General features: G+C 66.6%; 53 protein-coding genes (2 of these 53 only partly in view). 22 read left to right on the top strand and 31 right to left on the bottom strand.

Annotated elements, in window-relative coordinates:
- From NL241_RS04715 to NL241_RS04685, 7 genes are all read right to left on the bottom strand, one after another.
- On the bottom strand, positions 1 to 520 hold the 5' portion of the coding sequence (locus tag NL241_RS04715; protein WP_487697287.1) for a trimeric intracellular cation channel family protein. The gene continues 107 nt to the left of window position 1, outside the view; the window shows 520 of its 627 coding nt (coding positions 1-520); it begins with the start codon at positions 518 to 520; the stop codon falls past the left edge of the window.
- A gap of 15 nt (positions 521 to 535) precedes the next feature.
- A complete protein-coding gene (locus NL241_RS04710) occupies positions 536 to 2,113 on the bottom strand; it encodes an FMN-binding glutamate synthase family protein (RefSeq protein WP_487697288.1) in 1,578 nt (525 codons plus the stop codon).
- 40 nt (positions 2,114 to 2,153) lie between these two features.
- Positions 2,154 to 3,521, bottom strand: coding sequence for an MFS transporter (locus NL241_RS04705; RefSeq protein ID WP_487697290.1), 1,368 nt, complete (start codon positions 3,519 to 3,521; stop codon positions 2,154 to 2,156).
- Between the two features lie 57 nt (positions 3,522 to 3,578).
- Positions 3,579 to 4,052, bottom strand: coding sequence for a VOC family protein (locus NL241_RS04700; protein ID WP_494396907.1), 474 nt, complete (start codon positions 4,050 to 4,052; stop codon positions 3,579 to 3,581).
- A 36-nt stretch (positions 4,053 to 4,088) separates the two neighbouring features.
- The gene (locus NL241_RS04695) at positions 4,089 to 5,234 is read right to left on the bottom strand and encodes a thiolase family protein (RefSeq protein WP_494396906.1); all 1,146 of its coding nucleotides are present in this window, start codon (positions 5,232 to 5,234) and stop codon (positions 4,089 to 4,091) included.
- A gap of 3 nt (positions 5,235 to 5,237) precedes the next feature.
- Positions 5,238 to 5,651, bottom strand: a complete 414-nt coding sequence (locus tag NL241_RS04690; RefSeq protein ID WP_487697295.1) for a Zn-ribbon domain-containing OB-fold protein — start codon at positions 5,649 to 5,651, stop codon at positions 5,238 to 5,240.
- Between the two features lie 119 nt (positions 5,652 to 5,770).
- Positions 5,771 to 6,763: an LLM class F420-dependent oxidoreductase gene (locus NL241_RS04685; RefSeq protein WP_494396905.1), complete on the bottom strand. Its 993-nt coding sequence runs from the start codon at positions 6,761 to 6,763 to the stop codon at positions 5,771 to 5,773.
- Between the two features lie 149 nt (positions 6,764 to 6,912).
- Here NL241_RS04685 and biuH point away from each other — a divergent pair, with 149 nt between their 5' ends.
- Positions 6,913 to 7,626, top strand: a complete 714-nt coding sequence (gene biuH, locus NL241_RS04680; protein WP_487697298.1) for a biuret amidohydrolase — start codon at positions 6,913 to 6,915, stop codon at positions 7,624 to 7,626.
- Here the strand turns inward: biuH and NL241_RS04675 are convergent.
- The gene (locus NL241_RS04675) at positions 7,623 to 8,165 is read right to left on the bottom strand and encodes a TetR/AcrR family transcriptional regulator (protein WP_494396904.1); all 543 of its coding nucleotides are present in this window, start codon (positions 8,163 to 8,165) and stop codon (positions 7,623 to 7,625) included. The genes biuH and NL241_RS04675 overlap by 4 nt on opposite strands.
- Before the next feature lie 76 nt (positions 8,166 to 8,241).
- Here NL241_RS04675 and NL241_RS04670 point away from each other — a divergent pair, with 76 nt between their 5' ends.
- Genes NL241_RS04670 through NL241_RS04660 form a run of 3 tightly spaced genes read left to right on the top strand, consistent with a single transcriptional unit; the run spans position 8,242 to position 10,498 of the window.
- The gene (locus NL241_RS04670; RefSeq protein WP_494396903.1) at positions 8,242 to 9,459 is read left to right on the top strand and encodes an FAD-dependent monooxygenase; all 1,218 of its coding nucleotides are present in this window, start codon (positions 8,242 to 8,244) and stop codon (positions 9,457 to 9,459) included.
- A 9-nt stretch (positions 9,460 to 9,468) separates the two neighbouring features.
- Positions 9,469 to 9,894 (top strand): pyridoxamine 5'-phosphate oxidase family protein, encoded by a 426-nt coding sequence (locus tag NL241_RS04665; protein ID WP_487697302.1) that lies wholly within the window; start codon positions 9,469 to 9,471, stop codon positions 9,892 to 9,894.
- 4 nt (positions 9,895 to 9,898) lie between these two features.
- Positions 9,899 to 10,498, top strand: coding sequence for a class I SAM-dependent methyltransferase (locus NL241_RS04660; RefSeq protein ID WP_487697304.1), 600 nt, complete (start codon positions 9,899 to 9,901; stop codon positions 10,496 to 10,498).
- A gap of 54 nt (positions 10,499 to 10,552) precedes the next feature.
- Here the strand turns inward: NL241_RS04660 and NL241_RS04655 are convergent, their stop codons facing one another.
- From NL241_RS04655 to NL241_RS04645, 3 genes are all read right to left on the bottom strand, one after another.
- Entirely contained in the window at positions 10,553 to 12,700 is a 2,148-nt protein-coding gene (locus NL241_RS04655; RefSeq protein ID WP_487697306.1) for a 3-hydroxyacyl-CoA dehydrogenase NAD-binding domain-containing protein, read from the bottom strand.
- Positions 12,701 to 12,712: 12 nt separating this feature from the next.
- Complete coding sequence (locus tag NL241_RS04650; protein ID WP_494396902.1) at positions 12,713 to 13,924, bottom strand: acetyl-CoA C-acetyltransferase; 1,212 nt, start codon at positions 13,922 to 13,924, stop codon at positions 12,713 to 12,715.
- 127 nt (positions 13,925 to 14,051) lie between these two features.
- Positions 14,052 to 15,158 carry an alkene reductase gene (locus NL241_RS04645; protein ID WP_494396901.1) on the bottom strand — a complete coding sequence of 369 codons (1,107 nt, stop codon included), beginning with the start codon at positions 15,156 to 15,158 and terminating at the stop codon, positions 14,052 to 14,054.
- Between the two features lie 132 nt (positions 15,159 to 15,290).
- Between NL241_RS04645 and NL241_RS04640 the strand changes: the two genes are divergently transcribed.
- Positions 15,291 to 16,139, top strand: a complete 849-nt coding sequence (locus tag NL241_RS04640; protein ID WP_494396900.1) for an NmrA/HSCARG family protein — start codon at positions 15,291 to 15,293, stop codon at positions 16,137 to 16,139.
- Positions 16,140 to 16,389: 250 nt separating this feature from the next.
- On the opposite strand, the gene NL241_RS04635 is transcribed toward NL241_RS04640, so the two are convergent.
- Positions 16,390 to 16,815, bottom strand: coding sequence for a RidA family protein (locus NL241_RS04635; RefSeq protein WP_487697312.1), 426 nt, complete (start codon positions 16,813 to 16,815; stop codon positions 16,390 to 16,392).
- Between the two features lie 107 nt (positions 16,816 to 16,922).
- On the opposite strand from NL241_RS04635, the gene NL241_RS04630 reads away from it, so the two are divergent.
- On the top strand, positions 16,923 to 17,390 hold the full coding sequence (locus NL241_RS04630; RefSeq protein WP_494396899.1) for a MarR family winged helix-turn-helix transcriptional regulator: 468 nt from the start codon (positions 16,923 to 16,925) through the stop codon (positions 17,388 to 17,390).
- A gap of 18 nt (positions 17,391 to 17,408) precedes the next feature.
- Here NL241_RS04630 and NL241_RS04625 read toward each other — a convergent pair whose 3' ends face one another.
- Entirely contained in the window at positions 17,409 to 18,122 is a 714-nt protein-coding gene (locus NL241_RS04625; RefSeq protein ID WP_487697316.1) for an SDR family NAD(P)-dependent oxidoreductase, read from the bottom strand.
- A 106-nt stretch (positions 18,123 to 18,228) separates the two neighbouring features.
- Here NL241_RS04625 and NL241_RS04620 point away from each other — a divergent pair, with 106 nt between their 5' ends.
- Positions 18,229 to 18,828, top strand: a complete 600-nt coding sequence (locus NL241_RS04620) for a TetR/AcrR family transcriptional regulator (RefSeq protein WP_487697317.1) — start codon at positions 18,229 to 18,231, stop codon at positions 18,826 to 18,828.
- Positions 18,829 to 18,879: 51 nt separating this feature from the next.
- Here NL241_RS04620 and NL241_RS04615 read toward each other — a convergent pair whose 3' ends face one another.
- From NL241_RS04615 to NL241_RS04605, 3 genes are all read right to left on the bottom strand, one after another.
- On the bottom strand, positions 18,880 to 19,824 hold the full coding sequence (locus NL241_RS04615) for a manganese catalase family protein (RefSeq protein ID WP_487697319.1): 945 nt from the start codon (positions 19,822 to 19,824) through the stop codon (positions 18,880 to 18,882).
- Between the two features lie 223 nt (positions 19,825 to 20,047).
- Entirely contained in the window at positions 20,048 to 21,265 is a 1,218-nt protein-coding gene (locus tag NL241_RS04610; protein WP_494396898.1) for a dihydrolipoamide acetyltransferase family protein, read from the bottom strand.
- Positions 21,265 to 23,451: an alpha-ketoacid dehydrogenase subunit alpha/beta gene (locus NL241_RS04605; RefSeq protein WP_494396897.1), complete on the bottom strand. Its 2,187-nt coding sequence runs from the start codon at positions 23,449 to 23,451 to the stop codon at positions 21,265 to 21,267. The genes NL241_RS04610 and NL241_RS04605 overlap by 1 nt, the downstream gene beginning before the upstream one ends.
- A 154-nt stretch (positions 23,452 to 23,605) precedes the next feature.
- Here NL241_RS04605 and NL241_RS04600 point away from each other — a divergent pair, with 154 nt between their 5' ends.
- Genes NL241_RS04600 through NL241_RS04590 form a run of 3 tightly spaced genes read left to right on the top strand, consistent with a single transcriptional unit; the run spans position 23,606 to position 26,196 of the window.
- On the top strand, positions 23,606 to 24,130 hold the full coding sequence (locus NL241_RS04600) for a VOC family protein (protein WP_487697324.1): 525 nt from the start codon (positions 23,606 to 23,608) through the stop codon (positions 24,128 to 24,130).
- Position 24,131: 1 nt separating this feature from the next.
- Complete coding sequence (locus NL241_RS04595; protein ID WP_494396896.1) at positions 24,132 to 24,791, top strand: GntR family transcriptional regulator; 660 nt, start codon at positions 24,132 to 24,134, stop codon at positions 24,789 to 24,791.
- Positions 24,792 to 24,819: 28 nt separating this feature from the next.
- Positions 24,820 to 26,196, top strand: coding sequence for an NADP-dependent succinic semialdehyde dehydrogenase (locus NL241_RS04590; protein WP_487697327.1), 1,377 nt, complete (start codon positions 24,820 to 24,822; stop codon positions 26,194 to 26,196).
- A 203-nt stretch (positions 26,197 to 26,399) separates the two neighbouring features.
- Here the strand turns inward: NL241_RS04590 and NL241_RS04585 are convergent, their stop codons facing one another.
- Positions 26,400 to 27,041: a GntR family transcriptional regulator gene (locus tag NL241_RS04585; protein ID WP_494396895.1), complete on the bottom strand. Its 642-nt coding sequence runs from the start codon at positions 27,039 to 27,041 to the stop codon at positions 26,400 to 26,402.
- Positions 27,042 to 27,219: 178 nt separating this feature from the next.
- Complete coding sequence (locus tag NL241_RS04580) at positions 27,220 to 28,443, bottom strand: amidase family protein (protein ID WP_494396894.1); 1,224 nt, start codon at positions 28,441 to 28,443, stop codon at positions 27,220 to 27,222.
- 117 nt (positions 28,444 to 28,560) lie between these two features.
- Between NL241_RS04580 and NL241_RS04575 the strand changes: the two genes are divergently transcribed.
- From NL241_RS04575 to NL241_RS04565, 3 genes are read left to right on the top strand one after another with little or no spacing between them, the layout of a single operon-like run.
- Positions 28,561 to 29,181, top strand: coding sequence for a DUF1989 domain-containing protein (locus NL241_RS04575; protein ID WP_494396893.1), 621 nt, complete (start codon positions 28,561 to 28,563; stop codon positions 29,179 to 29,181).
- Between the two features lie 2 nt (positions 29,182 to 29,183).
- Entirely contained in the window at positions 29,184 to 30,284 is a 1,101-nt protein-coding gene (locus NL241_RS04570; protein WP_494396892.1) for an NADH:flavin oxidoreductase, read from the top strand.
- On the top strand, positions 30,281 to 31,141 hold the full coding sequence (locus NL241_RS04565; RefSeq protein WP_494396891.1) for a polysaccharide deacetylase family protein: 861 nt from the start codon (positions 30,281 to 30,283) through the stop codon (positions 31,139 to 31,141). The genes NL241_RS04570 and NL241_RS04565 overlap by 4 nt, the downstream gene beginning before the upstream one ends.
- Here the strand turns inward: NL241_RS04565 and NL241_RS04560 are convergent.
- Positions 31,138 to 32,691, bottom strand: coding sequence for a PucR family transcriptional regulator (locus tag NL241_RS04560; protein WP_494396890.1), 1,554 nt, complete (start codon positions 32,689 to 32,691; stop codon positions 31,138 to 31,140). The two genes, NL241_RS04565 and NL241_RS04560, sit on opposite strands and share 4 nt — an antisense overlap.
- A gap of 108 nt (positions 32,692 to 32,799) precedes the next feature.
- On the opposite strand from NL241_RS04560, the gene NL241_RS04555 reads away from it, so the two are divergent.
- Both NL241_RS04555 and NL241_RS04550 read left to right on the top strand, forming a co-directional pair.
- A complete protein-coding gene (locus tag NL241_RS04555; RefSeq protein WP_494396889.1) occupies positions 32,800 to 34,206 on the top strand; it encodes a cytosine permease in 1,407 nt (468 codons plus the stop codon).
- Positions 34,203 to 34,778 carry a VOC family protein gene (locus NL241_RS04550; protein ID WP_494396888.1) on the top strand — a complete coding sequence of 192 codons (576 nt, stop codon included), beginning with the start codon at positions 34,203 to 34,205 and terminating at the stop codon, positions 34,776 to 34,778. The genes NL241_RS04555 and NL241_RS04550 overlap by 4 nt, the downstream gene beginning before the upstream one ends.
- Before the next feature lie 5 nt (positions 34,779 to 34,783).
- On the opposite strand, the gene NL241_RS04545 is transcribed toward NL241_RS04550, so the two are convergent.
- A complete protein-coding gene (locus NL241_RS04545; protein ID WP_494396887.1) occupies positions 34,784 to 35,806 on the bottom strand; it encodes an NAD(P)-dependent alcohol dehydrogenase in 1,023 nt (340 codons plus the stop codon).
- A 50-nt stretch (positions 35,807 to 35,856) separates the two neighbouring features.
- Between NL241_RS04545 and NL241_RS04540 the strand changes: the two genes are divergently transcribed.
- Positions 35,857 to 36,441 (top strand): TetR/AcrR family transcriptional regulator, encoded by a 585-nt coding sequence (locus NL241_RS04540; RefSeq protein ID WP_494396886.1) that lies wholly within the window; start codon positions 35,857 to 35,859, stop codon positions 36,439 to 36,441.
- Between the two features lie 69 nt (positions 36,442 to 36,510).
- On the opposite strand, the gene NL241_RS04535 is transcribed toward NL241_RS04540, so the two are convergent.
- The 6 genes from NL241_RS04535 to NL241_RS04510 are packed head-to-tail and all read right to left on the bottom strand — an operon-like array spanning position 36,511 to position 43,409.
- Positions 36,511 to 37,755: a M24 family metallopeptidase gene (locus NL241_RS04535; protein ID WP_494396885.1), complete on the bottom strand. Its 1,245-nt coding sequence runs from the start codon at positions 37,753 to 37,755 to the stop codon at positions 36,511 to 36,513.
- On the bottom strand, positions 37,752 to 38,696 hold the full coding sequence (locus NL241_RS04530; protein ID WP_487696298.1) for an NAD(P)-dependent oxidoreductase: 945 nt from the start codon (positions 38,694 to 38,696) through the stop codon (positions 37,752 to 37,754). The genes NL241_RS04535 and NL241_RS04530 overlap by 4 nt, the downstream gene beginning before the upstream one ends.
- Positions 38,697 to 38,715: 19 nt before the next feature.
- Complete coding sequence (locus NL241_RS04525) at positions 38,716 to 39,465, bottom strand: ABC transporter ATP-binding protein (RefSeq protein ID WP_487696297.1); 750 nt, start codon at positions 39,463 to 39,465, stop codon at positions 38,716 to 38,718.
- Positions 39,462 to 41,315, bottom strand: coding sequence for a branched-chain amino acid ABC transporter ATP-binding protein/permease (locus NL241_RS04520; RefSeq protein WP_487696296.1), 1,854 nt, complete (start codon positions 41,313 to 41,315; stop codon positions 39,462 to 39,464). Before NL241_RS04520 ends, NL241_RS04525 begins: the two co-directional genes overlap by 4 nt.
- Positions 41,312 to 42,193, bottom strand: a complete 882-nt coding sequence (locus NL241_RS04515) for a branched-chain amino acid ABC transporter permease (RefSeq protein WP_487696295.1) — start codon at positions 42,191 to 42,193, stop codon at positions 41,312 to 41,314. Before NL241_RS04515 ends, NL241_RS04520 begins: the two co-directional genes overlap by 4 nt.
- A 4-nt stretch (positions 42,194 to 42,197) precedes the next feature.
- Positions 42,198 to 43,409: an amino acid ABC transporter substrate-binding protein gene (locus NL241_RS04510; protein ID WP_487696294.1), complete on the bottom strand. Its 1,212-nt coding sequence runs from the start codon at positions 43,407 to 43,409 to the stop codon at positions 42,198 to 42,200.
- 269 nt (positions 43,410 to 43,678) lie between these two features.
- Here NL241_RS04510 and NL241_RS04505 point away from each other — a divergent pair, with 269 nt between their 5' ends.
- Together NL241_RS04505 and NL241_RS04500 are read left to right on the top strand one after the other, a co-directional pair.
- Entirely contained in the window at positions 43,679 to 45,199 is a 1,521-nt protein-coding gene (locus NL241_RS04505) for an aldehyde dehydrogenase family protein (protein WP_487696293.1), read from the top strand.
- Positions 45,200 to 45,235: 36 nt separating this feature from the next.
- Entirely contained in the window at positions 45,236 to 46,363 is a 1,128-nt protein-coding gene (locus NL241_RS04500; protein ID WP_494396884.1) for an MFS transporter, read from the top strand.
- Here NL241_RS04500 and NL241_RS04495 read toward each other — a convergent pair.
- The 3 genes from NL241_RS04495 to NL241_RS04485 all read right to left on the bottom strand — a co-directional run bounded on the left by NL241_RS04495 (position 46,345) and on the right by NL241_RS04485 (position 50,188).
- Positions 46,345 to 47,241 carry an ABC transporter substrate-binding protein gene (locus tag NL241_RS04495; RefSeq protein ID WP_494396883.1) on the bottom strand — a complete coding sequence of 299 codons (897 nt, stop codon included), beginning with the start codon at positions 47,239 to 47,241 and terminating at the stop codon, positions 46,345 to 46,347. The genes NL241_RS04500 and NL241_RS04495 overlap by 19 nt on opposite strands.
- Before the next feature lie 104 nt (positions 47,242 to 47,345).
- Complete coding sequence (locus tag NL241_RS04490) at positions 47,346 to 48,548, bottom strand: IS30 family transposase (RefSeq protein WP_487697449.1); 1,203 nt, start codon at positions 48,546 to 48,548, stop codon at positions 47,346 to 47,348.
- Positions 48,515 to 50,188, bottom strand: coding sequence for a phytoene desaturase family protein (locus NL241_RS04485; RefSeq protein WP_494396882.1), 1,674 nt, complete (start codon positions 50,186 to 50,188; stop codon positions 48,515 to 48,517). The genes NL241_RS04490 and NL241_RS04485 overlap by 34 nt, the downstream gene beginning before the upstream one ends.
- A gap of 87 nt (positions 50,189 to 50,275) precedes the next feature.
- On the opposite strand from NL241_RS04485, the gene NL241_RS04480 reads away from it, so the two are divergent.
- Complete coding sequence (locus NL241_RS04480) at positions 50,276 to 51,157, top strand: LysR family transcriptional regulator (RefSeq protein ID WP_494396881.1); 882 nt, start codon at positions 50,276 to 50,278, stop codon at positions 51,155 to 51,157.
- Here NL241_RS04480 and NL241_RS04475 read toward each other — a convergent pair.
- Positions 51,154 to 52,173 (bottom strand): LacI family DNA-binding transcriptional regulator, encoded by a 1,020-nt coding sequence (locus NL241_RS04475; protein WP_487696288.1) that lies wholly within the window; start codon positions 52,171 to 52,173, stop codon positions 51,154 to 51,156. The genes NL241_RS04480 and NL241_RS04475 overlap by 4 nt on opposite strands.
- 119 nt (positions 52,174 to 52,292) lie before the next feature.
- Here NL241_RS04475 and NL241_RS04470 point away from each other — a divergent pair, with 119 nt between their 5' ends.
- The gene (locus NL241_RS04470) at positions 52,293 to 53,474 is read left to right on the top strand and encodes a pyridoxal phosphate-dependent aminotransferase (RefSeq protein ID WP_487696287.1); all 1,182 of its coding nucleotides are present in this window, start codon (positions 52,293 to 52,295) and stop codon (positions 53,472 to 53,474) included.
- Here the strand turns inward: NL241_RS04470 and NL241_RS04465 are convergent.
- Entirely contained in the window at positions 53,446 to 54,447 is a 1,002-nt protein-coding gene (locus NL241_RS04465; protein WP_494396880.1) for a helix-turn-helix transcriptional regulator, read from the bottom strand. The two genes, NL241_RS04470 and NL241_RS04465, sit on opposite strands and share 29 nt — an antisense overlap.
- Positions 54,448 to 54,573: 126 nt before the next feature.
- Between NL241_RS04465 and urtA the strand changes: the two genes are divergently transcribed.
- Together urtA and NL241_RS04455 are read left to right on the top strand one after the other, a co-directional pair.
- Positions 54,574 to 55,812 (top strand): urea ABC transporter substrate-binding protein, encoded by a 1,239-nt coding sequence (gene urtA, locus NL241_RS04460; protein WP_494396879.1) that lies wholly within the window; start codon positions 54,574 to 54,576, stop codon positions 55,810 to 55,812.
- Positions 55,812 to 56,485 carry the 5' portion of an urease subunit beta gene (locus NL241_RS04455; protein WP_487696284.1) on the top strand. 19 nt of this gene lie beyond the right edge of the window, so the window shows 674 of its 693 coding nt (coding positions 1-674); its start codon is at positions 55,812 to 55,814; the stop codon falls past the right edge of the window. Before urtA ends, NL241_RS04455 begins: the two co-directional genes overlap by 1 nt.

The raw sequence follows: 56,485 nt of genomic DNA, 5'->3' as shown, positions 1-56,485 counted from the left end.
GTCCGGCACTGTGGGCCGCCGCCGCGCATCCGGCGCCGATCAGCGCCGGGATGGCGTACAGCTCGCTTCGCAGGACGGTGGGGATCCGGCCGATCATCACGTCGCGGATAGTCCCACCGCCCACCGCGGTGATCGTGCCGACGATGACCGCCTGCAACACACCGAATCCCATGTCCAGCGCCTTGTAGGCACTCAACACCGCGAACACGCTCAGCCCCACGGCGTCGAGGACGACGATCGGCATATTCAGCCGCTCCAACCTGCGGCTGAGCACGAACGCGATGAGTCCGCCGACGGCGGCCAGGACCAGGTACCGCCAGTCAACGAACGTCGCCGGGGGCAACGCGTCGAGCAGCACGTCGCGGATCGTGCCACCACCGAGGCCGGTGAACATACCGAGGGTGATCACGCCGAAGATGTCCAGCCGCTCGGCCCGCACCGCGGTCAGCGCACCGTTGAGCGCGAACACGAAGGTCCCGATGAAATCGAGCGTCAGCAGCAGCGGCGATACCGTCGACATGCCCCGAGGTATACCTCAACCGACGGCCATCGGGGACGGCGGTGCCGAGCCCCCCTGTTCGGAACGCGCCGTCATCAACCGGATGATCTCGTCGCGGTCGGCCGGCGAGGGCAGCCCCATGCCGGGGTGATATCCGTACACCTCGTGCAGCGGGGACGAGCTGGCACGGCCGTCGAGGATGTCCACCGATTCGGTGCTGATCAGGCCGGGATGCTCCACCCCGCACGCTTCGGCCACTTTGACCAGGTCGCGGCGCAGGGTCTTGATGTAGTTGGCCGCCCGCTCGGCCTTGACCTCGGGCACCAAACCTCGTGCCAGCCAAGCGTTCTGGGTGGCGACACCGGTGGGGCAGGTGTCGGTGTGACATTTCTGCGCCTGGATGCACCCGATGGCCAGCATCGCTTCGCGCGCCACATTGATCATGTCGCAGCCGAGCGCGAAGCCGACGATCGCGTTGTCGGGCAGGCCCAGCTTGCCGCCGCCGATGAAGGTGACCTGCTCGTGCAGACCCCGTTCGGCGAAGATCCGGTACACCCGGGAGAACCCGAGTTGGAAGGGCAGCGACACGCTGTCGGTGAAGATCAGCGGCGCGGCGCCGGTGCCGCCCTCGCCACCGTCGATGGTGACGAAGTCGACCCCACGGCCGGTGTCGCGCATCAGGTCGGTGAGCTCGTACCAGAACTCGAGGTCACCCACGGCGGCCTTGATGCCCACCGGCAGACCGGTTTCCGCGGCCAGCATCTCGACCCAGTCGAGAAGACCGTCGGTGTCGGAGAACTCGGCATGCCGTGACGGACTGACACAGTCCACCCCCTGCGGGATACCGCGCGTGGCGGCGATCTCCGCGGACACCTTGGGCGCGGGCAGCAGGCCGCCGAGGCTCGGCTTGGCGCCCTGACTGAGCTTGATCTCCAGCGCACGTACCGGAGCTCCGGCCACCAGGTCCTTCAACCTGGCCAGGTCGAACCGGCCCTCGTCGTCGCGGCAGCCGAAATAGGCGGTACCGATCTGGAAGATGAGTTCACCGCCGTGCCGGTGATAGGGCGAGATACCGCCCTCGCCGGTGTTGTGCAGGCAGTCGGCCAGCGCCGCTCCCCGGTTGAGCGCCTCGATGGCGTTACCCGAGAGCGACCCGAAACTCATCGCCGAGATGTTGACGACAGACCTTGCACGGAAGGCCCCCGGCCGGTTCCGTGCGGCGCCGATGACTTTCGCGCAGGGCACCTCGACCTCATGGCCGGACATCGGCGCCGAGGCGGGGATCGCCCGGCCGAACGTGCGGTGTTTGATCACCGGGTAGCCGGCGGTGTGCTCGACGTCGTTGTCGGTACCGAAGCCGAAGTAGTTGTTCTCTTTCTTCGCCGAGGCGTACACCCATCGGCGTTGGTCGCGGGTGAAGGGGCGTTCTTCGTCATTGGCGGCGACGATGTACTGCCGCAGCTCCGGACCGACGGCTTCCAGTAGGTAGCGGGCGTGCCCGAGGACGGGGAAATTGCGCAGGAGCGCGTGGTTTTTCTGCACGAGATCACGCAGGCCCACCGCGGCCACCGCAGAGGCGGCGACCGCGGCGACCGCAGGAAGGATTCGGCTCATGTGGCCGGGTTGCCCCGTGAGCCGGTGGTGAAACGGCCCTCTAGCGCCGGCCGGCCATCTCGTCTGACACGTCGTCGAGGCTGGTGTCCTTGGTCTCGTGCATCACCAGAAGCGCGACGAACGTTAGGGCCGCAGCTGAGGCCAGGTACACCCCCACCCATCCGACGCTGTAGGTGGTGGCCAGATACGTCGCGATGAAGGGCGCAACGGCGGCACCGAGGATGCTGGAGAGGTTGTAGGAGATTCCCGAACCGGTGTAGCGCACGTTGGTCGGGAACAGTTCCGGCAGCACCGCGCTCATCGGTGCGAACGTCAGACCCATCAAGGTCATGCCGACCACCAGGAACAACAACGTCATGCCCTCGGTGCGAGTACCGAGCAGCAGGCCGAAGCAGGCGCCGAAGACGATGATTCCCGCGGTGATCACCAGCAGGGTGCGGCGGCGGCCGTACTTGTCGGCCAGTAGGCCCGAGATCGGCAGTGCGCCCGCGAAGAACAGCACCGAGATCAGCTGCAGGTAGAGGAAGTCGACGTAACCGAAGCCCAGCCCGGTGCCGTCCGGTGGCCGCTTCCCGGTGCCGTAGCTCAGTGCCCAGGTGGTGACGATGTAGAACAGCGTGTAGGTGGCCAGCATGACGAAGGTGCCGATGATGAGCTGGCGCCAGCTGCTGCGGAACACCTCGGCCAGTGGGGTCTTCACCCGTTCACCGCGCTCGACGGCGCGGGCGAACACCGGCGTCTCGGTGAGCTTGAGCCGGACATACAGTCCTATCGCCACCATGATCGCCGACAGCAGGAAGGGCACCCGCCAGCCCCAGGTGAGGAACGCGCCGTCCAGATCGGGTTCGGTGTTGCTGTGTCCCAGCGCGATGATGAGGATCAGGAACAGGCCGTTGGCCAGCAGGAAGCCGAACGGTGCGCCGAGCTGCGGCCACATGGCCGCCCACGCGCGTTTGCCGGGTTTCGCGGTCTCGGTGGCCAGTAGTGCCGCGCCACTCCATTCCCCGCCGAGCGCCAGGCCCTGGGCGAAACGCATCACCGCCAGTAGCGCCGGGGCCAGCACACCCACTTGGGCGTACGTGGGCAGCAGACCGATGGCGAACGTCGCGATACCCATGGTGAGCAAGGAGCCCACCAGGGTCGCCTTGCGTCCAACCCGGTCGCCGAAGTGACCGAACAGGATTGATCCGAGCGGGCGTGCGACGAACGCGAGACCGAAGGTCGCCAGCGACGCCAACAGGGCGGCGGTGCCGTCGCCCTTGGGGAAGAACAGGTGCGGGAACACCGACACCGCCGCGGTGGCATAGATGTAGAAGTCGAAGAACTCGATGGTGGTGCCCACCATCGAAGCCACCACGATGCGGCTGCGCGGAACCCCGGCAACCAGGTTCGCGTCGGTCGTGCTCATCTGCCCTCGTCCCTGATCGATGGTTGCAACCAAGGCATCTTGGCAGGGGCGCTCCGGTTACACCAATGCGACGGCCGCTTCCAGTTCGGAGATCACGATCTTGCGCATCCCCAGCATCGCGGTGGTGGCGGCGGCGGCGCGCGCTGCGTCAGAACTCTCGATCAGCTCGTAGAGGCGTTCCGGCACGATCTGCCAGCTCAGTCCGAAGCGGTCCTTGAGCCAGCCGCACTGCGATTCCTCGCCGCCGTCGGTCAGTTTGGACCAGTAGTAGTCGACCCCGTCCTGATCGGCGCAGCGCACCTCGAACGAGACCGCCTCGCTGAACCGGAACTCCGGGCCGCCGTTGATGCCCAGGAAGCGGTGGCCGTCGAGGACGAAGGTGCCGTAGCAGATGTCGCCGGGTTTACCGGGCCCGGCCTCGGTGTACCGGACGACCCCTTCGATCGAGGAGTTCGGGAACACCGACGTGTAGAACTGCGCGGCGTCTTCGAGATTGTTGTCGAACCACAGGCATGGGGTGATGGTTGTCATACCCGTACCGACTGCGGCGGCGCCGCAAACTCATCGTTACAGGCTGACGATGGTGGCCGACGCGGTGCCGGGCGCGCCGTACACCTGCGCCAGGCCGACGCGCGGGTTGCCGGGTACCTGCCGCTCCCCCGCCTCGCCACGCAGCTGGCGCACCAGTTCGTGCATCTGACGCAGACCCGATGCACCGATGGGTTCGCCGTTGGCGATCAGACCGCCGTCGGTGTTGATGGGGATCGAGCCGTGGATTTCGGTGGCCCCGTCGGCAAGCAGCTTCTCCTGCTCCCCGTCGGCGCACAGCCCGGTCTCGGCCATGTGGATCACTTCGGCGCCGGCGTCGGTGTCCTGCAACTGCGCGATGTCGACGTCCTCGGGGCCGATTCCGGCGGCCTCGTAGGCGGCCTTCGACGCGTACACCGTGGGCGAGACGTCCTCGTCGAGCGGCGCCGAGGTGGCGTGCACTTCGTAGGCGCCGAATGTCCGGGTGCGAATCTCGCTGGCGCGCACGTACACCGGCTTGTCGGTGAACTTGTGCGCGATGTCGCCGCGACACATGATCACCGCGGCCGCGCCCTCGTCGGGAGCGCAGAACATGTATTGCGTCAGCGGGTAGTTCAACGCCGGCGAGTTCAGGATGTCCTCTACCGTTATTTCCTTGCGGCGGAAAGCGTTCGGGTTGATGACGCCGTTGCGGAAGTTCTTGTTGGCCACCCGAGCCAGGGTTTCCTGGCTGATGTTGTGCTTGTGGATGTAGTGGTTGGCCTTCATCCCGAAGAACTTGGTGGTGACGAACTGACCGTTCTCGGCGTACCACTGCGGCAGTGCCAGCTTGGCGGGATCGTCGGTGAAGGCGCCGCGCGGGTGCTTGTCCAGTCCGATGGCGATGCCGATGTCGTACTTGCCGAGCCGGATGGTGTCGGCGGTCTGCTGGATGGCACTGGCCGAGGTGGCGCAGGCGTTGAAGACGTTGGTGAACGTGATGCCGGTCAGGCCCACCAGGCGGGTGACGGCATCCGGGTTGGACACCTCGTAGCTTCCGCCGAACCCGAACTGGATGTCTTTCCAGCTGACGCCCGCGTCCTTGAGCGCGAGCTGGATGGCTTCGGCGCCCATCTGCATGGCGGTCTTGTCGAAGCGGCCGAAGGGGTGCAGACCCACACCGATGATCGCTACTTCTTCACTCATGCCTCACACCGCCTTGAATGCGAACGTGACGACCTCGTTGCCGTCGGTGTCGGTGGTGAACGGGATCATCGTCAGCTCCACCTCCTGGCCGAACCGCAGTTTGGCCGGATCGTTTTCGGTCAGCCGCCCCTCGACCCGGATCAGATCTCCGAGTTGCACCAGCCCGACCCCGAATGGCACGAAGTCCTTGCCCGTGGGTCCGGCATAGGGCGCGCCGGGCGGAAAGCCCTGCGTCGTCCAGGCGATCACGGTGCCGCGGCGCGGCAGCAGCAGCTGCGACATCTGGTCACTGCTACACCTTGGGCAGTAGTCCTGAGCGGGAAAGGTTGTCGCTGAACAACTTCCGCACTGACTACCGATCAACTGGGGGTTCTCTTCGGGCCAGGTCGAGATCTCTGGCGCGAGGGCCTTCTGCATCGAACATCCTCCGCACACCAACCAATAATCCGCTTTCGGAATCGTACAATACAGTTACCGAAGACGGAAATGGCATTCTCATAAGTGCGGGCTGTACCGCACCGACGCGACGGGAGGTTTTACTGCAGGGCGGGGATGACCTCGTTGGCGAAGAGCTCGACACCGGACCGGTCGTAGGCGGCCTCGGGGAAGTAGCAGATGACGTACTCGCAGCCCAGGCCGCGCAGGCGCTGCAACGTCTCGACCACCTGCTCGACAGTTCCGGCGCCGGATCCCGGGCCGCTCATCGACGAGATCATCGCGTCGGTGGCCTGGTCGCCGGCCACACCGGAGATCCGGGAACGCACCCGCTCGAGCCGGTCCACGACGTCGGCCTCCGACGAACCGATCACCACGTTGACGTTGGAGGAGCGCACGATGGCATCGAAGTCGGTGCCGACGTCACGGCAGTGCCCGGCCAGGATCTGCGACTTGTTCTCGAAAACATCCGGGGCCGAGGCGAAGTTGGTGTACTGGGCGTACTTCGCCGCGATGCGGAGCGTCACCTTCTCACCCCCGCCGGCGATCCACAGTGGGATACCGTTGTCCTGCAACGGCCTCGGGGCGACGATCGCGCCGTCCACCTGATAGTGCTTGCCGTCGAAGCTCACCACGCCGTCGCGCCACGCGTCGCGCATGATCTGCACGCCCTCATCCAGGCGGGCCAGCCGCTCTCCGGCCGAAGGGAAGCCGTAACCGTATGCGCGCCACTCATGTTCGTACCAGCCGCCGCCGATGCCCATCTGCACCCGGCCACCGGAGATGATGTCGGCGGTGGCCGCCACCTTGGCGAGGTACACCGGGTTGCGGTAGCTCATGGCGGTACACATCTGGCCGAGTTTGATTCGCGACGTGGTGGCCGCGTACGCCGACATCAAAGACCACGCTTCGTGGGTGGCTTCATTGCTGGGCACCGGCACGGTGTGGAAGTGGTCATACACCCACAGTGAATCCCACGCCTCGGTGTTGTCGGCGTACGTGGCGAGCTCGCTCATCACCGCCCACTGCTCTCTCGCGTCGATACCGACCAGATCCAGACGCCAGCCTTGCGGGATGAACAATCCGAAGCGCATGGGGTCCCACTTTAGCCCGATGCGGCAAGTGGGGTACGCCCCCCGCATCCCTGGCTGGACATCCTCGGCGTGCTGGGCCCGCCGATCGGTGCCATCATCGTTGTCGACCTGTTGCGGTCGCGGCGTGCGGCACTGACGAAGGAGAGCGCATGACCGTCACCATCGACGCCAACCCGTATGTCTGGCCGTACGACGGCGACATCCCGGCCGGGCGCACGGCGCTGATCAACATCGACTGGCAGGTCGACTTCTGCGGCAAGGGCGGCTACGTCGACGCGATGGGCTATGACCTGACGTTGACCCGCACACCGCTGGGCCCGGCTCAGGATGTCCTGCGCGCCGCGCGCGCCGCCGGCCTGTTCATCATCCACACCAGGGAGGGGCATCGGCCCGACCTGTCGGATCTCCCGCCGAACAAGCGGTGGCGCTCGGCGCAGATCGGAGCCGAGATCGGGTCACTCGGTCCGTGCGGCCGCATCCTGACCCGCGGCGAGCCAGGGTGGGAGCTGGTACCCGAAATGGCGCCGCTGCCAGGCGAACCCGTGATCGACAAGCCGGGAAAGGGCAGCTTCTACGCCACGGACCTGGAGCTGGTACTCAAGAGCAATCAGATCACCCACATCATCTTCACCGGGATCACCACCGATGTGTGTGTGCACACCACCATGCGTGACGCCAACGACCGGGGCTACGAATGCCTGGTGGTCTCCGATGCCACCGGCGCCACCGACTACGCCAACCACGTTGCGGCACTGAACATGATCACCATGCAGGGCGGGGTGTTCGGCGCGCATGCCACCAGCGCGGCCGTCATCGAGGCGCTGAGCCGACTACGCGCCACGGAAGCCGCCGCCGTCGGCTAATCGATCAGCCCCAACGTCGCGAGCGCCCCGGTGACCGCCGCGGCGCGGAGTGCCCCGGCGGGGGCGTCCGGGAACTGCAGGCAACAATCCTGCAGTCCGCCCAGGGCGATCACCGCCCGGACAGCTTGGTCGAGCGTCTGGTCGGGGCCGAAGATCAACCGCGCCAGGCGTTCGCGCCCCGCCAGCATGCTGTCGATCATGCCGAGATCGGCCAGCGTACTGAGTTCGGAGACCACCAGGATCAAGTCGGCGCGGCAGTCGTAGAAGTAATCGAAGTACCCCTCGAGCAGTTCACGCGGCGTCAGGTCGGCCCGCTGTTCACACGCCTGGACATAGCGCTCACCACCTTCGATCAGCGGCTGCACGATGCTACGTATCAGGGCCTCACGTGAGCTGAAGTGGTAGTAGAGCGCGGGCTTGGTGATGCCGAGCCGGGCGGCAATGTCCTGCAGGCTGGTGCGCTGCACGCCCTTGACCGCGAACAGCTCGCGCGCCACTTCCTGGATGCGCTGACGGGTGTCCGATCGTGGCGACGTCACGTACCCACCCTAACTGACCGATCGTTAAGTAAGCTGCTCGACGTAGCTTACCGATCGTTAAGTAAGGGGACGAGACATGCACGTTCTGATTTCCGGCGCCAGCATTGCGGGACCGGTCCTGGCCTACTGGCTTCACCACCGCGGATTCGACGTCACTGTGGTCGAACGAGCGCCCGCGCTGCGTAAAACCGGTGGCCACGCCATCGATCTGATCGGGCCCGCGATGACCATTGCCACCCAGATGGGGGTTCGCGACCGCGTGCTCGATCACGCCACCGGCACCCAAAGGCTGCTGTTCCACCGCGCGGGCGCCACCCGTGCTGCGCACATCGATTACCGCAAGGTGACCGCCGCCCTGTCGAAGCAGCATGTCGAGATCATGCGCGACGACCTCAGCGAGATCTTCTACGACGCCGGCCGTCACGACGTCGAATACATCTTCGGCGATCACATCACCGGAATCGGCGACGACGGGCTGGTGACGTTCGCCCACACCTGCCCTCGGCAGTTCGACCTCGTGGTCGGCGCCGACGGCCTGCACTCCGGGGTTCGTCGTCTCGTCTTCGGCGAGGACGCCGGGCACACCGAATTCCTGGGCGCCTACCTGGCCGTGGTGTCAGTCCCCAAAGCGTTTGCCCGCGAGGGCGATTCGACCGGATTCATCGATATCGGCCGTACTGCGATGATCTACACCGCCGACCATCTCGACGACGCCCGCGCCGTGTTCCTCTTCCGCCCTACCGATCCGTTCCGGTACGACCACCGCGACACCGCGAGCCACAAGCGGGTGCTGCGGCAGCGGTTCGGCGGGTTGTCCGCAGACGTGGACCGGTGGCTCGCCGAACTGGACGACACCCCGGCGTTCTACTTCGACGCGATCACCCAGCTGCAACTGACCACGTGGTCACGTCACCGGGTGACCCTGGTGGGCGACGCCGGCTACTGCCCCGGTCCCGCCGTGGGCGGCAGCACCAGCCTCGCGGTCGTGGGCGCCTATGTCCTGGCCGGCGAGTTGGAACGTGCGGGCACGGACCACACCGCGGCCTTCGCTGCCTACGAGAAGGTGATGCGCCCGGCGGTGATCGGCAGCCGCGCACTGGCCAAGAGCATGGCGAAAGGAATCCTGCCGTCCTCACGATGGGGTGTGCGGGCTCTGATCGGCGCTGGTCAGTTGATCTCACTGCTGCCCACACCCGTGACCGCGGCCCTGGCGGGCCTCAATGACAAGGGAATTCGGCTCTACGACTCGATCGAGATTCCCGAGTATGCCGTACCTGTCGGCCGTCGTGGCTAGCCTGGCGCCATGGCCCTTTCGCAAGAAGAACGTGAACAGTTCCTGGCCGAGCCGCACATCGCCGCGTTGGGTGTGAGTTCCGGCGACACGCACGGGCCCCTCACCGTGCCCATCTGGTATCAGTACACCCCGGGTGGCGAGCCGTGGATTCTCACCGGCCCGGCATCCCGCAAGGCGCGGCTGATCGAGGCCACGGGGTTCTTCTCCCTGATGGTCGACCGGCTCGAACCCACCACCCGCTACGTCGCGGTCGACGGCGCGGTCAGCCGTATCGAGCCGGGTACCGATGCCCAGGTCGAAGAGATGACGTACCGCTACCTCAGCGGGGAGGCCGCGGAAAGGTACCTGAAATTCGCCCACGAAAACCTGGGTGAGCACGTGGCCATCTACATGCAACCGCAGCGCTGGTTCTCGTCGGATCTGGGCAGCTTCTGAACACGTGCCGTCCCGTCACCGGCTGTTTCGACTGTTCTACCGTCTCGGGTTCACGCCCTGGGACGGACACCCACTGGCCGGAAGTCTGCGCACACTCGTCGAAAGCGGCCTCGAGCCGGGGCGGGCACTCGACATCGGCTGCGGTACCGGTGACAACTGCATCTACCTCGCCCAGCACGGCTGGCAGGTCACCGGTGTCGACTACGTGGCCCGGGCGGTCGAGCGGGCCCGCGCCAAGACCGCGGTAGCGGGTGTGGACGTCACCGTCCGCCGAGCCGATGCCACCCGGTTGCGCGCCGACGGCGTTGTTTCCCGGGAAGGCAGCGGTTTCGACCTGATCGTCGACAACGGGTGCTTGCACGGTATGAGCGACGACGACCGCGACGCCTACGTCCGGGAAGTCACCGCCGTCGCCGGCCCGGCCGCGCATCTGCTGCTCGTGGAGTTCGTACCGGGCGCGTCATTCGGGGTGCCCGGTATCGCACCCCAGGACGTGGAGCGGCGGTTCTCGGCGCACTGGATGTTGGTCTCCAGCGGAGACGAACCCGCGATGGACCACACCGGGAAGAACCCGGCGCGGTTCTACCTGTTCACCCGCCGCTGACACACGACAAAGCCCCTGCGACGCCGTTGTCACAGGGGCTTTGAAGTTTTGCGGCTAGGACAGCAGCGATGCCGGCGGGTTGAAACGCTCGCCGTAACGCTCGGCCAACTGCTTGGCGCGAGCCACGAACGCGTCCTTGCCGACGCCGAGCTCACCCTCGTAGCCCACGATGAACTGCGCGCTGCCCCCGGTGTAGGGCGGGAAACCGATGCCCATGATCGAGCCGATGTTGGCATCGGCGGTGGAGGTCAGCACACCCTCGTCAAGGCACTTCTGGGTCTCCAGAGCCTCGGCGAACAGCATGCGGTCGATCATGTCCTGCAATGGGATATCGGCAGAGCCCGACTTGAACGTGTCCGCCAGGCCTTCCCACAGGCCGACGCGCTTGCCGTCGACGTACTCGTAGAAGCCCGCCCCCTTGAGCCGCGACGGGCGGCCGGCCTCGATCATCGTGTTCACGACGGCCTCGGCCGGATGCGGCTCGTAGGTGGCCCCGGTCTCTTCGACGGCCACGCGGGTGGCGGTGGCGATCTTCTGCATCAGTTCCAGGTTCAGCTCGTCGGACAGCTGCAGCGGCGGGGCCGGGTAACCGGCCTGGGAACCCGCCTGCTCGATGCTGGCCGCGGGCACACCTTCGCCGAGCATGGCCAGCGCCTCGTTGACGAAGGTGCCGATGACGCGGCTGGTGAAGAAGCCGCGGCTGTCGTTGACCACGATGGGCGTCTTGCCGATGGCCAGCGTGTAGTCGAACACCCGGGCCAGCGCCTCGTCAGAAGTCTTCTCGCCCTTGATGATCTCCACCAGCGGCATCTTGTCCACCGGTGAGAAGAAGTGGATGCCGATGAAGTCCTCCTGGCGCTTGACGCCGGTGGCCAGCCCGGTGATGGGCAGCGTGGAGGTGTTGGAGCCCAGCAGCGCGTTGGGTTCGACGATGTCCTCGATCTCCTGGAACACCTTGTGCTTGAGTTCCTGGTTCTCGAAGACGGCCTCGATCACGAAGTCGACGCCCTTGAGGTCCTGCGGGTCACCGGTCGGGGTGATGCGGCCGAGGAGTGCCTTGGACTTTTCCTCGGTGGTGCGGCCACGCTCGAGTGCCTTGGCCTCCAACTTCTCGGAGTAGCCCTTGCCCTTCTGGGCGGCTTCGAGCGAAACGTCCTTGAGCACAACGTCATAACCGGCCTTGGCCGAGACGTAGGCGATGCCGGCGCCCATCATGCCCGCGCCCAGCACGCCGATCTTGCGGATCTCCTGCTTGGCGATGCCGTCGGGCCGCGAACCACCGGAGTTGATGTACTGCAGGTCCAGGAAGAACGCCTGGATCATGTTCTTGGCCACCTGGCCGGTGACCAGCGAGGTGAAGTAGCGGCTCTCGATGCGGGTGGCGGTGTCGAAGTCCACCTGCGCACCCTCGACGGCCGCGTCCAGGATCGCGCGCGGGGCCGGCATGGGAGCACCCTTGAGCTGCTTCTTCAACAGCGCCGGGAACGACGGCAGGATCGCGGCCAGCGCCGGGTGCGACGGCGTGCCGCCCGGCATCTTGTAGCCCTTCTGGTCCCACGGCTGGGTGTGCGCATCCGGGTTGGCTTTGATCCACGCCTTGGCGGCGGGCACCAATTCCTCGACGCTGGACACCAATTCGTCGACCAGGCCGATTTCCTTGGCCTTGCCGGGCTTGAACCGGGTGCCCTGCGAGAGCACCTCCATGAAGGCCTTCTGAATGCCGAACATGCGCACGGTGCGGGCCACGCCGCCACCACCGGGCAGCAGGCCCAGGGTGACCTCGGGCAGGCCGATGACGACACCCTTGACGTCGGCGGCGATGCGGTGATGGGTGGCCAGCGCGATCTCCAGGCCGCCGCCGAGCGCAGCGCCGTTGATGGCCGCGACCACGGGCTTGCCCAGGGTCTCCAGCTTGCGCAGGTCGGCCTTGATGAACTCCACCTCGGCGAACGAGGCCGCGGCGTCATCGGGGCCCACGTTGATCATGCCCTTGAGGTCACCGCCGGCGAAGAAGGTCTTCTTGGCGCTGGCGATCACCACGCCGGTGATCGAATCCTTTTCCGCGACAAGACGTTCCACCGTCTTGTGCATGGATTCCTTGTAGTGCTCGTTCATCACGTTGGCCGACCCGGTGGGGTCGTCCAACGTCAGCGTGACGATGCCGTCGGCATCCTGGTCCCACTTGATGGTGTTCTCAGCCATTGTTGTTCTCCCCTACACGCGCTCGATGATGGTGGCCACACCCATGCCGCCGCCGATGCACAGCGTGATCAGGGCACGCCGGGCGCCGCGGCGCTCGAGCTCGTCGACCATGGTTCCGGTGATCATGGCGCCGGTGGCGCCCAGCGGGTGGCCCATCGCGATGGCGCCACCGTTGACGTTGAGCTTCTCGTCCGGGATGCCCAGGTCCTTCTGGAACTTCAGCACCACGGAGGCGAACGCCTCGTTGAGCTCGAACAGGTCGATGTCGCCGACCGTCAGCCCGGCGCGGTCCAGCACCTTCCTGGTGGCCGGGGTGGGGCCGGTGAGCATGATGACGGGATCGGCGCCGCTGGTGGCGGTGGCCACGATGCGGGCGCGCGGGGTCAGTCCCTGCGACAGGCCGGCCTTCTCGGATCCGACGAGCACCAGGGCGGCGCCGTCCACGATGCCGGAGCTGTTGCCGCCGGTGTGGACGTGGTTGATCTTCTCTACCGAGTGGTACTTCTGCAGCGCCACATCGTCGAAGCCGCCCATGGCGCCGATGCCGTCGAACGCCGTCTTCAGCTTGGCCAGGCCTTCGAGGCTGCTGTCGGGGCGCATGTGCTCGTCATGGTCGAGCACGACGAGGCCGTTCTGATCCTTGACCGGGACGACGGACTTGGCGAAGTAACCGCCCGACCAGGCCGCGGCGGCCTTCTGCTGGCTGCGCAGTGCGTAGGCGTCGACGTCATCGCGGGAGAAGCCCTCGATGGTGGCGATCAGGTCGGCGCCGATGCCCTGCGGTACGAAGCCGATGCGGTAGTTGGTCTCGGGATCGGACGCCCAGGCGCCGCCGTCGGAGCCCATCGGGACGCGGCTCATGGATTCGACGCCACCGGCGAGCACCAGGTCGTCCCAGCCGGAGCGGACCTTCTGCGCGGCGGTGTTCACGGCTTCGAGGCCGGAGGCGCAGAAGCGGTTGAGCTGGAAGCCGCCGGTGGTTTCGGGCAGCTTGGCCACCAATGCGGCGGTGCGGGCGATATCGCCACCCTGGTCGCCGACGGGCGAGACGACGCCGAGGATGACGTCGCTGATCAGGTTCTCGTCCAGGTCGGGGTACCGAGCACGGATCTCGTCGATCAGGCCGACGACCAGGTTGACCGGCTTGATCTCGTTGAGGGAGCCGCCGCGCTGCTTGCCGCGCGGGGTACGAATGGCCTCGTAGATGAAGGCTTCTTCGGACATGTGCTGTCTCCAGGTCCTGTTCAGGTTGGTTGTCACGGGCATGCACCCGTGCTCTGACCGCGATGCTAGCAGCCTCGCCCAACCGTTTGGTTGGGAGCCTGGTCACGGCCGTGAACCTGCGCAGGACTTACGCCGACCGCGGCTCCTGCAACTCCGCCAACGTCGGGTAGTCGATGTAACCGGCCGGGCCGGGGGCATAGAACGTCGCGACGTCGGGTTCGTTGAGTTCGGCCCCCACGATCAGCCGCTCGATCAGGTCCGGGTTCGCCAGGAACGGACGGCCCACCGCCGCAGCGCTGATGACACCCCAGTCCGCGAGCTCCTCCAGCTGGCAGAAGCTGTCGTCGCGGTCGCGGCCGGTGTTGAGCACCACCGGCCCGGGCCACGCGCCGCGCAGCGCACCGAAGGCGGGATCCTCCGGGTGGATCAGCAGATGCAGGTACGCCAGATCCAGGGGCGCGATGCGGGCCAGAAGCGCGTCGTAGGTGCTCACGGTGTCGTTCTCGTGCATGTCACCGGCGCTGTTCCCAGGTGAGATCCGCAGACCCACCCGGCCCGCGCCGATCTCATCGGCGACGGCCTCGACCACCTCGGCCGTCAGGCGGGCCCGGTTCTCCGGCGAACCGCCGTATTCATCGGTGCGCTGATTCACCACATCCGACGAGAACTCGTGCAGCAGATAGCCGTTGGCGCCATGGATCTCCACCCCGTCCATCCCGGCGTCGACGGCGCGGCGTGCGGCAGAACGGAACTGCCCGACGATCGACTGGATCTCCGGGACGGTCAACGCCCGCGGTACCGGCAGTGGTTTCTTGCCTTCTGGTGTGTGCGTCAGCATGTCCGCGGCGATGGGCGACGGACCCACGGTCTCGAAACCGCTGATGTCAGGATGCGCCATCCGGCCGACGTGCCACAGCTGCACGAACATCTTGCCGCCGGCCTGATGCACCGCCGAGGCGATCTCGGACCACTTCTCTTGATGGCGGTCGGTGTAGATGCCGGGGGTGTTCATGTAGGCACCGTTGGCTTGCTCACACACGGCGGTGGCCTCGGAGATGATGAGGCCGGCAGCGGCGCGCTGCGCGTAGTACTGCGCGGCCAGGGACGACGGTGTGCCATCGGCGTCGGCGCGTGATCTGGTCAACGGCGCCATGAAGATTCGGTTCTCGGCAGCGGTGTCACCGATCTGGATGGTTTTCAGCAGCGCTGAGTCACTGGCGAGGGTGAAGGTCATGCTGGACTAAAGCGCACGCAGCGGCTCATCCATTCCCCGGTGTGATTGCCGGGCCGTAGCCAGCGGTGGCGTCGTGGACGATGATGGTCCGATGGCACAGGAGCTGGCTTCACGGCCCACCCGGGTGAACGGATGAGCCACTTCGCGGTATTGGGAGCCACCGGCGCACAAGGTGGCGCGGTGGTCACGGCGCTGCTGGAGCAGGGGGCGACGGTCCGTGGCATCACCCGCCGCACCGACTCGCGCGCAGCGCGGCAGCTGGCCGCTGCCGGGGTTGAGGTGGTCGCCGCCGACCTGTCCGATCCGGGCTCCGTGACGGCGGCGTTGCGCGGAGTCGACGGGGCCTACGCGCTGACGACGCCGTTCGAGGACGGTCCGGACGCCGAGGTGACGCAGGGCAGGACGATTGTGGATGCCGCGCTGGCAGCCAAGGTGCCGCACCTGGTGTTCTCGTCGGTGGCCGATGCCGATCAGCACACCGGTATTCCGCATTTCGAGAGCAAGGCCCGAGTGGAGGCGGCACTGGCCGAGTCCGGGCTGTCCTACACCATCGTGGGTCCGTCCTACTTCTACGACAACATGCTCGGAGGCCTTGCCGACATCGCAGCGGGGGTGTTGGCACTCCCGCTGCCCGCGGACGTCAAGCTGCAGCAGTTGTCACGCCGGGATCTCGGTCGCTTCGTGGCCGCTGCGCTGGCCGATCCCGATCGCGTCCGCGGTGCGCGTATCGACATCGCCTCCGACGAGCCGACACCCCAGGACATGGCCTCCGCGCTTTCCGGGGCGCTGGGCCGGCCGGTGCGGCTGGCCACCAGCGACCCCGACGACATCGGCTCCGAGGACATGCGAGCGATGTTCGGCTTCCTGGCCCGCAGCGGATACACCGTCGACATCGCGACACTGCATACCCGGTATCCGCAAATCGGGTGGCAGAGCTTCACCGACTGGATCAACACCGATCTGCTGCCGCTGTTGCGCTGACGCAGATCAGAACCGTTCTCCGACAAGCTCTTCGCTCTTGGCCCACAAACGTTGAGCGCGAACGGGATCCAGCGCATAGGACATCACGCCGTCTCCGATGCCGGGCGAGTCGTCGACGTGGGCGACATGGCCCAGACGGGTGTGGCAGCCCCAGCCAATTCAGTCGCGAATACACCCGCCATTTCGGGCGAGCCCCGAAACGCGACAGCGCCTCCCTGCGCGGCGGCCTCGACACCACCGACGGGCCGCTCTAGTTGTCACCGCTCCCGATCACCGCGGTGACGCGAATCTCGACACGCATCTTCGGCGCCGCCAGCACGGAGACACCGGTCTGGGTCCAGATCGGTGCCCGGTCGGGCATCCACTTGCGGAACTGAGCGGTCATGACGCTGTTGTGGGCACCGGTGATGACTTCCGGCTCACTGGCCACGTGATAGGAGTTCACGTGCACGACGTCGCGCCAGCTTGCGCCGGCCGTAGCGAGTGTGCGTTCCACGTTCTCGAACGCCCGCGCGATCTCCTCTTCGAGGGAGTCGGGGAAGTTCAGATCGTCGTCCCAGCCACCTTGGCCGGAGATCTCGACGCGGTTCCCGATGCGCACGGCCTGGCTGTAGTGCAGAGACTCCCGGAACTTCTCGCCGTACCCGGGTGTGACGAAGAACTCGACCTCGGACATGACCGACCACCTCTCATCATTACTTCACGCTTGAACTGACACTAACACCCAATGACTTCATGCGTGAAGTTATTCCAAGGAGACGAGGCGCCCGATAGTGTGCAGGAATGGCTCGCAGCGAGAAACCGAAGTGGCTCACGCAGGAGGAGAAGGAGGCGTGGACGGGGCTGGTCTCACTGATGCTGTTGATGCCGGGCAAGCTCGAATCGTCGCTACGACACCTGGATCTGACACTGTTCGAGTACCTGACGTTGAGCCACATCTCCGAAGCGCCGCAGCGCCGAATCCGCATGAGCGAATTGGCGTTCCTGGCCAACGGATCCCTGTCCCGGTTGTCGAACGTCGTGAAGCGGTTCGAGCAGCGCGGCTGGGCCACCCGCTCCCCCGACCCGGATGACGGGCGGTACACCATTGCCGCGCTCACCGACGCGGGCTACCGACTGGTGGTCGAGGCGGCTCCGATCCACGTGGCGTCCGTGCGGGAATTCGTTCTGGACCCCCTGTCCCCCACGGACCTGCGCGCCCTGACCCGCATCGCCGACAGACTGCGGGTGGTCCCGCCCGGGCTCGGGTAGCCGCGGGCGCGGCCGGGCCTACAGACTGAATGCGCGCGGAGGCCCGGCCAAGCTTGCCTTGGCCTCCGCCGCCAGCGGGTCGAGGATCTCGATATCACCGGCCTCCAGACCGTCGAGTGCCAGCCGTACCAGGTCCTCGGGATCGGTCACCGCGCCGTCGGCGAATTCGATGCCGTGCGCTTCCGCGAAGTCGAAAAGCGTTTGGGTGCCTACCAATCCGGGGACCAGGGCAGCGACGTGCGTGCCCTGCGCCTGCAGTTCCAGCCGCACGCCGTTGGTCAGACCCCACTCCGCCGATTTTGCAGCGGCATACGCGGTGTTGCCGTCAACGGTGGTCCACGCCGCGGCCGACAGCACGTTGAGGATGGCGCCGCCTCCATTGCGCGCCAGGACGGGGGCGAACGCCCGGATCATCGCGAGGGTGCCGTAGTAATTCGAATCCATGGTGGACCGAATGGCAGCCAGATCACCGGTCACCAGATTGCCGCCGGCGGTGTCGGCAGCATTGTTGACCAGCAGGTTCACGTCATCGGCCAGCGCCGCAGCCGCGTCGACCGATGCCTGGTCGGTGATGTCGAGCCGCACCACCTCGGCACCGGCGACGTCGACCAGTTCGGGGCGCCGCGCCGTCGCGTACACCTTGGCTCCTCGCCGAAGCAGCTCGACAGCGAAGTAATGACCGATCCCCCTGTTCGCACCTGTCACCAGCGCCGTCGCTCCACGCAAATCCATGTGTCCTCCAACGAGATTCAAGAATCGAGAAAGTGACCAATCGGTCATGTTGTCGCACCCACGCTGCCATAAGATGACCGTGCGGTCAACTTGCTAGGCTGGCGGGATGACCTCGACCCGTCCCGTGCGCGCGGATGCTGCCCGCAATCGGGAGTCGCTGTTGGCCGCTGCGGAGGACGAATTCGCCGAACGAGGCCTGTCCGCTTCGGTCGCCGACATCGCGCGTCGAGCCGGCGTGGCCAAGGCAACGGTGTTCCGGCATTTCGCCACGAAAGAGGATCTGATCGCGTCCATCGTCGTGCAGCACATCACGGCGCTCACCGACGCGGCACGTCGGCTTGCCGACGCGACCGATCCTGGAGCGGCACTGCTGGAGTTCCTGACCGTCGCCGCCGACCAGCGCCAGCGCCACGATCTGACCTTCCTTCAGTCAGCCAGCGAACGCGATCCGCGGGTGACCGAGGTTCGCGACCAGCTGCACCAGAACCTCGAGACGCTGGTGGCCCGGGCGCGTGAAAGCGGTGCCATCCGGTCCGACATCACCGAAGCCGATGTCTTCCTGATGATGTGCGCGCCGGTTCACGTCGTCGAAAACCTCTCCGCCCCCGCACCATTGCTGTGGCAGCGGTACCTTGCCATCATGTTCGACGGGCTGCGCCCCCAAGGCGCACACCCGCTCCCCCAGCCGGCGCCGATTTTGCCGTAGCGCTCGGCGGTAAGCGCGGTGAGCGGCACACGCCGCTCACCGCGAGCCGGGCTAATTCGCCGCGGGACTGGAGGCCGAGGCGATCTCGACTTCGGCCGTCGCCTGAATCAGGGCGAGCAGTTCTTTGTCCAGGCCAGGAGCGAACTCTTCCCGGCGTTCCGGTGCAATCGTGATGGGGACGCCCTGCGGCATGATCGCCGTACTGAGTTCGGTGCCGTCGTTGGACGGGGAAGCACCGCGATACAACTTGGCGGCCTGGCTCTGTTCGTCGGCGCTGAAGGTGTACTGAATGGACTGCAGTCCCAGGTCGAGCAGTTTCTTCACCTCGGGGAACTGCTCGGCATTGGTCTTCGGAATCGGTAGCACCGAACCCCAGTTGACGCCCAGGCTCTCCAACGCCTTGGCAAACGCGTTCTCGTGCGCCTGGTCACGCACGATCAGGTACGCGATGGTGGAACGCGCCGCCTTGTTGTCGGTCATCTCATAGATCCGGCACTTCTGCAGCCGGCCCGTCGACTCGAGCATCAGGTTGTACAGCAGGTCCAACACCAGGTTGCCGCTGTTGTATACGTAGGAACCCAGCCACGGATTGCCGGCCGCATCGACCGGCAGCGCGCCCTGCGCACCCACCAGGTAGTGGTGAATGTTGCTGTGGTCCAAGGCGATCTTCAGCGGTGTGGCGCCTTTGGCGCCCGGCTCGTCCACCGGATCGGTTTTCTTGCCCTTGTATTCCGGTGAACCGTCGAGCAGTCGGGCGATGGTGGTGCCGATCAGTTCGACGTGACTGATCTCTTCCGTGCCGACCCCTTGCAGCAGGTCCTTGTACGGCTTGGAATTCGGGTCGCCCCGGAAGTTCATACTCTGGAACAGATACTGCATCATCGTGCGCATCTCGCCGAACTGTCCGCCCAGCCCTTCTTGCAACGCGTTTGCCGCGGCGGGATCCGGCTCGTCGACTGCGATCTCGTTGATCAGTTGCTCGGTGTGCAAATACACAAGTTTCTCCTTTGTGGTCACCCGCTGCGTTGCAGCGTGCCGTCATCACGCAGATCGCTCAATGACTAGGCCTGCCAACATCGTTCGATGAACGCGACACCGGGTGTGCCGTGTTGTCCATCGCCGCGTATTGCCGCAGCAGCGTTCTACGAACGCGACCGATCCCCGTGCTGGAAACGATGGCAGGTCTGGTGTTCCCTCCGGAATCCACCTCAAACTCGGATCAGATCAAGATCGTCAGCGGATTCTCGATCCGTCGCACGAATGCGGCCATCCACTGCGCCGCCACCGCTCCGTCGATCACCCGGTGATCGGCCGACAGCGTGACGGTCATGACGGTGCCCACCTCCAGCGCGCCGCCGCTGACGACGGGTTTCTGCACGGCGGCCCCGACGGCGAGAATGCCGGAGTGCGGGGGGTTCAGGATCGCCGAGAACTCCGTGACGCCGTACATGCCGAGGTTGGACACCGAGAAGCTGCCGCCTTCGAGTTCCTGCTGTTTGATCTTGCCGTCCCGGGCACGGCCGGCCAGGTCAGCCACTTCGGCGGCGATCGCCGAGATGGGCAGCCGGTCGACACCACGCAGGACCGGGGTGAGCAGTCCGCCGTCGACGGCCACCGCCACCGCGATGTCTGCGCTGTCGAACCGGCGGATCGACTCACCGTTCCAGATGGAGTTCGCCTCGGGCACCTCCACCAGAGCGCCGGCGACTGCCTTGAGCACGAAGTCGTTCAGCGACACCTTGACGGGTCCGGCCTCGTTCACCTTGCCGCGCAACTCGAGTAGCGCGTCCACCCGGCAGTCCGCGATGACGTAGAAGTGCGGCACCGTGGTCTTGCTCTCGGTGAGCCGCCGCGCGATGGCCTTGCGCATCCCGGTCAGTGGAATATCGACGAAGCCGGTGTCCTCTCTGGGCGCCGCCTTGGCCGCCGGCGCGGGAACCGGAGCGGGTTCGGCGACCGGCAGCCGATCCAGATCCCGCCGCACGATGCGTCCGCCGGGTCCGGTCCCGGTGACGGACTCGAGATCAATGCCTTTCTCCCGGGCGATCTTCCGGACCAGGGGGGTGGCGAAAAGCCGTCGCCCATTCGTCTGCGGTGCCGCCGCTGAGGCGGCGGTGGCGGTCTCGGCGACCTTTTCGATCACCGGCGCTGCCGACTCCGGGTCACGGGCGCTCACATCGAGCGCGTCCGCCGTCTCGCCGGGCGCTGCCACCACCGCGATCGGTTCACCGACGGCAATCGTCGCACCGGGTTCGGCGATCAGCTGCGCCAGCACCCCTTCGACCTCGGCGGCGTACTCGACAACCGCCTTCTCCGTCTCGATCTCGGCGATGGGGTCACCGATGCTGATCTCTTGGCCGACGGATACCAGCCAGGTCTGGATGATCGCCTCGCTGGTGTTGGCCAGCACCTCCGGCATGCGCACCACGGTGGCCATCAGAGCGCACCCATCGCGGCGCGCATCTTCTCCAGCCCCGCCACGATGTCCTCGGTTCCGGCGATGGCAGCACGCTCCAGCACTCGCGAGATGCTCGGCGAGGCCTCCTCCCCCGACACCCTCTCGACGGGTTGGTCCAGCCAGTCGAACAGCCTGCGTTGGATCTCGTCGGCCAGCCAACCGCCGTAGGAACTGCCGCGGGCACCCTGCTCGACGATCAGTACGGCGTTGGTCTTCTTGACGCTGGCCTCGATGGTGTCCCAGTCGAGCGAGGCGCGGTCCAGCCAGCGCAGGTCGATCAGTTCGGCGTCGATCCCGGTCTGCGTGATCGCCTCGGCGCACCGCGACACCATGGACAGATAGCTGATGACGGTGACGTCGTTGCCCGCCCGGCGGATCGCGGCCCGCCCGGGCGGGATGATGTAGTCCAGTTCGCCCTCGGGGACCCGGTCAGCGGTGCCGTACAGGTCGACGTGCTCGATCACCAGCACGGGATCCTGGAGCGCCAGAGCAGCATTCATCAGCCCCACGTAATCGGCCGCGGTGGACGGGGCGACGATGCGCCAGCCCGGGCTGGTGGCGAAGATCCCGGCGGGATCCATCAGGTGCTGAGAACCGTAGCCGGATCCCATCGCAACCTTGGTTCGCAACACGAACGGGACGGGGTTGTCGCCGCCGAACATGTGCCGCGCCTTGCCGATCTGGTTGAACACCTGGTCGGCGGCCACCCACATGAAGTCCGGGTACATGAACTCCACCACCGGCCGGAAGCGACCGTCGAGCGCCAGGCCACCGCCTAGCCCGGTGAAGGCGTTCTCACTGATGGGCGTACCGACCAGCCGGTTCTCCCCGTACTTGGCCAGCCCCTTGGTGGCGCCGTTGGTGCCGCCGCCCAGGCGGTGCACGTCTTCACCGAAGATCACGATGCGCTCGTCGGTGCTCATCCGGCGGTCCATCACGCCAGACACTGCTTCCACGAATTTCACTGTGCGCCAGCTACCTTCGTATTCGGTGGGTTCCAGCACGTCGAGCGACGACAGCTCGCTGGCGTCACCGCGGACACCGACGTTGACGAACCCGGGATCTGGCCACAGCTCGGGGCGGATACGGCGCTTGCCCGCCGAATCCGGGTCGGGTTCCAGCAGGTGTGACACCGCCTCCGCCATGGCGTCCTGCGCCTGGCGGCGCAGCTGCGCTACCCCGGCCTCGTCGATCAGGCCGAGCTTGGTCATCTCGGCGGCGGTCCGCTCCAGCGGGTCGCGACTGCGCCATAACGCTTCCTCGGCCTTGTCGCGGTAACCGAAGGCACTGCCCGGGTAGGGGCCGTTCTGATGGAAGAACCGGTACACCTCGGCCTCGATCACCGCGGGTCCGTCACCGCTGCGCATTCGCTCCGCAGCCTGCTCGGTGGCCAGATGGACCGCCAGTGGATCCATTCCGTCGACTCGCCAGCCGGGGATACCGAAGCCCTGGCCACGCACCGAGAGCCGCGGGTCGGCGGTGATCTCGTCCACCCGCGTGGACACCGCGTACAAGTTGTTCTCGATGAAGAAGCAGAACGGCAGCTTCCAGGCCGCCGCCAGGTTCATCGATTCGAGGACGGAACCGATCTGACTGGACCCGTCACCGAAGTAGCTGATGGTGAGGTCGGTGGTGCCACTGTGCTTTTGCGCCCATGCATTACCGGCGCCCATCGGCACGCCACCGCCGACGATCGCATTGGTGCCCAGCGCCCCGGCTTCGAACCACTGCAGGTGCATCGAGCCTCCGCGCCCCCGGCAGTACCCCTGGGCGAGGCCGAGGATTTCGGCCAGCGTGCGCTGCAGCACGCGCTGGATCTTGGGGGTGACGGGCGCGGCGGGGTCGATGGCTCCGCCCGACACATGTGTGAGCGCTTTGGCCAGGAACTGGTGGTGCCCGCGGTGAGAGCCGTTGACGGCATCGGCGGAGCGCAGGCCGACGATGGATCCAACCGCGCCGCCCTCCTGCCCGATGCTGGAGTGAGCCGGGCCGTGAACCAGCCCCTCGCCGGCGAGTTCGAGGACGGTCTCCTCGAATGCCCGGATCAAGTGCAGCTCGGCCAGCATCGTGCCGAGAAGCGCCGGGTCAGCGGCTTTCCAGTCCTCGTCGGTGGTCGTCAGTTCGATCCACGGGGAGCCCGTTTCCAGGCGGGTTTCGGTTGGCATGACCCTCATCTCCATCGACCGAACGGTCTGGGTGCAGTGTTGTGACGCGGGTCCCACCCTATCGTGATTGGATACACTTTGGCCAGTTTCGCTTCAGAAATGGCCAGAAACAGGCTATGGTTCGCAGCATTGGATCCAGTTAGGAAGGTCTCAGATGCCTCTGCCCGGATTGGTCGGCACCGACCACATCGGCTTCACCGTGCCCGACCTGGACCAGGCCCACGATTTCTTCGTCCGCGTCCTCGGGTGCACACACGTCTACACGCTGGGGCCCTACGCCCATGACGACGACTGGATGCAGACGCACCTCAACGTCCACCCGCGCACCGTCATGCGGGAACTGCGCTTCTACCGCTGCGGCACCGGCGCCAACTTCGAGGTGTTCCAGTACGAACCGGCCGACGGGCAGGCCGGCCAGCCACGCAACAGCGATATCGGCGGGCATCACCTGGCGTTCTACGTCCACGACATCGACGCCGGAGTCGAATACCTGCGCTCCGAGGGCATCCGGGTTCTCGGCGAACCGACGGTCAGCCGAAACGCCAGCGAAGGTCAGCGCTGGGTGTACTTTCTGAGCCCGTGGGGCATGCAGTTCGAACTGGTCAGCTTTCCCGGCGGCAAGGCCTACGAGGCCGATGCCGAGGTGCTGCTGTGGAATCCGAACCACCCGGCGGACTGAGATGACACAACCGCAGGTGCGCGACGGCGTCACCGGAGCCCGCGTCGCCGACGAACTTCGCGACGCGATCCTGCGCGGGGTTCATCCCCCTGGCACCCGATTGCGGCAGGAAGAACTGGCCTCGCAGTACGGCGCCAGCCGGGTTCCGGTGCGAGAAGCATTGCGCATCCTGGAATCCGAAGGGCTGATCACCACGGTGGCCAACGCCGGTGCGTGGATCGCCCGACTGAGCCTCGACGAATGTGTAGAGCTGTATCAGGTCCGCGAACGCATCGAACCCCTGCTGCTGCGTTACAGCTTGCCCATGTTGACCGAGCCGCAGATCGATCGGCTGGCCGAACTCGCCGAGATCATGCGGCACACCAGCGATGTCGAGACCTTCCTGGAATTGGACCGCGAGTTCCACCTCGGCAGTTATGCCGGCGCGGGCACCACCTTTCTGGGCCCGACCGTCGAGCGGTTGTGGAACACCACCCAGCACTACCGCCGCGCCTTCACGCGCCTGCTCGACGACGAGAGCAATCGCATCGTGCACGACGAACACCACATGCTGGTCGCGGCCATCCGTGAACGCGACTCCGACGACGCCGAACGCATCTGCCTCGGCCACATCCGCCGCACCCGGCGTCAATTGGCCCGTCACCCCCAACTTTTCGACTGATCACCCCCCCAGCGAACAGGAGCCACACATGGCGATCGAAACCGTCAACCCCACCACCGGCGAAACCGTCGAGACCTTTGAGCCGCACTCCGCAGACGTTGTACAGCAGCGCATCGCGCAGGCCTTCGAGGCCGCCCAGACACTGCGCGCCACCAGCTACGCCCAGCGCGCCGAATGGATGCACGCCTCGGCCGACATCCTCGAAGCCGACGTGGAGCGGGCCGCGGAGATGATCACCCTGGAGATGGGCAAGCCCATTGCGCAGTCGCGTGCCGAAGTGCTCAAGTGCGCCAAGAACATGCGGTTCTACGCCGACAACGCCGAATCCTTCCTCGGCGCCGAGGAATTGGCCGACCCCTCCTCGGTGAACGCCTCGGCCGCCGGCACGGTCTGGCAGCCACTCGGCGTGGTCTTGGCGGTGATGCCGTGGAACTACCCGCTGTGGCAGGTGATCCGGTTCGCCGCCCCCGCCCTGATGGCCGGCAACACCGGGCTGCTCAAGCACGCGTCCAACGTCCCGCAGTCCGCGTTGTACCTCGACGATCTCTTCGAGAAGGGCGGCTTCCCGGCCGGTTCGTTCCGCACCCTGCTCATCGGGTCCCGTGAGGTGGCCGCCGTGATCGAGGACAGCCGTGTCAAAGCCGTCACCCTCACCGGATCCGAACCGGCCGGCCGGTCGGTGGCGTCGACCGCCGGTCAGGAGATCAAGAAAGCCGTGCTCGAGCTCGGTGGCTCCGATCCGTTCATCGTGATGCCCAGCGCCGATCTCGAGGCGGCCGCGTCGACGGCGGTCAAGGCCCGCATCTCCAACAACGGCCAATCCTGCATCGCCGGAAAGCGTTTCATCGTTCATGCCGACGTGTACGACGCTTTCGTCCAGCAGTTCGTCGCCAAGATGAACGCTCTCAAGGTCGGAGACCCGATGGACGAGAGCACCGACGTCGGCCCACTGGCCACCGAGTCGGGCCGCAGCGACGTCGCCGAACTGGTGGACGACGCCGTGCTCAAGGGCGCCGAGGTGCTCGCCGGTGGCGGCGCACCCGACCGTCCGGGCTGGTTCTACAACCCGACCGTGCTGGCCGGCTTGACCGACGACATGCGGATCGTGCTGGAGGAGACCTTCGGGCCGGTAGCCTCGGTGTACAAGGTCGCAGACCGCGACGAGGCGGTCCGCGTGGCCAATCAGACGACCTTCGGGCTGAGCTCGGCGGTGTGGAGCAACGATGCGGCCGAACAAGATTGGTTCGTCGCCAATCTCGACGCCGGCGCGGTGTTCCTCAACGGTATGACGGTGTCGTACCCGGAGTTGCCGTTCGGCGGTATCAAGGATTCCGGCTACGGGCGCGAGTTGGCCGCCGCCGGCATCCGCGAGTTCTGCAACCTCAAGACGGTCTGGAAAGCCTGACCCCACTACCGCCCAAACCGACACACGGGCCCGAAAGTGTGAGAGCGAACGGGCATTTCGTCGGTTTGGGTGAGGGTCCTCACGGGGCCGCCGCCACCCCCACCGGCTCCCCGAAGGCAGGAATCACCTGGCCTTCGGGGTATGTCTCGATGATGAACTGCTCCACCGCGTCGGAGTTGTACAGCTCGAAGACCTTCTTGTACTCAGGCTTGTCGACGTCCTCGGTGCCCTTCGGCGTCGCCGTGTACCGGTATCACCATTGCACGCACGGCCCGCAGTGTCTCGAGGATGCGTGGTGCGGTGGGGTGTTCGACGGCGACGGCGCCACCGGGTTGCACCGTGGCCCGCAGCGCCAGCAGGGTCCCTTCGTACCCGCCGTTGGCCACGGTGACGGCCGCAGGGCTGTACGGCCAGGTGGCCGTGACGGCGTCGAGCAGCGCAGGGTCGACCGCGTCGGTGTCATGGTCGGCGCGCCGGCCGGCGGCTGCCGCGGCGAAGGCCGCCTCCAGCGGGGGTAGCAACCGGGGATCGGGCAGGTGCTCGTCGAGTGGGTAGTCCGACCACGGCCGGGTGTCGACCGCCGGTGCGGCGACGACGGTGCCACGCCTGCGGTCGGTGTGCACCCAGCCGCCGTGCCGCAGGTCGGTCCACGCGATCGACACGGTCGAGGGGCTGACGTTCAGGGCTTCGGCGACCCGGCGCACCGTGGCCAGGCGAGAGCCCTGCGCCAGTGCGCCGTCGCGGATCAAAGTTTGGACCGCCTTGGCTATTCCGCGTGAGCTCGGGTCGGTCACGGCGGCCGTGATCGCGGACAGCCCGTCATCGGAGTGGGTATCAGTGATCATCTTGGCCTCCCATCGACGTGTCGAACTGCTCGAAACTAACAACGGCGGCGCACCGTGGAAGCTGTTAAATCCAGCGTGCGCGGATCTCCTCGAAATGCACGATGACCATAGTTTTTGCGCGGCGTACGGCCGGCCCGCGGGTCCGCGGCCGGACTGGACAAACCAGGGTTTGACGGCCTCACCACCCTGGACAAACGAGGCTCTCGAACCGCTCGGCGGTCGCGAGCAGTGTGCCGTCGTCACCTTGGGGCGCCGATACCAGCAGTCCGGCTCCCGGCAGCGGCAGCGACACCCCGCAGGTGCCGAGGTAACTGAGCACCATCGTGGTGCGCAGGGTGCTGGCGTTGGCGGCGTCGTAGGCGGCGTCACTGGCGAGCAGGTCGGCGATGCGCGGCGGCTCGTGACGCACGGTCGGGCACAGAAGCAGCGCGCCTTGCAGGTCCGCTCGAAATCTTCTGCGCAGCTTCGGCATCGCGTGACGAACCAACTCAGCCGTGACGTCGGCGTTGCTCTGCGCCCGCCGCCAGGTGGCCGGTTCGACACCGGTGAGGCCGCCGTAAGCCGCATACGCTTCGGCACCGACGATCGTGCCGTGCTCATCCAACAGCCGCTGCGCCTCGTCCATGGCTGGTACCGCGCGCACACTCACCGCGATGCCGCTGTGCCGTAATCGGTCCACCGCCGCGTCGAACGCCGCCCGGACACCGGGAGTACAGTCGTCGGTCCATTCCCCGGCGGGGATCACCGCTCGGCGGACCGGCGCCCACGAGGGCCCTGGAACAATCAGCCCGTCGAGCAACCGGATCGTGGCCACCGCCCGTGCCAGCAGGCCGACGCAGTCCAGCGTCGGTGACAGCGCGTGAAAATCGTTGCGTCCATAACGTTCCCGACTGGCACGGTAGCCGACGCAGCCGGTGAACGCGGCCGGGATGCGCGCCGAGCCGGAGGTGTCGGTGCCGACCGCAACCGGCACCAGACCGGAGGCGACGGCCACGGCGGATCCGGATGACGACCCGCCCGGCACCAGCGTCGGGTTCACCGGATTGACCGGGGTGCCGAAGTGCCTGTTGATCCCGAGTCCGGAGAAGGCGAACTCGCTGAGGTTGGTCTTGCCCACCGTCACCATGCCGAGGTCGCGCAGCCGTCGTACCAGAGCACTGTCCCGGGTGGCGGCCGGCGAGTCGGCCCGCAGTGCCGACCCGCACGTGGTGACGGTGCCTGCGACGTCGAACAAGTCCTTCCACACCAGCGGCATCCCGTCCACGGGGCTCAACGACCGGCGCCGACGATCACTGGCCCGGGCTTCCTCCCGGGCGCGGTGGGCGGTGACGGCCAGCATGGTGGGCGTCGAGGCGCATTCGAGTGCGCGCTCGGTCGCCTCCTGCGCGGTGCATGTCTGCATTCCAGCACGGTAAAAGCGCTGGTCCCGACGGTCGATGGAGGATCCTCCAGCCGTAGGCGTCAAACAGTGTGCAGATCACCATGATGATCGGGCGTGGCCGGTCCGTTGAATGCGACCATGGAGACAACACGCAGTACCACCACCGTGGAGGTGCCGGCCGGCGCTGGGCGCGCCGTCCTGGTGCACCGCGGCGAACAGGTACGGGTGGTCGACGTCGAAGGCCGGCAGGTGGGCGACGTGTTCGCCTTCGCGGCCGAGGACGTCACCGAGCACCTGTCCTCGTCGCACACCCGCACCTCGGTCGGACGGCTGTTCCCCCGCATCGGTGAGCAGTTCGTGACCAACCGTCGCCGGCCCATTCTGACGTTGGCCGGCGACACCTCACCCGGGGTGCACGACATGTTGATCGCGGCCTGCGATTCCGCGCGCTACCGTGCGCTCGGCGCCACCGACCACCGGTCGTGTGCGGCCAATCTACGGGCTGCTCTGGCCGCGCTCGGCCTGTCGACCCCGGTGACACCTCAGCCGGTGAACGTCTTCATGAACATCCCGGTGGGCGCCGACGGCCAGCTGCGCTGGCTGCCCGCTGTGTCGCGCCCTGGTGACGCCATCACCTTCGAAGCGGCGATGGACTGCGTGGTGGTGGTGTCCGCGTGCCCGATGGATCTGAACGCCATCAACGGCGACCGCCCCACACCGCTGGTCATCGAAACCAACACCACTTCAAAGGAAATCTGATCATGCACACTGCACTCACCTCCCAGAAACTCGGCACCCTGGCGTTGACCAACCGCCTGGCCGTCGCGCCCATGACCCGCGTGTCCGCCACTGCGGACGGCGCCGCGACCGCCGAGATGGCCGACTACTACTCCGCTTTCGCCCGGGGCGGCTTCGGCCTGATCCTCACCGAGGGCACCTACACCGACACCACCCACAGCCAGGGCTACCTCAACCAGCCCGGCCTGGCCACCGAGGCGCACGTCGCGGCCTGGTGCCCGGTGACCGAAGCCGTTCACGCACAGGGTGTTCCGATCATCGCTCAGCTCATGCACGCCGGGGCGCTGTCGCAGGGCAACGGGTATGGCGACCACACCATCGCACCGTCGGCGATCACACCGCGCGGTGAGAAGCTCGAAGAGTACGGCGGCTCCGGCACCTGGCCGACGCCGCAGGCAATGACCGCCGACGACATCGACGACGTGGTGGCCGGTTTCGTGTCCGCGGCTGCTCGGGCGCGCCGTGCCGGCTTCGACGGTGTCGAGGTGCACGCCGCGAACGGCTATCTGCTGGACCAGTTCCTCACCGGCTACACCAACACCCGCGATGACGAGTACGGCGGCTGTGTGCAGAACCGGATCCGGCTGACTGCGCGGATTCTCCGCGAGATCCGAGCGGCGGAGCCGGATCTGGTGCTGGGGGTCCGGCTGTCGCAGACAAAGGTGAATGATTTCACCTACCGCTGGCCCGGCGGCGCCGCCGACGCCGAGATCATCTTCACCGCGCTGGCGGGCACCGGTGTCGACTATCTGCACATCGCCAGCGAGGGCCGCAATTTCATCGACACCGCCCGCCTCTCGGACGGACGCACGCTCACCGCGCTGGCCCGCGAGGTCAGTGGGTTGCCGGTGATGGCCAACGGCGGCATGCACGATCTGCGGCAGGCAGCCGAGGTACTCGACGATGGCCACGCCGATCTGCTGTCGTTGGGTCGTGGCGCGCTGGCCAACCCCGATCTGCCGCAGCGGATCGCCGGCGGCACCGAGTTGGACACGTTCGACCACGGGATGCTGTCCCCGATGGCCACGTTGGGCAACGCACGCTCCTGGCTGGCGAACCGGTGACCTGGCACGGGGGCTCCGCGGCAGTGGCCACCCTGACCTTCGATGTCGACGCCGAGACGCCGATTCTGGCGCAGGGCCGGCACTACGCCGACCATCTGATGACGATGTCGCACCAGTCCTACGGCCCGGACGTCGGGGTGCCCCGCATCCTCGACATGCTCGACGAACTCGAGGTTCCGGCAACATTCTTCGTGCCGGGCTGGGTGGCCGAGCACCGGCCCGGGCTGGCGGCTTCGATTGTGGAGCGTGGTCACGAGGTAGCTCACCACTCCTACAGTCACCGCTCGCCGGTCACCATGACCGCTTCGCAGGAGCGCGCCGATTTCGCCCGCGCCATGGATGTCTTCGCCGCTCAGGGTATCGAGATCAGCGGCCACCGGGCGGCGCTGTGGGGCGCCAGCCGGCAGACACCGGAGCTCATCGCCGAGTTCGGTCTGACCTACGACTCCTCGCTGATGGGTGACGACCGTCCGTACCGCATCGCCACCGGCAGTTCACCGATTGTGGAACTGCCGGTGCACTGGTCGCTCGACGACTGGGAGCAATATGCCTACCTGCCGGATCCGCACATCGGCGCGGTGATCGAGTCACCGGTGAAGGTCGCCGAGATGTGGCGCGCCGAGCTGGACGCCATGCGCCGCTATCGGTGCCTGTTCAACCTCTGTGTGCATCCGTTCCTGTCGGGCCGTCCCAGCCGGCTCATGGCGCTGCGAGGGTTGATCGAGCATGCCCAGGAGCTCGGCGATGTCCACTTCGCCCGGTGCCGCGACCTGGCCCGGGACGTCAACGGCGACAGCATGATCCAGCCCCGCGTCTTGACGCGTCCGCCCGCCTCGCCGGAGGTGTACCCCGACTAGGCCAGGGTGTCCGCCTCGAGCGCGAGGAACAGGTCCACCCGGTCCTCGAGTCGGGTGACGTCGCGCCCGGCCAGCTCCCCGATCCGCGCCAAGCGGTTACGCAGGGTGTTGACGTGGACGAACAGTTCGGCTGCCGTGGTGGCGAACTGGCCGTCGTTGCTCAGGAACGCCCGCAGGGTGCGTTCCAGTTCCGTGCCGTACTGCTGATCGTGGGCGCGCAGCGGACCCAGGATGTCGTCGGCGAAGCGCCGCAGCACGCTGCGGTCGTGCAGACCCAGCAGCATCCGGTAGGTGCTGACGTCGGCGAAGGTCCCGACCCGCGAGGCGCTGTCGCGGCGGTGCAGGACGTGGCACACCTCCCGAGAACTGATCAGGGGCTCCCGCAACGCCGTCGAATCCGGGGCCAGCGCGCCGACTCCGACGACGGCGCGGTCGTCGGGGAAACGAGCGGTCACCGCGTCGACGAGCCGGCGGCACAGCGCGACGACGTCGGCGCTGGTGGTATTCCACGGGAACACGGCCACGGTGTCCTGGCTGCCGGCCACCACCACAGCGGGGATGCCCCGGCCGCGGAAAAACGCCTCGATCTCGTCTGTGGACCCGGGCGGGCGCACCGGCCCGTCGCCGACCACGATGGCGATCACCGCCAGTTGTGCGTTCGGATCGATACCGAAGGCGCGCAACCGATCCCGCACGTCAGCAGCCCGGGCCGCGCCGGAGAGCACCATCTCCAGCAGTTCACTGGCAAAGCGCGACTCGATGGCCTGCAGGGCCTGCTGCTTGGTGACCTCCAGGCTCAGGAACCGCGCCGCCTGCTCGACGGCCGCCCGCTCGGCGTCGCTGATCTGGGCCAGCGGCCGCAGACAGAACACCCCGGCATCGATGTCACCCATGGCCCCCTCCACCAGGAACACCGCCGACGGCCCGACTCCGGGCAGGTCCGCCTCCAACGGCGGGGGCCGCCGCGCCAACGCGTCGGCGGCCCGACGGTCGATCTCGGGATCAACCCCGTCGCCGGCCAGGCGACGGCCCAGCCGGTCGATCACCAGCAGCGGCAGATCGTGCTCGCGGCGCAGGACGTCCAGTACGCCTTCGGCTCCCCCGCCGCGGGCGATCGACAGTGCCAGCGCGTCACCGCGGCGTACCAGCTTGGCCAATGCGTCCTGGCGCGCCGCCCCCTGGATCCGTGCGGCGGCTTCGGTGATGGCCGTGAACGGCACCGCGACCGACAGGGCGACCAGCGGCAGTCCGGCGCCGGCGCAGGCGTCGACCAGATCCGTTGGTGCGCTCGGATTCTGTTCTGTGAGACCGAAGATCAGCCCACCGGCGCGGGCGCGTTGTAGCGCGGCGACAAAACCGGCCGCGGTGGTGGTGTCGCGCCACAGGCCGTTGGTCAGCACCACTTCCGAAGCGCGGATGTACGGCGACGGGTCAGGCAGTTCGGTGTTGTGCAGCCACAGCACCTCCCGGTCGAGCGCCCCCGCGGGCCCGGAGACCTCCACCTCGAGCTCCAGTGCGGATTCGGCAAGCAAGGCACTCAGACTCAACATGGCTGTATCTACATCCATTCACATCCGCTGATGATGGATCTTTATACACTGCTCGGCCGCCGGCGGCGGTGTTTCGATGGTGCAAGTCACACTCGTGAGGAGAACCTGATGTCAACCAGTCCCGCCGATATCGCGCATGACGAGTCGCACAAGGATGCCGCCGTGCCGTTCGACGCCCACGGTATCGAACCCATTCCCGATGACAGCCGCGACTGTTCGCCGTGGGAGTTGTTCTGGATCTGGTCCGGCGCCAACATCGCGCCGATCAACTGGGTGCTCGGTGCGCTCGGAATCACGTTGGGCCTGAGCCTGATCGAGACGCTCATCGTCGTCGCCGCGGGAAACCTGCTCGGGTGCGCCGTCTTCGGGGTGTTCAACGTGATCGGTCACCGGACGGCGGTGAACCAGATGGTGCTCGGACGTGCACCGTTCGGCCGCTTCGGCGCCGTGGTTCCCGGCGTCGTGCAGTTCTTCCTCACGATGGGCTGGGTGGGCGTCAACACCTGGGTGGTACTCGATCTGGTGTTGGCGATGCTCGCGGAGGTCGGCGTCACGGGCGGAGTCTGGCTGGATTTCGTGGTGGCCGCCGGCATCATGGCAATACAACTCGGTCTGGCGCTGTATGGCTTCTACGCCATCCGCAGCTTCGAGAAGTACACCGTCCCGGCCACCGTGCTGGTGATGGCGGCGATGACCGTGCTGGCCATCGCCACCACCGATGTCAACTGGTCGCCGGCGGGTGCGGCGCTGGAGTCAGGTGAGAAGTTCACGGCCATCACTCAATTGCTCACGGCCATCGGCATCGGCTGGGGCCTGACCTGGATTCCCTACGCGTCCGACTACAGCCGGTTCGTCCGCAAGTCCGCCTCCGCGCGGACAGTGTTCTGGTCGTCGTCGCTGGGTATGTACATCCCGACGGTGTGGCTGGCTGCCCTGGGCGCCTGCCTGGCGAGTGCGGGCAGCGGTAGCGATCCCTCCACGCTGGTGGTCAGCACGTTCGGTGTGATGGCAATCCCGGTGTTGCTGTTGCTGATTCACGGCCCCATCGCCACCAACATCCTCAACCTCTACTCATGCTCGCTGGCGGCGCTGTCCATCGGGGTGCGGGCGGCCCGGTGGAAGGTGACGCTGGTGGCCGGGGCGGTGGCCTCCGGTGTGCTCGCGGTGTTCGTCAACGCCGACAGCTTCGCGCATGCCTTCGACAACTGGATGGTGTCCATCCTGGTGTGGATCAGCCCTTGGGCGGCCATCATGCTCGTCGACTATCTGGTGATCCGGCGCGGCGCCCTCGACGTCGATTCGCTTTACGGCGCCGAGCACGGCAGGTACAACGCTGCCGGCTTGATCAGCCTGGCGGCGGGGATCGTCGCGGGTTGGTCATGGCAGTACGGCCTGGTGCCGGCCATGCAGGGCCCGCTGGCGATCGCGCTGGGCAACTCCGACTTCTCCTGGCTGTCCGGCAGTGTCGTCGCCGGCGGGCTGTACTACCTGCTGGCCCGTAAGGTGCGGGCATGAAGGAACTTCCGAGCGTCGTCAGCGCCACCGAGCTGTCAAACAGCTTTCTGGGTAGGGTGATCGAGATCTGCTTCGTCACCGCCGATCATCGGCGCACCATGGAGGGCCTGGTGCGCCTCGGGATCGGGCCGTGGCGGGTGTACACCTTCGACTCGGCCACGGTCACCGACCGCACCTATTGCGGCGAGGCCGCCGACTTCGCGATCAAGGTGTGCTTCGCCGACGTCGGCGACATGGCATTCGAGATCATGCAGCCGCTCTACGGGCCGTCGATATTCCAGCAGTTCCTCGACACCCACGGCGAGGGCATCCAGCACATCGCGTTCGACTGCGACGAGAAGCCGTGGGAGCAGCGCCTTGGTGAGTTCACCGGGCGCGGCTTCCCGCTGGTGCAGTCCGGGAGGTTCATGGACGCCAACGCGTTCGCGTTCTTCGACACCGAGGAGGCGACGGGCACGGTGTTCGAAACCTATTCGATTCCTGCGGGTTTCGTGTGGCCGGAACCCGAGGAGTGGTATCCCGCTCCCCCACCCGAGGGCCAGGCGCCGCCGGTGCGGGCGCAGCGGGGATGAACCCGTTACCGGGCCGACAGGACGGCCCGGTAACGAACATCGCCTGCTCGAACCCGAGCGATCGCCCGATTGATCTCAGGCATGGGGAAGGACTCGATCACCGGCCGCACTCCGGTCCGGGCAGCGAAGTCGAGCATCTGGGCGGTCTCCTCACGAGACGCCACCAACCCGCCGGCGAGTTTCTTCTCGGAGAACACCAGGGACATGGAATCGATCTGCATCGGCTTCTGCGGATTACCCACCACGATCAGCGTGCCCTGCGGTTTCAATGCGGCCAGGTATTCATCCCACGGGATGTCCGCAGTCACTGTGCTGATGAGGTAATCGAATGTCTCTGCAGCATTGGACAATTCAGTGGTGCCGCGGGTGACGATGTAGTGGTGGGCGCCCAGTTCGGCGGCATCATCACGCTTGTCGGGCGTGGACGAGATGGCGGTGACCTCACATCCCCAGGCCCGGGCGAACTGGATTGCCAGATGGCCGAGCCCGCCGATCCCCACGATGCCGAGGTGGTCGGCGGGTGTGATGCCGTGCCGGATGAACGGGGCGAACGCGGTGGCGCCCGCGCACATCAGCGGGCCCGCGACCTCGAGGTCGATGGCCTCGGGAAGCGGGTAGACGAAGCGCCAGTCGCCGGCCCGCACGGACGAGGCGAAGCCGCCCCGGTCGCCGCGATGGGCCATGCCGTCCCGCCGGGCGCAGAGCTGCTGACGGCCGGACAGGCAGTACCGACAGCTCATGCACGAGCCCGCAACGGCGCCCACCACCACACGCTGCCCCACTGACAGCCGCTCGGTGTCGACCTGCGAACCGACGGCAGTCACGATGCCCGCCACCTCGTGTCCGGCAACCGCCGGACCGGCAGAGCCGTGGTCGATGACGCCGAGATCTGTATGGCAGATCCCGCAGTAGGCGACCTCGACGTCGACCTCGAGCGGTCCGCGTTCGCCGGCGTCGTAGGTGTAGGGGGCGAGTTGAGCACCGGGGGCGTAAGCGGCGTAGGCACTGACTTCATATGACGTTGTCATATGAATGACGGTAGCACCTCAGATGACGCTGTCACATAAGATGGGTGCTCATGAGTCGCGCCGAGTCAGCCGCCGCCACGCGCCGAGCCCTGCTGAACGAGGCCGCCGCGTTACTCGACAGCGGCGGCCCCGAGGCCGTGACGCTGCGTGAAGTGGGTGCCCGTGCGGGTGTCACCCGCGGCGCTCCCTACGGGCATTTCGCCGACAAGGGCCGGCTGTTGACGGCGGTCGCCGCCATGGGCTGGGATCGTGTGGCCGACGAGATGCATGCGCTGCGTGGGCAACAGCTCGCCGCTGCGGACAGACTGCGAGCCGCGGTTCATGTCCTGATCGACCTCAATCGCCGGCAGCCCCATCTGTATCAGCTGATGTTCACCCCACCGGCGGGCGATCCGGGCGCGGTGATCGAGGGAGCGCAACGCCTTTGCGACGAATTCCACGCCCTCGCCGCGGACATCGCCGGTGAACACAACGCCGACCGCTACGCCGCCATCCTGTTGACCGGAGCGCACGGCGTGGCCGGCCTGGAATCCAGCGGCCTACTCGGGACGGACAGTCTGCGAACCAGCGCCGAGAACCTCATCGACATCTACATCGCGCTCCTCACCGAGGAGCGCCCGCATGCACGAATGTGAACTCAAGGCACGCCAACCCGCGATCAGCGTGCAACAACTCCACAGCCACGAGCCGGCGCCCGACGGGTCCTAGTACTCGTTGGCGACGAACAACTCCTGGGCCGGGAACTTCGTGAGGATCACCGGGCCGTCGTCGGTGACCACCACTTCCTCCTCGATCCGCGCGGCGGAGGTCCCATCGGAGGCCGGGCAATAGGTCTCCATCGCAAAGACCATGCCCGCCTGGATCTCCAGCGGATTCTCTAACGAGTTCAACCGCGAGATGATCGGCCGCTCATGCAGACCCAAACCCAACCCGTGGGCGAACTGCAGCCCGAACGCGGCCATCTCGTTCTCGAACCCGAAATCCTCGGCCTTGGGTAACAACCGCGCAATCTGGTCCGAGCCAACCCCGGGCCGGATCGCCTCGATGGAGCGATCCATCCATTCCCGTGCGGTCTTGTAGGCATCACGCTGGCTCTGCGTGGCCGACCCCACCCCGAAGGTGCGGTAGTAGCAGGTGCGATACCCGTTGTAGGAATGGATGATATCGAAGAATGCCTGATCACCCGGGCGGATGATGCGGTCGGTGAAGTTGTGCGGATGCGGATTGCACCGCTCACCGGAGATCGCGTTGACGGCCTCCACCTGATCCGAGCCCAGCTCATAGAGCCGCTTGTTGGCCAAAGCGACGATCTCGTTTTCCCGCACACCGGGTTTGAGCACATCCACGATGTCCTGGTACACCCCGTCGACCATCGCGGCCGCCTGGTTGAGCAACATGATCTCGTCCTGCGACTTGATCACCCGGGCATCGAGCATGCTCTGCTGGGCATCCACCACCGTCAGGCCCTGGCGCTGCATCTCGAACAGGAACGGCGGCTCCACGATGTCCATGCCCACCGGGGCATCGGCCACCCCGGCCTCCACCAGAAGCGCCTTGATCTCGGTCACCGCATCGCGCATCAGCCCGGCTTCCGGGGCCACCGCACCACGGAACCCGAGGAACCCGGCCCGCCAGTTCTCCTGCGGCAACCACGGCGAGTACAGCTTGTGATGCCGCACCGCCGAGCCGAAATCCCACAGGATCGGGTCCCGGTCGCGGGTCAGCAGGCAGTACCGAATCATCTTGTCGCCCAGTGCCCCACCGATCCACGTCTGGGTGGTGTAGCGGATGTTGTAGAAATCGAACAGCAGGAATGCCCCGCAACCGCTGGCTTCCAACGCCGCCTTGGCCCGCCCGATGCGGTAGTCCCGCAACCGGGCGAAATCCACCCGCTCCTCGTAGTCGACGCCCATGTGACCGGGCGCGCCCAGCGGCCGCACAGCGCTCACGTGTGCACCGGAGGGGTCAGGCCGTCGTCGACGGCGACGTTCTCGGACTCCAGTTCGATACCGGCGCCGCGGGCCACCTCCAGCAGCAGCGTGGCGAAGTCCTCCTCGACACCCACTCCGGCACCGGCGGCCTGGGCGATGATCTGCCGGGTGGCCGAGGCGATCGGCATCGGCGACTTGAGCTTGTAGGCGGCCTCCAGCCCCAGGTCGAAGTCCTTCTGCAACAGCTCCATGGTGAAGGTCGGGCTGAAATCGAGGTTGACGAACGCCGGCGACTTGTATTGCGTGAAGGTCGATCCCATCACCGAGTCGTTCAGGAAGGCCAGGAAATCGGCGCGGTTGACGCCGCCCTTCTCCACCAGCACGGTGATCTCGGCCAGGCACTGGGTCACCACACCGAGCATCAGGTTGTGCGCGATCTTGACCAACCGGGCCACCTCACCCTCACCGACATAGGTGACGCTGCGACCGAAGACGTTGAGCACCGGCTCGACCGACTCGAATACCTCACGTGGGCCGGACACCGCGACGGTGAGTTTGCCCGCCGCAATGACTTTCGGGTTGCCGCTGACCGGCGTCGCCAGGAAATCACAGCCACGGGAATTGGCCGCCTCCCGGATCTTCGCGCTCGCCTCGGCCGAGACCGTGGACGAGTCGGCGATCACCCGCGGGGAGGAGGGCCCTGTCAGCAGACCGTTTTCCCCGAGCATCACCTGCTCGAGATCGTTGGACGAGGACACCATGGCGAACACCAGGTCGCGGTCGGCGAGATCAACCGGCTGCGTGACGACCTTGGCGCCCTTCTCGGCCAGCGCCGCTGCTTTGGAGGCGGTGCGGTTGTACACCGTCACGTCGTAGCCGGCGTCGAGGAGCCGGGTGACGAGCTGGGCACCCATCCGGCCCGCGCCGATCCAGCCGATCTTGAGGGTTGAGGCAGACATTCTCTTTTTCCTTTTCTATCTATGCCGTCGGTTGGGTTGCGGGAGCGGCAGGTGCCTGCACCGCCCCGCCGAAGTAGAGGTCGGCGATTTCCGGGTTGTTCAGGACCGACGAGGCCGGCCCTGTCAGCAACACCCGGCCGCTTTCCATGACGATGCCGGAAGACGCCATCCGCAGGCCGAACCGGACGTTCTGTTCCACCATCAGGACGGCCTTGCCGCTGGCCCGCATGATGGCCACCGCTTCGTCGATCACGGTGAGCGACTTGGGATCCAGCCCCAGTGACGGTTCGTCGAGCAGGACCAGTTTGGGGTCGAGCATCAGCGAGCGGGCGAACTCCACCATGCGCCGCTGACCGCCGGAGAGGTTGCCGCAGCGCACTCCGGTCTTGTCCTGCACCAGCGGGAACATGCCGAGCACCTCGTCGTAGCGTCGCTTGACCAGTGCCCGCTGCCTGCGGATCACGTAGGCGCCCATCAGGATGTTCTCCTTAACGGTGAGCGTCGGGAACAACCCGTTGCTCTGCGGCACCTGGGTGACGCCGCATTCGAGAACCTGGTCGGGTGCCAGACCGGTGATGTTCTTCCCGTCGAGGGTGATGCGGCCCGCGCTGGGCTTGAGGATACCGCTGACAGCCCGCAGCACGGTGGACTTGCCCGCCCCGTTGGGGCCGACGATACAGCCGAGTTCCCCCGGGCCGACCTCGAGGTCCACCCCCTGCAGGACGTTGCCGCCGCCGTAGCCGGCGACCACTCCTTCGAGTTTGATCATGCTGGATTTCCTTCCACCACCGCGATTTTGGAACCCTTCGAGGGCGCCTCGAGTAGGTAGTCATCGCCGAGGTAGGCGTCGAGCACCAAGGGATCCTTCTGGATCTGCTCGGGCGAGCCTTGCGAGATCACCGCGCCGCGGGCCAGCACCCGGATCGGGTCGCACAGCCCGACGACGAACGGCATGTTGTGTTCGACGAGCAGGAACGTCTTGCCGTCGGCGTTGAGTTGCCGGATCAGGTCGCCCATCCGCTCGATCAGGGTGGGGTTGATACCGCCGGCGGGCTCATCGAGCAGGATCAGCTTCGGATCGAGCATCAGCACCTGAGCCAGTTCGACCAGCTTCTGCTGCCCGTAGGACAGCGCACCGGCATGGGCATCCCGGTAGGCGGTCATACCGACGAACTCCAGGAGTTCTGATGCGCGTGCGGCTTCCGAGCCGCTGACGGCCCCGAGGCCCAGCTGAGGCACCGAGAAGTTCCGCAGCGGCGCGACGACGTTCTCCAGCACCGTCATCTCCCGGAACAGCCGGGTGATCTGGAAGGTGCGGCCGAGCCCGCGGTGTGCCCGCGACCACGGGGAGATGTTGTCGATGCGTTCGCCGCCCAGCAGGATCTCCCCCTTGTCGGGCGCCATGGTGCCCGAGATCAGGTTGAACACCGTGGTCTTGCCGGAGCCATTGGGACCGATGAGCGCGGTGATCGAGCCCTCGGGGACGGTGAAGCTGCAGTCGTTGACGGCGTGGTTGCCGCCGAAACTCTTGTGCAGACCGCGGACCTCGAGCAGGGTCTTGCCGGTCGGTTCGGGCCTACGGATCTCGGTGCGTACCAGCGGGCGGTCCAGCGGGTTGAGCCGCGCGCCCGAAAGACCCACGGTGCCTTTGGTTCTGGCTTTCTCTATCAGGGATGCCGCGGTGGGCAGGATTCCCTTGGGCAGCAGGATCACCAGCAGCACCAGCAGCCCGCCGAACAGCACCAGGCGGGCGTTACCGCCGCCGAAGGCCTGGTTCGCGTAGATGTTGACCGGCTGGATGATGAAGGCGCCCAACACCGGCCCCCACAGCGTGCCACGGCCGCCGAGGATCACGGCGAGCACGATCAGCGCGCTGGTGATGATGGAGAACATGCCGATGGGGTCGACGAACGACAGGTAGTAGCCGTACACGGAACCGGCCATGCCGACGAACAGTGCGGACAGGCCGAAGGCCAGCAGCTTGTAGACGGGGGCGTTGACGCCGATGGTGCCTGCCTTGCCCTCGTCCTCGCGAATGGCGATCAGGCCCATGCCGAATTTGGTGCGACGGATCCACCACGTCATCCCCAGCGAGGCGGCCAGCAGCGCGACCAGCGAGAGGTGGAAGGGCCAGTTGCCCCACGCCTCCGGCCAATCCGGCAGTGGCAGTGTCAGACCCGCGGTGCCGTTGGTGACGGGCACCCATTCGATGGCCACGAACTGGATGAGGAACAGGAAGGCCACGGTGATGATGACGAATGCCGGGCCGCGCGAGCGGTAGGTGACCAGACCGAGCAGCATCGCTATGACGGCGGCCACCACGCCGGCGATCGGTGCCCACAGCAGCGGTTCCACATCGGGGAACCGGGTGGCCAGGATGGCGCCCACGTAGGCGCCGATCCCGATGAACGCGCCCTGGCTCAACGACAGGTAGCCGGTGAAGCCGGTGATGACGTTGAGGCCGCTGGCACCGATGGCCAGCACCAGCGACAGGATGACGATGTTCTGGGCAGACATGCTGGGCGACAACGGGAACAGCAGGACCACCACCGCGGCGACGGCGATCAGGCCGCGCGAACCCCACTTGTGCAGCTTGGGGTCCAGAAGACGCTCTTTCATGCCACCGCATCCTCTCGAAGTCGGGTGCCCATGAGACCCTGCGGGCGGGTGATCAGCACGATGATGATGACCAGGAACGGCACCGCCACCGGCCACGCGGCTCCGACGTAGGCGGTGGCCGCCATCTCGCCGATACCGATCACCAGCGCCCCGAGGACGGCACCGGGCAGGCTACCGAGGCCGCCGAGCACCACGATGGCCAGCAGACGGGCGATCCACTGGTAGTGGGTGCCCGGCAGGAACGGGTAGATGGTGGACAACATGGCACCGCCGGCGCCCAGGGTGGAAACGCCGATGGCGAAGGTGAGCGCGGCGATGGTCGCGACGCTCACCCCCACCAGCAGCGCGCCGTTCTCGTTGGACGAGGCCGCCCGGATCGCCCGTCCCGCCCAGGTGTGGTTGAGCAGCAGGTACAGCCCGCCCATCACCGCGACCGCGATGACCGCGGCGATGAGCATGGCCTGCGGGACGTAGATCGAACCGAGTGACAGTGATGCGTCGGTGTAGGACACGACCACCGTGGACGAGGTGTTGCCCCAGATGAACCCCATGATTCCCTCGAGCATCAGCGCGATCCCGAAGGTGGCCAGCACCGTCATGGTGACGTGTGCGCCCCGAACGTGCCGGATCACCAGAATGTAAACCAGCCAACCGAATCCGAACATCACGACCATGACGATCGGGATGGACAGCAACGGGTCCAGGCCGAGCTGGCGCCACAGGGTGTACGTGAGGAACGCCGCGAGCACGGCGAACGCACCGTGGGCGAGGTTGATCACCCGCATGACCCCGAAGATCAGGGTCAGGCCGGACGCCATCAGCGCGTACAGCGCGCCGACGAGCAGGCCCAGGATGAGCGTTTGGACGAGGGAAGTCATGGGATCAGATGTCCCCGCCGCGCCAGCGGAAGATCTTGTCCGAGGTGGCCACGTCGGTGGGCAGCACCACCTGAGACACACCCGCCTGCCACTGGCCGACCAGGAAGTCCCCCTTCGGGCTGCCGTCTTCGTTCCAGCTCAAGGTGCCCAGCAGCGTGTCAACGCTGTTGCCGTGCAACCAGTCCGCCAGTGCGGTCTGGTCGTCGATCGATCCCACGGCCTCAACCGCAGCGGCCAACACCTGACCGGCGGCAAAACCGTCGGCGGCATCCTCCGGCGGGCTCTGCCCGAACTTCTCCTCGAAGCGCTTGACGAAATCGGCGTTCTGGGGGGTGTCCGACAGCGGGCTGTAGCTCGATGAGAAGAACACGCCCTCGGCGTTGTCGGCGCCGACCGCGTCGAGGTACTGCTTGCCGTAGGTGGGTGAGCTGCTCTGGTACAGGATCGCGGGCTGGTAGTTGGCCCGGTTCATCGACCGGATCATGTTGACCCCGTCCTCGAATTGTGCGCCTTGGACCACGATTTCAGCTCCGGCGTCACGCATGGCGTTGACCACCGAGTCGAAGTTCTTGGTGGTGGCGGGGTACTGGTCCTTGTACACGGTCTGGATTCCGGCGGCCGAGAGGATCTTCTCGGCGCCTTCGACGACGGGTCCGGCGAACGGATCGTCGAGCGAGGGGTAGGCGGCGGTCTTGGGCCGCTGCTCGGGGGGCAGCGCCGCGATCCAGTTGGCGAACACCTTGGCCTGGTCGGTGGCGATGGCCTGCTGCGAGAAGAAGATGTACTTGAAACCGCGGTTGAACATGTCCGGCGATCCGCACGACGGGCAGACGAAGAGCATCTTGTTCTTCTCGGCGATGGCCGAGGCCGGGATGTTCAGCAGTGAGGACTGGCTGCCGAGCAGCAGGTTCACCTTGTCCTGTGCGATCAGGTTGTTGTAGTTGCTGACCGCGGTCTCCTGTTGGGTGGCGTCGTCCTTGATGACGATCTCCACCTGCTTGCCGAGCAGACCGCCGGCCTCGTTGGTCATCTCGACCCAGGTCTCGTACCCACGCTGGGTGTCGAGGCCGCCTTGGCTGAACTCACCGGTCAGCGGCAGTGAAGCGCCGATCTTGATGGTGTCGCCGTCGCTGTTGCTGTCGGCGGAACAGCCGGTCGCAGCGAGCGCGATCGCGGCAGCCGCCGCGATCGCGCGAAAAGCAGTGGTCACGCGCATGTATGTCCAACCTCTCTGTCAGACCGATTGCCCCGACGAGCTCAGATTGTTGTGTAGCTCACTTGCAATCGATTGCAGTGAATCGTCACACAGCTCGGCGACGGGTGTCAACACTTTCCCATCGGAGCATTTCCGCATCGGCACGGCGCGGCGGCGGGTTTCGAGCGGCGTGCCAACACATCAAGAAGAAAAGGTTCCGGCGCCCGCACTGGCCGTCTATAGTCAGCCGCAATCGATTGCAGATGCATTGAGCCCACGACGGAGTGCACATGACGACGCTTCACCCGGACACGGCTGCCCCGCGTTCCCGGCCCGGACCTCTGGAACGAACGGTGTGGGGGGCGTTCATCGACGGCGCTTTCGTTCCGGTGGACGGCGCGGACACCTTCGACGTGATCGAGCCGTCCACGGCCCAACCGCTGGCCCGCGTCGTGTCGGCCGACGACGCCCTGGTGGACCGGGCCGTCCAGTCGGCCCGCGCTGCCCTGCCGGCCTGGCGGGACCTGTCGGGACGGCAGCGCGGTGCGTACCTCAAGCAGGTCGCCGACCGGATCCGCGCGCACGCCGACGAACTGGGCGAGCTGGTGTCGCGGGAGAACGGCAAGCCCAAGCGCGATGCCCTGGCCAATGACGTGGCGTTCAGCTCGAACTGTTTCGACTTCTTCGCCGGCCTCGGAGACAGCCTGCCCGGAGAGATCATCGACCAGGGACCGATCGAGACCCGGGTGCTGTACGAGCCGTACGGCGTGGTCGCGTGCATCCTCCCGTTCAACTGGCCACCCATTCACTTCGCCAAGAAGGGCGCCCCGGCGCTGATCGCCGGCAACACCGTGGTGATCAAACCAGGTGAGCAGGCACCACTGACCGTGCTCCGGCTCGTCGAGATCGCCAACGAGGTGCTCCCGCCCGGGGTACTCAACGCCGTTCCCGGCCTGACGGCCGGTGCGGCGCTGGCCGGCCACCCGAAGGTGGAACGCATCAGCTTCACCGGCGCGACAGCCACCGGCCGGCGGGTGCTGGAGACTGCCGCGCAGAACCTCACCTACGCCACCATGGAACTGGGCGGCAAGAACGCCCTGATGGTGTTCCCGGACGCCGATCTGGAACTCGCGGTCACCGTGTCGATCGAGGCGATGTTCTACAACCAGGGCGAGGCGTGCACCTCGACCGCACGAATCCTGGTGCACGACGCGGTGTACGACGAGTTCCTGGAGAAATTCACCGCGGCCGCCACCGCGCTGGTGGTCGGTGACGGGCTGGACCCACACACCGATATCGGCCCCATGGTCGACGCCAGGCAACGTGACCGCGTACTGGCCTATCTGCAGACCGCACTCGACGAAGGAGCGAGGATCGTCGCGCAGGGCACAGTACCGACAGAGCCGCCCTATGCCGACGGCTACTGGGTGCCGCCGACCGTGCTGGCCGATGTCACCCCGGATTCGACTGTGGGACAGGAAGAGATCTTCGGCCCCATCGCCCTCATCATGAGGTACTCCACGCTGGACGAGGCCGTCGAGATCGCCAACGGCACCGCCTACGGGTTGACCGCGGCGATGATCACCCGCGACGAGGCCGCTGCCTGGCAGGTGGCGCAACGGCTCGAAGCCGGCATGGTCTTTGTCAACAACTACATGCGGCGGTCTTTCCTCGGCTCCCCGTTCGGTGGGGTGAAGGGCAGCGGTTTCGGCCGGGAGAACGCGCCCGAAACCCTGCACGAGTTCGTCCGCTCCAAGGCGGTGCGGTTCCGCTCCGGCCGTGGAGAGGTTCCGGTATGGCCGCCTAGATGATCCTGGAACAAGCGCGATGATCCTGGAACACCGGCGTTGATCCTGATCCTCGCTGCGTTCGTGTCGATGATCGACCGGTCGGTGATGCCCCCGCTGGTCCCCGTCATCGCCGACGATCTGGGCGCCGACCTCGAGGCGATCGGTCATTCGCTGACGGTGTACGCCGTGGCATATGCGGCGTTCCAGCTGTTCTGGAGCACACTGGCCGCCCGGTACGGCAAGGTCCGGATCCTGGTCGTTTCGACGGCATTGGGCGGATCGGCCAATCTTGCAACGGCTTTCGTTCATGACGCGCTGGCCTACAGCGTTGCCCGCGGAGTGGCGGGCGCCATGTTCTCGGCCACCATCACCACCGTGCTGATCTACTACGGCGACACCCTGGCCATGAAACAGCGGGCGATGGCGAATGCCAATCTTGCCGCGGCCATCTCCGTCGGACTCGCCACCGGGACCGTCGGCGCCGGCGCCATCGCCCAATGGTTGGGCTGGCGTTGGGTTTACGTCGCGATCGCGGTCTTCTCGTTTGCGCTTGTTGCCGCGCTTCCCCGGCTGGCGGACGCCACCGGCGGCACCCGGGAACCGCTGCTACCGTCGCTGCGCCGGCTCGCGGCCAACCGCTGGGCGGTCAGCATCCTGGTGTTCACCATCGTCGAAGGCGTGCTGCTGATCGGGGTGTTCAACTACCTGGCGGTGGCATTGCAGGCGACGGGTGCCACCGTGTTGGTCGCCGGGGTGGCGACCGCGATGTTCGGTGCCGCCGTGGTGGTGATCAGCCAACTGATGAGGCTGATCCTGGGCCATTGGCCGGCCTGGGTGCTGATGCTGGTGGCGGGCGTCGCGATCGTAGGCGCGTACATCGCAGTGGCCGTGGACATCTCGCTGGGTACCGTGCTGGCGGCCGCCCTACTCCTGGGCCTGGCCTGGGCGTCAGGGCACACCACCATGCAGACGTGGATGACCGACGCGGCCGCCGACAGCCGCGCCATCGGGATGTCGTTCTTCTCCATCGCATTGTTTGTCGGGGCCTCGATGGGGGCGGCGGTCGGCAATGTCGCTTCGGGCGCACATCGATTCGAGGTCCTGTTCGCCGTCACCACGGTGGTGGCCATTGCCTATGCCGTGGTGACCACGGTGGCACGCGCCCGCTACGTGGTGCGCGAGTAGCTCAGTTCGCCGAAGCGGCCCTCGAGGCCGTCCAGCTCGGGGGCGGGCAGGAACCGGCGGCGCAACCCGACCAGGGTGCCCAGCGCGGCCGCGTCGACGCTGCCGTCGGTGATCAGCCCGCGGGCCGGATCCTTGAGCACCGCCACGTGCTCTGCGGCCGCCGCCTGGTCGAGCGACAGCAACCGGGCAGCGGATTCGGTTGCCTGCTGGTCCAATTCACCCGCGGAGATACGGCCCGCGGTGTCGATCAGCGCCGCCACCATCCGTTCGACGGCCGCTGCGCCCGGCGCCTCACGCAGGCGCGCCACCACCATGCCCAGGTACGGGCCCAACCGGGTGACATCGGCCAGCAGTGTGCATCCCTGCGCTCGAGCGGCCAACTCGTTACCGGCGTTGAGCACCGTGCCATCACAGTCCCCGGCCTGCAATGCCCTGGCGCGTGTGGGCGTCGATCCCAGGGTGACGACCTCGACGTCGGTGCGGGACAATCCAAGTGCTTCGAGCAGCGCGTACCCGACGAACGCGAATCCCGAGGTGGGCACGTCGACTCCGAAGCGGCCACCGACCAGCTCGGCGGGGTCCGTGACGCCCGGGCGCACCCCCAGACACAACCCGAGACCCCGGTCCAGACCCGCCACGATCTCGACATCGAGCAACTCGCCCAACGGGTTTGCGGGCAGGAAGCGGTACGCCAGCACGTTGTCCGGGCTGGTGAACACGGCATCGTAGTCGCCGGCGCGCAGCGAGGTGAACTGCGCCGGCGAGGACGCGACGGGCACGTCGTGCACCTGCACACCGGCGTCGGCCAACCGGCCGCTGGAGCGGGCGACGTCGAGTAGCACCGACGGGCTGAAGACACCGAGATTGATCTGATCCATTGACCTGCAATCGATTGTAGTGATGCTTGGCTGCACTGTACCGTCGCCGAGACCGACGTTCTGCCGGTTTCTACTCGCTCATAGTCAAGTGGTTGAAGAAACATTTACGCGGTTTGGCTAACGAGTGCGGCTAAGCGTTGGGCTGGGGTGTCGAGGTCCAGGGTGGGTCGGGGCCGGGAGTTGAGTTTGTCTTGGACGCGTTTGAGGTCGGCTTTGGTGTGCACGGCCAGGTCGGTGCCCTTTTCGAACCAGAACCGCAGCAGGCGGTTGGTGTTCTCGTTGGTGCCCCGCTGCCAGGGTGAATGCGGGTTGCAGAAGTACACCGGGGCCTTGAGTTCGAGATGAATCCGGGGCCACTGAGCCATCTCCGAGCCGCGATCCCAGGTAATCGATCGGCGCAGATGCTCAGGTAGCTCCCTCATCGCCTCGATCATCGCGGTGGCCACGGACTCGGCGGTGTGGTCGAGCGGAAGGTGCAACAAGATGGTGAACCGGGTGCTGCGTTCCACCAGCGTGCCGATCGCGCTTTGGTGGCCGGCCCCCACGATGAGATCTCCTTCCCAGTGCCCGGGCACGGCCCGGTCGGCGACCTCGGCGGGCCGGTCGCTGATCGTGAACTCGTCGCCGCTGCCATAAACCCCGCGCGGCCCGCCGGCCGCGCCGCGGGTCTTGCGGGTGGCCCGCTTGGTCGACAGGCACTGATGCAGATCAGCGCGCAGCTGGCCACGGGTCTGCACGTAGAGGCACTGATAGATCGTTTCGTGGCTCACCTGTTTGAGCTTGTCATCGGGATGGTCTTGGGCCAACACCTGTGCGATCAACCGGGGGCTCCACCCGTCATCCATCCACGACTCGACCACGGCGCACAAGTCGGGGTCATTGAGCTTGAATGCTTTGGGGCGCCTGGCTTTATGGTGTGCGCGGGCATGGGCCATCAACGCGTGATAGTCACCGTCGGCGCCGCGGTTGCGGGTGGCTTCCTTCCACACCACCGAGCGGTCCCGGTTGATCCGCCGCCCGATCTCGGCGTAACTGAGTCCATCGTCGAGGCCCCGCATGATCGCGACTCGCTCGTCGAGATTGAGGCGGTGCCCCGACCCACCCGGCCCGCCACCACCGACAGCATCACCGATACCGCCACGCTTGCCCGCTGCCAACGCCATCCCGCCAGCTTTGTGCCACCACTCATGACCAGTCCCATGCGACACGCCCAACACCTTCGACGCCGCCGACACCGACTGTCCTGCACACACCCGATCAAACAACGCCCGCTTCAACGACCGCGACGCAGGAACCCCACTCGGCACAGCAAACCCCCACGCTCAGAAATGTTTCTCTGACCGTATGAATCCGCCTCGAACTTCTGGGCCCGTGTGGCGGTTTGGGCGAAGGGGAAGTCACGTCCGAGGTCTGCGAGCATCACGATGGCCGCGTTCCGCCCGGGCCCACCCGTCACCGAGCCACCCGGATAGGTGGTGGCTCCGGTCTGATAGAGCCCGCGGATCGGTGTGCGGTGTGCGGCCCACCCGGGCGCGGGACGCTGCGGTCCGGCGAAGGTGATGCCGCGGTCACCGCCGTGCCAGGCGCCGTTGACCATGGCGGGGTTGGATTCCTCGAATTCGACCGGCCCCTTGACGTATTCGGCGGTCACCACCTCATCGGTGAAACTCGGGCACATCCGCCGGGTGAGGTCTTTGAGCTCACGGGCGCGGCGCGCGATCACCTCGGCGTACCCGCGTCCGTCCGGAATGACGTGGCCGACTGTGTTGAGCAGTTTCACGGTGTGGTGTCCCGGCACCGGGACCCGGCTGGGATCGACCAGCGTGGGGGTGGCGGCCAGCATCCAGCCGATCCGGTCCTGCCAACTGCCGTCGTAGGCGATCCTGGCGTGATCGAGGATGTCCTCCGGCCAGCCGGCGTACCCGGCCGATACCGCCGAGAGGGGACCGTCCTCCGTCTCGAACACCGGCGGCGCGGTGGTGCCCAGGTACACCGCGAATCCGGCCGCGCCGGGGTCGTAGGTGGAGACCCCGTAACGCCATGCCGCGTCCCAGCTTTCCGCCGGTGCCATCTCCGTCAGCCGTTTGACGTGGATCGTGGACAGCACGGCGAGGGAGGCATGGAACTCGCGTCCGTCGGTGGCCCGCACGCCCACCGCCCGGCCGTCGCGCAGGATCAGCGATTCCACCATGACCCCGGTTTCGATACGCCCACCGTGGGACTCGAAGCACCGGACCAGAGCCTGCGTCAGCTGTCCCGATCCCCCGAGCGGAATGGACCAGCTCTTCTCCTGGCGGCCGCCGATGATCGAATACGCCAGGGGCCCGGTGCCGGCGGCGTCGGGGCGCACCATCGTCTGATAGGCCTGCCAGAGCATGTAGGACCGGATGTGCCGGTTCTCGAACTCGTGCCGGATCACCTCCCAGGACGACATCACCCGGCGACGTTTCCAGACATTGCCGATCGGGTGTTCGTCGAGCATCTGATCCAGGCTCGGCCCGTGCCCCAGCGGCGTGAACTGCGCACGGTTGAACAGATGCTTCACCTCACGCCATTCCGCGATCAGTCTCCGGTACGCCTGCGCGTCGGCCTTGGAGAAGCGGGCGATGGCGTCCACCGTGCGGTCCATGTCCAACCAGTGCGTGAACTGCCGGCCATCCGGGAACATCACGTGCGCAACGGGATCCGGGTGGGCGTACTCGAGGCCGTACTGAGCCAGCAGCCCGAGTTCGTCGTCGACCATCAGAGGGTTGCCCTGGATCAGGGTGTGACCGGTGGAGCAGGAATCGACGAGATAGCCGGGCGCCAGCATCTCCTCGGTGGCGGCGCCACCGCCGGGGATGTGGCGGGCGTCGACGGCCAGTACCCGGTAGCCGGCCCTGGCCAGATAACACGCGGTGATGAGGCTGTTGTGGCCGGCGCCTGCGACGACGATGTCAGTGGTCATGGGTCTGATCGCAGCATCACCCGTCTCATCACGTCCAACGAATGTTTGTGATCTGTCTGATCGGTCTGGCAGATGGTTCAATGCGGTATGGAGCTCCGTCAGCTCGAGTACTTCGTCGCGGTGGCGACCGAACGGAATTTCACCAGGGCTGCCGAGCGGGTGCACGTCGTGCAGTCGGCATTGTCGGCCTCGGTGGCGAAACTGGAGAAAGAACTGGGCGTACCGCTGATCGACCGCTCCCGGCGGCAGATCGCACTCAGCCCCGCCGGCGAAGCCTTTCTGGAGCAGGCCTATCAGGTGCTGTATGCCGCGAATCGGGCCCGCGACGCGGCGCTCGAGTACCACGGTCAGTTGGCGGGCACGGTGCAGCTGGGCACGCTGATGTCCTCTGGCGCACTGGATCTGCCCGCAGCGTTGGGCCGGTTCCACCGCCGGCATCCACTGGTCAACGTCCGGCTGCGGCAGAGCTCAGCAGGTTCGGCGGGACATATCGCCGCGATCGCCGACGGCACCTTGGACCTCGCGCTGATCTCCACGCCGGGCAAGCCGTCCACACTCGTCGACGTCCAGCCTCTCAACAGCGAGCCCCTGCTGTTCGTGTGCCGGCCCGATCACCGGCTGGCGGACCGCCGCGCGGTGCGGATGGACGATCTGGTGGGTGAACACCTGATCCAGTTCGCCCCCGGTTGGGGTGTGCGCCGATTGGTCGATCACGCGCTGGCCGACGCGGGCGTCGTCGTCGTCACCGCCTACGAGGTGGCCGACTACACCATCGCCGCCGGCCTCACCCGCCACCAGCTGGGTACCACGATCATGCCCGCCGCCGATGCCCGGCGCTTCGACGATCTGCGGTCGATTCCGCTGGCACCGTCGGTGATGTGGACGCTGTATCTGGCGTCGGCGTCGGCCGGCCACCGCAGTCCCGCCGCTGCCGGGCTGGCCGAGGAGTTGGTGGGCCGTTTCGGCTAGGTCTTGGCCGGTCCCGTCGAGCCCCGCACCACCAGCGACACCGGCAGCGTCAGCGTCGCTCCGTCCTGCTCGCCGCTCTCGATGCCCCGCAGCAGCAATCGTGCTGCCTCCGCACCGATTTCACGTAGCGGCATGTGCACCGTTGTCAGCGGCGGCCAGAAGTCCTCGGCGAACGGCATGTCGTTGAACCCCACCACCGACACCTCTTCCGGGCACCGCAGACCCTCGGCGCGCAGCCGCCTGATCAGCCCGAGCGCCACCAGGTCATTGCCCGCCATCAGCGCGGTGGGGTGAATATCGTTGTGCGACAGCAATTTCTCGGCGGCCGCCACACCGGCCTCGATGGTCAGCGCCGTCGCGTAGATGGTGTCGTGCTGCACGCCCGCCTTGGTGGCGGCGGTCTCGAACGCCTCGGCGCGCGAGCGTGTGGTGGAGAAGTTGGGTGGACCCGCGGCATGCACGATCCGGCGGTGCCCCAGCTCGACCAGGTGCGCGACGGCCAGTTCGATGCCGCGGGTGTTGTCGCCACCCACCAGCGGAAACCCCCCGATCCCGGAGCCGCGGTTGACCAGCACCACCGGAACGTCGGCCGCGACCGCCTCGTCGACCACCGGCTGATCGTCGAGCCGGCCGGTCGCCAGGATGAATCCGTCGACCCTGCGCTGCAGCAACGACTCGAACACCGAGATCTCGACATCGTCGTGGGAGTCGGTGTTGGCGATCAGCACCGTGTAGCCCTGAGCCTGGAGCACATGCTCGATACCGCGGATGATCGGCGGGAAAATCGGGTTCATCAGGTCGGGGATGATGACGCCGATGGTCATCGACTTGCTGGTGCGCAGCCCACGCGCCATCGCATTCGGCACGTAACCGAGTTGACGGGCGGCGCGTTTGACCCGTTTGAGGGTCTCGACATTCACCTGGTCGCGAGTCTGGGCATTGAGCGCCCGCGACACCGTCGCCTTGTGGACCTCGGCCAGGCGCGCCACGTCGTCGATGGTCACTCTGCGCGGCACGTTCCCTCCCCTGCGACCCGGGCTGACGGGCCAGGCAGCCAGATTACCGCTGGATCGTCACGCCGACCGCGATGTCATGCAATCGATCGCACGCGGGTCTTCCCCTACGCTCGTGTCTCATGACGGTCCACCGGCTACAGCCCTACACGACCACCGTGTTCGCCGAGATGTCCGCGCTTGCCGCGCGCATCAACGCGGTAAACCTCGGCCAGGGTTTCCCCGACGAGGACGGCCCGCCGGCCATGCTGAAGGTCGCCCAGGACTCCATCGCCGACGGCATCAACCAGTATCCGCCCGGCCCGGGCATCCCGATGCTGCGCCAGGCCGTGGTGCGGCAACGCAAACGCCGCCACGGCGTCGAGTACGACCCCGACAGCGAAGTGCTGGTCACCGTGGGCGCCACCGAAGCCATTGCCGCGGCGGTCATCGGTCTGGTGGAACCAGGCTCGGAGGTACTGCTGATCGAACCGTTCTACGACTCCTACTCCCCCGTGCTGGCGATGGCGGGCTGCCACCGCATCACCGCTCCCCTGGTTCCCGACGGCCGCGGATTCGCCCTCGACCTCGACGCGCTGCGCGCCGCGGTGACACCGCGTACCAAGGCGCTGATCATCAACTCCCCGCACAACCCCACCGGGCTGGTGCTGCGCGACGACGAACTCAGGGCGGTCGCACAGATCGCGGTCGAGGCCGATCTGCTGGTGATCACCGACGAGGTGTACGAGCACCTGGTGTTCTCAGACCCCGGGGACGACCGCACCCACCTGCCGCTGGCCGCTTATCCCGGTATGGCTGAGCGCACCATCACCATTTCCAGCGCCGCAAAGATGTTCAACGCCACCGGGTGGAAAATCGGTTGGGCCTGCGGTCCAGCCGACCTGCTGGCCGGGGTGCGCGCGGCCAAGCAATTCCTCACCTATGTCGGCGGGGCGCCGTTCCAGCCGGCGGTGGCCCACGCCCTGGACACCGAGGACGCCTGGGTGGCGGACCTGCGTGATGATCTGCAGCGCAAACGAGACAAGCTCTCCGCGGCGCTCACCGATATCGGGTTCGACGTCCACGCCAGTGCGGGAACGTATTTCGTGTGCGCCGACCCACGTCCGCTCGGCTACGACAACAGCACCACCTTCTGCGCCGAGCTGCCGCACCGCGCGGGTGTGGCAGCGATTCCGTTGTCCGCGTTCTGCGATCCGGGCGGACCGTACGCCGCGCAATGGAATCACCTGGTGCGCTTCGCGTTCTGCAAACGCGACGCCACCCTGGACGAGGCGATCAGACGGCTACAGATTCTCCGCCACTGAAGTCGCGCAGGACCTGAGCCGACAGCAATCCCAGCGATACCGCCTGGGATGCGCAGGCCGCGCGGTTGGCCGCACCGAGCTTGCCCGACGCACTCTCGAGGTGATGCCCCGCGGTGCGGGCACTGATGAACAGCGCAGCCGCGATCTGGGTGTTGGTCAGGCCGCACACCGCCAACGTCAGCGCGTCCAGCTCACGCGGGGTGATGCCCATCGGCAACGGCGCCCGCGTCACCAGCAGCACGGCCCCCAGGCTGTCGCCGCGATAGCGCGGTGAGGTCGCGATACGGCGCACGTGCAGCCAGGAGATGCCGTCGTGGTAGCGCAGCACGTCTGACGGGATGGCCCGGAACGCGAACGCGAGCTCGCTGATCAGCACCGGCTCCAGCGCCCTGTCGAAGGTGTCACCGCACCGCAGCACGTGCGCACGTCCGGCATCGTCGACGGCCCAGGCCTGGGCGTCCGGGGCCACCAGTTCGGCGACCATGCGGGGCCGCAGCGAGAAGTCCAGTTGCTCGGCCATCTGTGCCCGCAACGCGTTGATCTCGGCCACATCGTCGTCGCTGGGATAACGAGGGTCATCGCAGTTGACGTGGATGGTGCCGACGTAGGTACCGTCGTTGGTCACCAGGCGGGCGGACAGCCCTTCGTCGAAGCCGGCGGGACGGAAGACATTGTTGACCGAGAATCCCCGGCGATAGTCCGGGAAGTCACGCCAGCGCAGCGCCCCCAGGCCGTGCACCCGCATGGCGTCGAACAGCGGGTCGTTCTCGACGAACCACGAGTTGAAGTGATCCATCACCGGCTTGGGGTAGTCGTGATTGGCCACCCCGACATGCCTGCGCTGGATCGGATCCCACAGGCAGATCGCCGACGCCGAGGAGGCGGCACGACTGCTCAGGGTCTCCAGAAGATCGTGGGCGCGGGTCTCCATGCTGCTGGCACTGCCCAGCACGTCGCCATAGATCCCGGCCATGCGGCCATCATCAGCAGGCCATGTTTCAGCAACGTTTCGGCGTTGGGGCGGCGGCGAAAACGGTTCTTCGAAATGGGAGATTCGTCCCATAGTCACCCCGGCGCCGCCGTTTCTACGCTGCAACACATGAAAAAACTGGGACCTTCCGTCGCGTTACTGGCGGCCACCGCCGTGCTCGCGGCCGGCTGCGGCAGCCGGGCCAGCGACGAGACCACGACCAGCCAGGAGGGTTGCGCCGACACCTCCGGACCGACCGTGACCGTCGGCTCCATCAACTCCCTGTCCGGTGGACTGGCCGTCAGCGAAACCGTCATCCACGACGCCATCGCGATGGCCGTCGACGAGATCAACGCCGGCGGTGGAGTTCTGGGCAAGCAGCTGGAGCTGCTCAGCGAAGACGGCGCCTCTGACCCCACCGTGTTCGCCGAGAAGGCCAACAAGCTGGTCAACAGCGATTGTGCCGCAGCGGTTTTCGGCGGCTACACCTCGGCCAGCCGCAAGGCGATGCTTCCTGTGTTCGAGGACGCCAACGCGCTGCTGTACTACGGCCAGCAGTACGAAGGCCTGGAATCCTCGCCCAACATCTACTACACAGGCGCCACCACCAACCAGCAGATCATCCCCTCCTTCGACTATCTCAAGGAGCAGGGCGTGAAATCGCTGTACCTGGTCGGCAGCGACTACGTGTTCCCGCGGACCTCCAACGCGATCGTCAAGGCCTACGCCGAGGCCAACGGCATGGAGATCAAGGGCGAGGATTACGTACCGCTGGACAGCACCAACTTCGCCACCATCGTCAACAAGATCCGCACCGCCGACGCCGACGCCATCTTCAACGTGGTGGTCGGCGCGTCGCTGACATCGTTCTTCCGCGAATACAACAGCGCGGGCCTGACGCCCGAGACCATGCCGGTGATGTCGATGTGCGTCGGCGAGGAAGAGGTCAAGAGCATCGGCGCCGACACCCTCGTCGGGCAGTTGTCGTCGTGGAACTACTACGAGACCCTCGACACCCCGGCAAATGCGAAGTTCGTCGCCGATTTCAAGGCCAAGTACGGTCCCGACCGGGTGACCTCGGACCCGATGGAGTCCGCCTACACCGGGGTGTACCTCTGGAAAGCGACTGTGGAGAAAGCCAATTCGTTCACAGTCGCCGATATCCAGAACGCGGCCGGCGGTGTCACCATCGACGCCCCCGAAGGTTCGGTCACCATCGACGGGGAGAACCACCACGTCACCAAGACGGCCCGCATCGGCGTCGTCGCACCGAGCGGACTGATCGACCAGGTGTGGGAGTCCCCCGAACCGATCACGCCGGACCCGTTCCTGAAGAGCTATCCCTGGGCCGAGGGAATCACCGGCTGATGCATCTGACACCCAAGGACGAAGACCGGCTGCTGCTGTTCCTGGCCGCCGAGTTGGCCCGCAAGCGCCGGGCAGCCGGGCTGGCACTCACCTATCCCGAGGCACGCGCCTTGATCGCCGACGAGGTGGTCGAGGCCGCCCGGGCCGGGGCCAACGTCGCCGAGGCCGCCGCCCACGGCGCCCAGATCCTCACCGACGACGACGTACTGCCCGGCGTGGCGGGACTGCTGGGCTCGGTACAGGTGGAAGCCTTCTTCGAAGACGGCCAGAAGCTGGTCACCGTGCACGACGCGATCCGGCCCGGCACCCGGCCGGTCACGGTGCGCCCCGGCGAGGTGCTGCCGGAGGACGGCGAGATTGTGCTGAACGAGGGTCGTGACACCGCAACCGTCACCGTCGTCAACACCGGCGACCGGCCCGTCCAGGTGGGTTCGCATTTCCACTTCTTCGAAGCCAACCGGGCACTGCGCTTCGATCGCGCTCTGGCGTTCGGCAAGCGCCTCGACATCCCGTCGGGTACGGCGGTGCGCTTCGAATCCGGTGAAACGCAGGAGGTCTCGCTGACCACCTACGGCGGTGAGCGGGTGGTCATCGGGCAGAACGCCATGACCAATGGTGCCACCACCGGCTCACCCGAGCCCTACGTCACCGCGCTGCGCGACGCGGGCTACCT

The organism is Mycolicibacterium sp. SMGY-1XX (assembly GCF_059132455.1).
Note: the sequence above shows the minus strand (reverse complement) of the source record. Positions and strands in the feature narration are given on the sequence as shown.

Excerpts from the sequence above, each read along its gene's own strand:
- NL241_RS04540 (WP_494396886.1), top strand. The coding sequence starts at position 35,857 with ATGAGTCGCGCCGAGTCAGCCGCCGCCACGCGCCGAGCCCTGCTGAAC.
- NL241_RS04655 (WP_487697306.1), bottom strand. The coding sequence starts at position 12,700 with ATGGCTGAGAACACCATCAAGTGGGACCAGGATGCCGACGGCATCGTC.
- NL241_RS04530 (WP_487696298.1), bottom strand. The coding sequence starts at position 38,696 with ATGTCTGCCTCAACCCTCAAGATCGGCTGGATCGGCGCGGGCCGGATG.
- NL241_RS04580 (WP_494396894.1), bottom strand. The coding sequence starts at position 28,443 with ATGCAGACATGCACCGCGCAGGAGGCGACCGAGCGCGCACTCGAATGC.
- NL241_RS04515 (WP_487696295.1), bottom strand. The coding sequence starts at position 42,193 with ATGACTTCCCTCGTCCAAACGCTCATCCTGGGCCTGCTCGTCGGCGCG.
- NL241_RS04505 (WP_487696293.1), top strand. The coding sequence starts at position 43,679 with ATGACGACGCTTCACCCGGACACGGCTGCCCCGCGTTCCCGGCCCGGA.
- NL241_RS04520 (WP_487696296.1), bottom strand. The coding sequence starts at position 41,315 with ATGAAAGAGCGTCTTCTGGACCCCAAGCTGCACAAGTGGGGTTCGCGC.
- NL241_RS04550 (WP_494396888.1), top strand. The coding sequence starts at position 34,203 with ATGAAGGAACTTCCGAGCGTCGTCAGCGCCACCGAGCTGTCAAACAGC.
- urtA (WP_494396879.1), top strand. The coding sequence starts at position 54,574 with ATGAAAAAACTGGGACCTTCCGTCGCGTTACTGGCGGCCACCGCCGTG.
- NL241_RS04700 (WP_494396907.1), bottom strand. The coding sequence starts at position 4,052 with ATGACAACCATCACCCCATGCCTGTGGTTCGACAACAATCTCGAAGAC.
- NL241_RS04665 (WP_487697302.1), top strand. The coding sequence starts at position 9,469 with ATGGCCCTTTCGCAAGAAGAACGTGAACAGTTCCTGGCCGAGCCGCAC.
- NL241_RS04605 (WP_494396897.1), bottom strand. The coding sequence starts at position 23,451 with ATGCCAACCGAAACCCGCCTGGAAACGGGCTCCCCGTGGATCGAACTG.
- NL241_RS04620 (WP_487697317.1), top strand. The coding sequence starts at position 18,229 with ATGACCTCGACCCGTCCCGTGCGCGCGGATGCTGCCCGCAATCGGGAG.
- NL241_RS04650 (WP_494396902.1), bottom strand. The coding sequence starts at position 13,924 with ATGTCCGAAGAAGCCTTCATCTACGAGGCCATTCGTACCCCGCGCGGC.
- NL241_RS04510 (WP_487696294.1), bottom strand. The coding sequence starts at position 43,409 with ATGCGCGTGACCACTGCTTTTCGCGCGATCGCGGCGGCTGCCGCGATC.
- NL241_RS04610 (WP_494396898.1), bottom strand. The coding sequence starts at position 21,265 with ATGGCCACCGTGGTGCGCATGCCGGAGGTGCTGGCCAACACCAGCGAG.
- NL241_RS04575 (WP_494396893.1), top strand. The coding sequence starts at position 28,561 with ATGGAGACAACACGCAGTACCACCACCGTGGAGGTGCCGGCCGGCGCT.
- NL241_RS04635 (WP_487697312.1), bottom strand. The coding sequence starts at position 16,815 with ATGTCCGAGGTCGAGTTCTTCGTCACACCCGGGTACGGCGAGAAGTTC.
- NL241_RS04485 (WP_494396882.1), bottom strand. The coding sequence starts at position 50,188 with ATGACCACTGACATCGTCGTCGCAGGCGCCGGCCACAACAGCCTCATC.
- NL241_RS04640 (WP_494396900.1), top strand. The coding sequence starts at position 15,291 with ATGAGCCACTTCGCGGTATTGGGAGCCACCGGCGCACAAGGTGGCGCG.
- NL241_RS04465 (WP_494396880.1), bottom strand. The coding sequence starts at position 54,447 with ATGGCCGGGATCTATGGCGACGTGCTGGGCAGTGCCAGCAGCATGGAG.
- NL241_RS04525 (WP_487696297.1), bottom strand. The coding sequence starts at position 39,465 with ATGATCAAACTCGAAGGAGTGGTCGCCGGCTACGGCGGCGGCAACGTC.
- NL241_RS04570 (WP_494396892.1), top strand. The coding sequence starts at position 29,184 with ATGCACACTGCACTCACCTCCCAGAAACTCGGCACCCTGGCGTTGACC.
- NL241_RS04495 (WP_494396883.1), bottom strand. The coding sequence starts at position 47,241 with ATGGATCAGATCAATCTCGGTGTCTTCAGCCCGTCGGTGCTACTCGAC.
- NL241_RS04695 (WP_494396906.1), bottom strand. The coding sequence starts at position 5,234 with ATGAGTGAAGAAGTAGCGATCATCGGTGTGGGTCTGCACCCCTTCGGC.
- NL241_RS04710 (WP_487697288.1), bottom strand. The coding sequence starts at position 2,113 with ATGAGCCGAATCCTTCCTGCGGTCGCCGCGGTCGCCGCCTCTGCGGTG.
- NL241_RS04670 (WP_494396903.1), top strand. The coding sequence starts at position 8,242 with ATGCACGTTCTGATTTCCGGCGCCAGCATTGCGGGACCGGTCCTGGCC.
- NL241_RS04690 (WP_487697295.1), bottom strand. The coding sequence starts at position 5,651 with ATGCAGAAGGCCCTCGCGCCAGAGATCTCGACCTGGCCCGAAGAGAAC.
- NL241_RS04625 (WP_487697316.1), bottom strand. The coding sequence starts at position 18,122 with ATGGATTTGCGTGGAGCGACGGCGCTGGTGACAGGTGCGAACAGGGGG.
- NL241_RS04705 (WP_487697290.1), bottom strand. The coding sequence starts at position 3,521 with ATGAGCACGACCGACGCGAACCTGGTTGCCGGGGTTCCGCGCAGCCGC.
- NL241_RS04585 (WP_494396895.1), bottom strand. The coding sequence starts at position 27,041 with ATGATCACTGATACCCACTCCGATGACGGGCTGTCCGCGATCACGGCC.
- biuH (WP_487697298.1), top strand. The coding sequence starts at position 6,913 with ATGACCGTCACCATCGACGCCAACCCGTATGTCTGGCCGTACGACGGC.
- NL241_RS04555 (WP_494396889.1), top strand. The coding sequence starts at position 32,800 with ATGTCAACCAGTCCCGCCGATATCGCGCATGACGAGTCGCACAAGGAT.
- NL241_RS04560 (WP_494396890.1), bottom strand. The coding sequence starts at position 32,691 with ATGTTGAGTCTGAGTGCCTTGCTTGCCGAATCCGCACTGGAGCTCGAG.
- NL241_RS04545 (WP_494396887.1), bottom strand. The coding sequence starts at position 35,806 with ATGACAACGTCATATGAAGTCAGTGCCTACGCCGCTTACGCCCCCGGT.
- NL241_RS04630 (WP_494396899.1), top strand. The coding sequence starts at position 16,923 with ATGGCTCGCAGCGAGAAACCGAAGTGGCTCACGCAGGAGGAGAAGGAG.
- NL241_RS04595 (WP_494396896.1), top strand. The coding sequence starts at position 24,132 with ATGACACAACCGCAGGTGCGCGACGGCGTCACCGGAGCCCGCGTCGCC.
- NL241_RS04645 (WP_494396901.1), bottom strand. The coding sequence starts at position 15,158 with ATGACCTTCACCCTCGCCAGTGACTCAGCGCTGCTGAAAACCATCCAG.
- NL241_RS04590 (WP_487697327.1), top strand. The coding sequence starts at position 24,820 with ATGGCGATCGAAACCGTCAACCCCACCACCGGCGAAACCGTCGAGACC.
- NL241_RS04600 (WP_487697324.1), top strand. The coding sequence starts at position 23,606 with ATGCCTCTGCCCGGATTGGTCGGCACCGACCACATCGGCTTCACCGTG.
- NL241_RS04470 (WP_487696287.1), top strand. The coding sequence starts at position 52,293 with ATGACGGTCCACCGGCTACAGCCCTACACGACCACCGTGTTCGCCGAG.
- NL241_RS04685 (WP_494396905.1), bottom strand. The coding sequence starts at position 6,763 with ATGCGCTTCGGATTGTTCATCCCGCAAGGCTGGCGTCTGGATCTGGTC.
- NL241_RS04480 (WP_494396881.1), top strand. The coding sequence starts at position 50,276 with ATGGAGCTCCGTCAGCTCGAGTACTTCGTCGCGGTGGCGACCGAACGG.